The organism is Clostridioides sp. ES-S-0048-02, from assembly GCF_020658495.1.
Classification (GTDB): Bacteria; Bacillota; Clostridia; order Peptostreptococcales; family Peptostreptococcaceae; genus Clostridioides.
Map to the genome: position 1 here is coordinate 1 of NZ_JACVWH010000009.1, position 57,671 is coordinate 57,671.

Annotated in this window: 64 protein-coding genes, 4 riboswitches and 1 other annotated feature (1 of these 69 running past the window's edge); of the genes, 39 read left to right on the forward strand and 25 right to left on the reverse strand. The window is 27.3% G+C overall.

What is annotated here, in order from left to right; translation table 11 throughout:
• Positions 1-381: 381 nt before the first annotated feature.
• The gene (locus IC173_RS12565) at positions 382-1,002 is read right to left on the reverse strand and encodes a flavodoxin family protein (RefSeq protein ID WP_227433161.1); all 621 of its coding nucleotides are present in this window, start codon (positions 1,000-1,002) and stop codon (positions 382-384) included.
• A gap of 371 nt (positions 1,003-1,373) precedes the next feature.
• Here IC173_RS12565 and IC173_RS12570 point away from each other — a divergent pair, with 371 nt between their 5' ends.
• On the forward strand, positions 1,374-1,706 hold the full coding sequence (locus tag IC173_RS12570; RefSeq protein WP_227433162.1) for a winged helix-turn-helix transcriptional regulator: 333 nt from the start codon (positions 1,374-1,376) through the stop codon (positions 1,704-1,706).
• A gap of 133 nt (positions 1,707-1,839) precedes the next feature.
• On the opposite strand, the gene pcp is transcribed toward IC173_RS12570, so the two are convergent.
• From pcp to IC173_RS12605, 7 genes are all read right to left on the reverse strand, one after another.
• Positions 1,840-2,481, reverse strand: coding sequence for a pyroglutamyl-peptidase I (gene pcp / locus IC173_RS12575; RefSeq protein ID WP_227433163.1), 642 nt, complete (start codon positions 2,479-2,481; stop codon positions 1,840-1,842).
• Between the two features lie 20 nt (positions 2,482-2,501).
• Positions 2,502-3,434 carry a DUF979 domain-containing protein gene (locus IC173_RS12580; protein WP_227433164.1) on the reverse strand — a complete coding sequence of 311 codons (933 nt, stop codon included), beginning with the start codon at positions 3,432-3,434 and terminating at the stop codon, positions 2,502-2,504.
• Positions 3,435-3,455: 21 nt separating this feature from the next.
• Positions 3,456-4,121 (reverse strand): DUF969 domain-containing protein, encoded by a 666-nt coding sequence (locus IC173_RS12585; RefSeq protein ID WP_227433165.1) that lies wholly within the window; start codon positions 4,119-4,121, stop codon positions 3,456-3,458.
• Positions 4,122-4,312: 191 nt separating this feature from the next.
• Complete coding sequence (locus IC173_RS12590) at positions 4,313-4,912, reverse strand: GNAT family N-acetyltransferase (RefSeq protein ID WP_227855679.1); 600 nt, start codon at positions 4,910-4,912, stop codon at positions 4,313-4,315.
• A 226-nt stretch (positions 4,913-5,138) separates the two neighbouring features.
• Positions 5,139-5,615 carry a flavodoxin domain-containing protein gene (locus IC173_RS12595; protein ID WP_227855680.1) on the reverse strand — a complete coding sequence of 159 codons (477 nt, stop codon included), beginning with the start codon at positions 5,613-5,615 and terminating at the stop codon, positions 5,139-5,141.
• Between the two features lie 3 nt (positions 5,616-5,618).
• Positions 5,619-6,032, reverse strand: coding sequence for an FMN-binding protein (locus IC173_RS12600; protein WP_227855681.1), 414 nt, complete (start codon positions 6,030-6,032; stop codon positions 5,619-5,621).
• Positions 6,007-6,636 (reverse strand): TetR/AcrR family transcriptional regulator, encoded by a 630-nt coding sequence (locus IC173_RS12605; RefSeq protein WP_227855682.1) that lies wholly within the window; start codon positions 6,634-6,636, stop codon positions 6,007-6,009. Before IC173_RS12605 ends, IC173_RS12600 begins: the two co-directional genes overlap by 26 nt.
• Before the next feature lie 1,055 nt (positions 6,637-7,691).
• Between IC173_RS12605 and IC173_RS12610 the strand changes: the two genes are divergently transcribed.
• Positions 7,692-8,519 (forward strand): N-acetylmuramoyl-L-alanine amidase, encoded by an 828-nt coding sequence (locus IC173_RS12610; RefSeq protein WP_227433170.1) that lies wholly within the window; start codon positions 7,692-7,694, stop codon positions 8,517-8,519.
• Positions 8,520-8,600: 81 nt separating this feature from the next.
• Here the strand turns inward: IC173_RS12610 and IC173_RS12615 are convergent, their stop codons facing one another.
• From IC173_RS12615 to IC173_RS12625, 3 genes are all read right to left on the reverse strand, one after another.
• Positions 8,601-8,783: a hypothetical protein gene (locus IC173_RS12615; protein WP_227433171.1), complete on the reverse strand. Its 183-nt coding sequence runs from the start codon at positions 8,781-8,783 to the stop codon at positions 8,601-8,603.
• 329 nt (positions 8,784-9,112) lie between these two features.
• On the reverse strand, positions 9,113-9,313 hold the full coding sequence (locus IC173_RS12620) for a helix-turn-helix transcriptional regulator (RefSeq protein ID WP_227433172.1): 201 nt from the start codon (positions 9,311-9,313) through the stop codon (positions 9,113-9,115).
• A 2-nt stretch (positions 9,314-9,315) separates the two neighbouring features.
• Complete coding sequence (locus IC173_RS12625; RefSeq protein WP_227433173.1) at positions 9,316-9,672, reverse strand: DUF3796 domain-containing protein; 357 nt, start codon at positions 9,670-9,672, stop codon at positions 9,316-9,318.
• A 360-nt stretch (positions 9,673-10,032) separates the two neighbouring features.
• Positions 10,033-10,076: riboswitch (PreQ1 riboswitch) on the forward strand.
• 101 nt (positions 10,077-10,177) lie between these two features.
• On the opposite strand from IC173_RS12625, the gene IC173_RS12630 reads away from it, so the two are divergent.
• The 12 genes from IC173_RS12630 (at position 10,178) to IC173_RS12685 (ending at position 19,118) form a co-directional block, all read left to right on the forward strand.
• On the forward strand, positions 10,178-11,146 hold the full coding sequence (locus tag IC173_RS12630) for a nucleoside hydrolase (RefSeq protein WP_227855683.1): 969 nt from the start codon (positions 10,178-10,180) through the stop codon (positions 11,144-11,146).
• A gap of 1 nt (position 11,147) precedes the next feature.
• On the forward strand, positions 11,148-11,711 hold the full coding sequence (locus IC173_RS12635; RefSeq protein ID WP_227433175.1) for an ECF transporter S component: 564 nt from the start codon (positions 11,148-11,150) through the stop codon (positions 11,709-11,711).
• A gap of 8 nt (positions 11,712-11,719) precedes the next feature.
• Positions 11,720-12,409 carry a radical SAM protein gene (locus tag IC173_RS12640; RefSeq protein WP_227433176.1) on the forward strand — a complete coding sequence of 230 codons (690 nt, stop codon included), beginning with the start codon at positions 11,720-11,722 and terminating at the stop codon, positions 12,407-12,409.
• Positions 12,410-12,571: 162 nt separating this feature from the next.
• Positions 12,572-13,300, forward strand: a complete 729-nt coding sequence (locus tag IC173_RS12645) for a DNA alkylation repair protein (protein WP_227823811.1) — start codon at positions 12,572-12,574, stop codon at positions 13,298-13,300.
• 13 nt (positions 13,301-13,313) lie between these two features.
• Positions 13,314-13,952, forward strand: a complete 639-nt coding sequence (locus IC173_RS12650) for a DNA-binding protein (RefSeq protein ID WP_227433178.1) — start codon at positions 13,314-13,316, stop codon at positions 13,950-13,952.
• A gap of 25 nt (positions 13,953-13,977) precedes the next feature.
• Positions 13,978-14,817 carry a hypothetical protein gene (locus IC173_RS12655; protein ID WP_227433179.1) on the forward strand — a complete coding sequence of 280 codons (840 nt, stop codon included), beginning with the start codon at positions 13,978-13,980 and terminating at the stop codon, positions 14,815-14,817.
• 15 nt (positions 14,818-14,832) lie between these two features.
• Positions 14,833-15,504 carry a response regulator transcription factor gene (locus IC173_RS12660; RefSeq protein WP_227433180.1) on the forward strand — a complete coding sequence of 224 codons (672 nt, stop codon included), beginning with the start codon at positions 14,833-14,835 and terminating at the stop codon, positions 15,502-15,504.
• A complete protein-coding gene (locus IC173_RS12665) occupies positions 15,494-16,726 on the forward strand; it encodes a sensor histidine kinase (protein ID WP_227433181.1) in 1,233 nt (410 codons plus the stop codon). The genes IC173_RS12660 and IC173_RS12665 overlap by 11 nt, the downstream gene beginning before the upstream one ends.
• 149 nt (positions 16,727-16,875) lie before the next feature.
• Positions 16,876-17,193, forward strand: a complete 318-nt coding sequence (trxA, locus tag IC173_RS12670; RefSeq protein ID WP_227433182.1) for a thioredoxin — start codon at positions 16,876-16,878, stop codon at positions 17,191-17,193.
• Between the two features lie 15 nt (positions 17,194-17,208).
• Positions 17,209-18,087, forward strand: a complete 879-nt coding sequence (locus IC173_RS12675; protein ID WP_227433183.1) for an NAD(P)/FAD-dependent oxidoreductase — start codon at positions 17,209-17,211, stop codon at positions 18,085-18,087.
• Between the two features lie 288 nt (positions 18,088-18,375).
• Positions 18,376-18,744 (forward strand): ArsR/SmtB family transcription factor, encoded by a 369-nt coding sequence (locus IC173_RS12680; protein ID WP_227433184.1) that lies wholly within the window; start codon positions 18,376-18,378, stop codon positions 18,742-18,744.
• Positions 18,745-18,746: 2 nt separating this feature from the next.
• A complete protein-coding gene (locus IC173_RS12685) occupies positions 18,747-19,118 on the forward strand; it encodes a NifB/NifX family molybdenum-iron cluster-binding protein (RefSeq protein ID WP_227433185.1) in 372 nt (123 codons plus the stop codon).
• Between the two features lie 137 nt (positions 19,119-19,255).
• On the opposite strand, the gene IC173_RS12690 is transcribed toward IC173_RS12685, so the two are convergent.
• Positions 19,256-19,711 carry a hypothetical protein gene (locus IC173_RS12690; RefSeq protein ID WP_227433186.1) on the reverse strand — a complete coding sequence of 152 codons (456 nt, stop codon included), beginning with the start codon at positions 19,709-19,711 and terminating at the stop codon, positions 19,256-19,258.
• A gap of 38 nt (positions 19,712-19,749) precedes the next feature.
• Positions 19,750-21,015, reverse strand: coding sequence for an ArsB/NhaD family transporter (locus IC173_RS12695; protein WP_227433187.1), 1,266 nt, complete (start codon positions 21,013-21,015; stop codon positions 19,750-19,752).
• 466 nt (positions 21,016-21,481) lie between these two features.
• Here IC173_RS12695 and IC173_RS12700 point away from each other — a divergent pair, with 466 nt between their 5' ends.
• Entirely contained in the window at positions 21,482-22,933 is a 1,452-nt protein-coding gene (locus tag IC173_RS12700) for an alanine/glycine:cation symporter family protein (RefSeq protein ID WP_227823814.1), read from the forward strand.
• Positions 22,934-23,144: 211 nt separating this feature from the next.
• Here the strand turns inward: IC173_RS12700 and IC173_RS12705 are convergent, their stop codons facing one another.
• The 5 genes from IC173_RS12705 to ribD form a co-directional block, all read right to left on the reverse strand.
• Entirely contained in the window at positions 23,145-23,573 is a 429-nt protein-coding gene (locus IC173_RS12705; protein ID WP_227433189.1) for a hypothetical protein, read from the reverse strand.
• 525 nt (positions 23,574-24,098) lie between these two features.
• Positions 24,099-24,560: a 6,7-dimethyl-8-ribityllumazine synthase gene (gene ribE / locus IC173_RS12710; protein ID WP_227433190.1), complete on the reverse strand. Its 462-nt coding sequence runs from the start codon at positions 24,558-24,560 to the stop codon at positions 24,099-24,101.
• A gap of 106 nt (positions 24,561-24,666) precedes the next feature.
• Positions 24,667-25,860: a bifunctional 3,4-dihydroxy-2-butanone-4-phosphate synthase/GTP cyclohydrolase II gene (locus IC173_RS12715; protein WP_227433191.1), complete on the reverse strand. Its 1,194-nt coding sequence runs from the start codon at positions 25,858-25,860 to the stop codon at positions 24,667-24,669.
• A 23-nt stretch (positions 25,861-25,883) separates the two neighbouring features.
• The gene (locus tag IC173_RS12720) at positions 25,884-26,549 is read right to left on the reverse strand and encodes a riboflavin synthase (protein WP_227823815.1); all 666 of its coding nucleotides are present in this window, start codon (positions 26,547-26,549) and stop codon (positions 25,884-25,886) included.
• A gap of 31 nt (positions 26,550-26,580) precedes the next feature.
• A complete protein-coding gene (gene ribD, locus IC173_RS12725) occupies positions 26,581-27,693 on the reverse strand; it encodes a bifunctional diaminohydroxyphosphoribosylaminopyrimidine deaminase/5-amino-6-(5-phosphoribosylamino)uracil reductase RibD (protein ID WP_227433193.1) in 1,113 nt (370 codons plus the stop codon).
• A 137-nt stretch (positions 27,694-27,830) separates the two neighbouring features.
• Positions 27,831-27,952: riboswitch (FMN riboswitch) on the reverse strand.
• A gap of 187 nt (positions 27,953-28,139) precedes the next feature.
• On the opposite strand from ribD, the gene recQ reads away from it, so the two are divergent.
• From recQ to IC173_RS12765, 8 genes are all read left to right on the forward strand, one after another.
• A complete protein-coding gene (gene recQ / locus IC173_RS12730; RefSeq protein WP_227855684.1) occupies positions 28,140-30,623 on the forward strand; it encodes a DNA helicase RecQ in 2,484 nt (827 codons plus the stop codon).
• 88 nt (positions 30,624-30,711) lie between these two features.
• A riboswitch (TPP riboswitch) is annotated at positions 30,712-30,823 on the forward strand.
• Between the two features lie 142 nt (positions 30,824-30,965).
• On the forward strand, positions 30,966-32,267 hold the full coding sequence (thiC, locus tag IC173_RS12735) for a phosphomethylpyrimidine synthase ThiC (RefSeq protein ID WP_227433195.1): 1,302 nt from the start codon (positions 30,966-30,968) through the stop codon (positions 32,265-32,267).
• A gap of 48 nt (positions 32,268-32,315) precedes the next feature.
• Complete coding sequence (gene thiS, locus IC173_RS12740) at positions 32,316-32,510, forward strand: sulfur carrier protein ThiS (RefSeq protein ID WP_227433196.1); 195 nt, start codon at positions 32,316-32,318, stop codon at positions 32,508-32,510.
• A complete protein-coding gene (gene thiF / locus IC173_RS12745) occupies positions 32,503-33,306 on the forward strand; it encodes a thiamine biosynthesis protein ThiF (RefSeq protein ID WP_227483242.1) in 804 nt (267 codons plus the stop codon). The genes thiS and thiF overlap by 8 nt, the downstream gene beginning before the upstream one ends.
• A gap of 62 nt (positions 33,307-33,368) precedes the next feature.
• Entirely contained in the window at positions 33,369-34,139 is a 771-nt protein-coding gene (locus IC173_RS12750) for a thiazole synthase (protein ID WP_227483241.1), read from the forward strand.
• A 16-nt stretch (positions 34,140-34,155) separates the two neighbouring features.
• Entirely contained in the window at positions 34,156-35,259 is a 1,104-nt protein-coding gene (gene thiH / locus IC173_RS12755; protein ID WP_227483240.1) for a 2-iminoacetate synthase ThiH, read from the forward strand.
• Positions 35,260-35,958 carry a thiamine phosphate synthase gene (locus IC173_RS12760; protein WP_227433200.1) on the forward strand — a complete coding sequence of 233 codons (699 nt, stop codon included), beginning with the start codon at positions 35,260-35,262 and terminating at the stop codon, positions 35,956-35,958.
• Positions 35,959-36,137: 179 nt separating this feature from the next.
• Positions 36,138-37,532, forward strand: a complete 1,395-nt coding sequence (locus IC173_RS12765; protein ID WP_227433201.1) for a YfcC family protein — start codon at positions 36,138-36,140, stop codon at positions 37,530-37,532.
• 179 nt (positions 37,533-37,711) lie between these two features.
• Here IC173_RS12765 and IC173_RS12770 read toward each other — a convergent pair whose 3' ends face one another.
• A complete protein-coding gene (locus IC173_RS12770) occupies positions 37,712-38,221 on the reverse strand; it encodes an SdpI family protein (protein WP_227433202.1) in 510 nt (169 codons plus the stop codon).
• Between the two features lie 9 nt (positions 38,222-38,230).
• Positions 38,231-38,491 (reverse strand): autorepressor SdpR family transcription factor, encoded by a 261-nt coding sequence (locus tag IC173_RS12775; protein WP_227823821.1) that lies wholly within the window; start codon positions 38,489-38,491, stop codon positions 38,231-38,233.
• A gap of 277 nt (positions 38,492-38,768) precedes the next feature.
• On the opposite strand from IC173_RS12775, the gene IC173_RS12780 reads away from it, so the two are divergent.
• The 12 genes from IC173_RS12780 to IC173_RS12840 all read left to right on the forward strand — a co-directional run bounded on the left by IC173_RS12780 (position 38,769) and on the right by IC173_RS12840 (position 50,223).
• Positions 38,769-40,136 carry a GTP pyrophosphokinase family protein gene (locus IC173_RS12780; protein WP_227433204.1) on the forward strand — a complete coding sequence of 456 codons (1,368 nt, stop codon included), beginning with the start codon at positions 38,769-38,771 and terminating at the stop codon, positions 40,134-40,136.
• A gap of 75 nt (positions 40,137-40,211) precedes the next feature.
• Positions 40,212-40,760 carry a molybdenum cofactor guanylyltransferase gene (locus tag IC173_RS12785; RefSeq protein ID WP_413927321.1) on the forward strand — a complete coding sequence of 183 codons (549 nt, stop codon included), beginning with the start codon at positions 40,212-40,214 and terminating at the stop codon, positions 40,758-40,760.
• A 47-nt stretch (positions 40,761-40,807) separates the two neighbouring features.
• A complete protein-coding gene (locus tag IC173_RS12790) occupies positions 40,808-41,179 on the forward strand; it encodes a CoA-binding protein (protein WP_227433205.1) in 372 nt (123 codons plus the stop codon).
• 163 nt (positions 41,180-41,342) lie between these two features.
• On the forward strand, positions 41,343-41,681 hold the full coding sequence (locus IC173_RS12795) for a heavy metal-binding domain-containing protein (RefSeq protein ID WP_227433206.1): 339 nt from the start codon (positions 41,343-41,345) through the stop codon (positions 41,679-41,681).
• 188 nt (positions 41,682-41,869) lie between these two features.
• Positions 41,870-42,685, forward strand: coding sequence for a selenium-dependent molybdenum cofactor biosynthesis protein YqeB (gene yqeB / locus IC173_RS12800; RefSeq protein WP_227855685.1), 816 nt, complete (start codon positions 41,870-41,872; stop codon positions 42,683-42,685).
• Positions 42,686-42,747: 62 nt separating this feature from the next.
• Positions 42,748-43,251, forward strand: coding sequence for a molybdenum cofactor biosynthesis protein B (locus IC173_RS12805; protein ID WP_227483237.1), 504 nt, complete (start codon positions 42,748-42,750; stop codon positions 43,249-43,251).
• Between the two features lie 46 nt (positions 43,252-43,297).
• Positions 43,298-44,257 (forward strand): GTP 3',8-cyclase MoaA, encoded by a 960-nt coding sequence (moaA, locus tag IC173_RS12810; protein WP_227433209.1) that lies wholly within the window; start codon positions 43,298-43,300, stop codon positions 44,255-44,257.
• Positions 44,258-44,260: 3 nt separating this feature from the next.
• Complete coding sequence (gene moaC, locus IC173_RS12815; RefSeq protein WP_227433210.1) at positions 44,261-44,731, forward strand: cyclic pyranopterin monophosphate synthase MoaC; 471 nt, start codon at positions 44,261-44,263, stop codon at positions 44,729-44,731.
• A gap of 34 nt (positions 44,732-44,765) precedes the next feature.
• Positions 44,766-45,200 carry an MOSC domain-containing protein gene (locus IC173_RS12820; RefSeq protein ID WP_227433211.1) on the forward strand — a complete coding sequence of 145 codons (435 nt, stop codon included), beginning with the start codon at positions 44,766-44,768 and terminating at the stop codon, positions 45,198-45,200.
• Between the two features lie 661 nt (positions 45,201-45,861).
• Positions 45,862-46,073 (forward strand) — a binding site (T-box leader).
• Between the two features lie 162 nt (positions 46,074-46,235).
• Positions 46,236-47,525 carry a cytosine permease gene (locus tag IC173_RS12830; protein WP_227433212.1) on the forward strand — a complete coding sequence of 430 codons (1,290 nt, stop codon included), beginning with the start codon at positions 46,236-46,238 and terminating at the stop codon, positions 47,523-47,525.
• 53 nt (positions 47,526-47,578) lie between these two features.
• Complete coding sequence (locus IC173_RS12835) at positions 47,579-48,658, forward strand: DUF917 domain-containing protein (protein ID WP_227433213.1); 1,080 nt, start codon at positions 47,579-47,581, stop codon at positions 48,656-48,658.
• A gap of 20 nt (positions 48,659-48,678) precedes the next feature.
• Complete coding sequence (locus IC173_RS12840; protein ID WP_227855686.1) at positions 48,679-50,223, forward strand: hydantoinase/oxoprolinase family protein; 1,545 nt, start codon at positions 48,679-48,681, stop codon at positions 50,221-50,223.
• An 82-nt stretch (positions 50,224-50,305) separates the two neighbouring features.
• Here IC173_RS12840 and IC173_RS12845 read toward each other — a convergent pair whose 3' ends face one another.
• Together IC173_RS12845 and IC173_RS12850 are read right to left on the reverse strand one after the other, a co-directional pair.
• On the reverse strand, positions 50,306-50,590 hold the full coding sequence (locus tag IC173_RS12845) for a transcriptional regulator (protein ID WP_227433215.1): 285 nt from the start codon (positions 50,588-50,590) through the stop codon (positions 50,306-50,308).
• Positions 50,591-50,661: 71 nt separating this feature from the next.
• Entirely contained in the window at positions 50,662-51,417 is a 756-nt protein-coding gene (locus IC173_RS12850) for a lysophospholipid acyltransferase family protein (protein WP_227855687.1), read from the reverse strand.
• A gap of 293 nt (positions 51,418-51,710) precedes the next feature.
• A riboswitch (guanidine-I (ykkC/yxkD leader) is annotated at positions 51,711-51,805 on the forward strand.
• 63 nt (positions 51,806-51,868) lie between these two features.
• On the opposite strand from IC173_RS12850, the gene IC173_RS12855 reads away from it, so the two are divergent.
• Together IC173_RS12855 and IC173_RS12860 are read left to right on the forward strand one after the other, a co-directional pair.
• Complete coding sequence (locus IC173_RS12855; RefSeq protein WP_227855688.1) at positions 51,869-52,576, forward strand: B3/4 domain-containing protein; 708 nt, start codon at positions 51,869-51,871, stop codon at positions 52,574-52,576.
• An 18-nt stretch (positions 52,577-52,594) separates the two neighbouring features.
• Positions 52,595-53,284: a radical SAM protein gene (locus tag IC173_RS12860; RefSeq protein ID WP_227855689.1), complete on the forward strand. Its 690-nt coding sequence runs from the start codon at positions 52,595-52,597 to the stop codon at positions 53,282-53,284.
• Between the two features lie 246 nt (positions 53,285-53,530).
• On the opposite strand, the gene IC173_RS12865 is transcribed toward IC173_RS12860, so the two are convergent.
• The 3 genes from IC173_RS12865 to IC173_RS12875 all read right to left on the reverse strand — a co-directional run bounded on the left by IC173_RS12865 (position 53,531) and on the right by IC173_RS12875 (position 55,241).
• Entirely contained in the window at positions 53,531-53,731 is a 201-nt protein-coding gene (locus IC173_RS12865; RefSeq protein ID WP_227433218.1) for a cold-shock protein, read from the reverse strand.
• Positions 53,732-54,123: 392 nt separating this feature from the next.
• Positions 54,124-54,390 carry a DUF3795 domain-containing protein gene (locus IC173_RS12870; protein ID WP_227483233.1) on the reverse strand — a complete coding sequence of 89 codons (267 nt, stop codon included), beginning with the start codon at positions 54,388-54,390 and terminating at the stop codon, positions 54,124-54,126.
• Between the two features lie 41 nt (positions 54,391-54,431).
• The gene (locus IC173_RS12875) at positions 54,432-55,241 is read right to left on the reverse strand and encodes a helix-turn-helix transcriptional regulator (RefSeq protein ID WP_227433220.1); all 810 of its coding nucleotides are present in this window, start codon (positions 55,239-55,241) and stop codon (positions 54,432-54,434) included.
• Between the two features lie 311 nt (positions 55,242-55,552).
• Between IC173_RS12875 and IC173_RS12880 the strand changes: the two genes are divergently transcribed.
• Positions 55,553-55,834: a hypothetical protein gene (locus IC173_RS12880; RefSeq protein ID WP_004454426.1), complete on the forward strand. Its 282-nt coding sequence runs from the start codon at positions 55,553-55,555 to the stop codon at positions 55,832-55,834.
• A 302-nt stretch (positions 55,835-56,136) separates the two neighbouring features.
• On the forward strand, positions 56,137-57,671 hold the 5' portion of the coding sequence (locus IC173_RS12885; RefSeq protein ID WP_227855690.1) for an EAL domain-containing protein. The gene runs 1,372 nt beyond the window's last position; 1,535 of the gene's 2,907 nt are visible here — the first part of the coding sequence; the start codon lies at positions 56,137-56,139; its stop codon lies beyond the right edge, outside the window.

Here is a 57,671-nt window from a genome sequence, read left to right on the forward strand (position 1 = left end):
TTTCTTTGACTAATTGTTTTCTTAAAGTATTCATAAAAAATCTCCTTTACGACATTTGATTATATTTAAATCATTGCCATAAAGAAGATTTTTATTAACCTTGAAGCACAAATTATTTTACATTACCGTTTATTTTGCTCAATCTTTATCACCAATACTCCCAGCTATTATTGGGTTAATCTATTTTTATAAAAGAAAATGGAAGGGTATAACTGAGCATGTCAGAAATTAATCGTTTTAAACAGATTAAATAATAAAATAGTGGTTTTGATATAAATAGAATCAAAACCACTATTTAGGTATTATACTGCTTTCTATGCGCTATTCCATTTATTAAGTATCACTTTAATTTTAAATTAACAATTAATAAAACCAAATTATTTATTGTATAAAATTAGTCATAATTTTTTCTTCATATTGAGGGTCTTTGACTCCTGTTTTTTGCCCAGCTGAAATACACTTAAGAAGCCATGCCATGTTTTCACCTAAAGTTCTCATAGTTTGTAATCCCTCTTTATCTTTCATAACATCCTCTGGTGTAAAACCATGAACCTGATTCCAGTACTGTGATGATACAATAGGCATATTACTGATTGAGAAATATTTATTTAGTTGGTCAAATGTTGCAGTTGCTCCACCACGTCGACATGATACAACTGATGCACCAAGTTTCTTTGCCATTTTACTTCCAGCTGAAAAAAATAAGCGGTCAAGAAATGAAGTTAGTTGTCCACTTGCACCGGAAAAATATACAGGTGAACCAACAATAATACCATCAATATTATCTAGTTCTTTCGCTAACTCATTGACCTTATCATTCCAAGTACATTTGCCAGTTTGAAAGCATGATGAGCAAGCAATACAACCTGGTATTGGTTTTTTACCTAAATATAATATTTCGGTTTCAATGTCATGCTTATTTAATGTTTTAGCAACTTCATTTAATGCTGTATAAGTACACCCGTATTGGTTTGGGCTACCATTTATTAATAAAACTTTCATTAGAAATTCCTCCAGTAAAATTTATTTAATCGATATTCAAGGGTCTTTGCTTTTTCTAAAATAGGTTTTCTATGAATCTATAAGTACAGGTATATTCCATTTGTTCTTAGATTTACATTTAAAACACCTCCTATTACTAAATTTATCAGTGATATGAAACTACATTATGTTAGAAGTTTTTTATAACTTGAATTAAAGAGTAAATAAATTAAAATTTGACAATATGCTAAAGTACTAGCATTAAGTAGAATTTATATGTATTATAGCAAATTGACTTTTAATTGTTCTTACACTATAATTTTATTATAAATTAGCTAAAAGACAAGTACGCACATTTTTGTTCAATACTAACCTAAAGGAGAGTGTAGCACATGGATATGGATTGTATCTCACAAGCAGATTTAAGTGAAACAGGGTTTAGTTATACACTTTCACTGATTAATGGAAAATACAAGATGGTAATTCTCTATTGCCTTGCTGAATTTAAAGTTGTTAGATATAATGAACTAAAACGTTATATAAAGACTATTTCTTATAAGACTCTGAGTTTATCTTTAAAGGAATTAGAAGCAGATGATTTGATTATTCGTACTGAATATCCTCAAATACCACCTAAAGTAGAATACAGTTTATCAAAGAGAGGGAAGTCTTTGATTAAGATTTTAGATGCAATGTGTGAGTGGGGAGAACAGAATAGAATTTAATTTTACATTTGAAGATTGTACATATTGTAAAAGACTGTAGGTAAATTTGAATTTAAACAAATATACTTACAGTCTATATTTAAAAAAATGTCTATTTTCATTTATAATTTAAAAAATTTATTTTAGATATTTTTTATGAAATTTCACCACCAATTTCTTTTATATCATCTTTGTAGATTACACAAGCTTCTATGGCTAATTCCAAACCTTTAACTATTTCTTCTAAAGACATAAATGGTGTATTCTTTTTATCTATTATTTGAGAAGTCATGTATGGTATGTGTATGAAGCCTCCTTTTATATTAGGATATTTTTTATCTATCATGTAAAGAATTCCATACATTACATGATTGCAAACAAATGTACCTGCAGTATTTGAAACACTAGCTGGAATTTTATTTTCATTCATATGTTTTACCATAGCTTTTACAGGTAATTTTGAAAAATATGCAGGTTGACCATCTTCTTTTATAACCGTGTCTATAACCTGATTTCCTTCATTATCTTTTATTCTAAAATCATCTACATTTATAGCAACTCTCTCAGGTGTAATATCAAATCTACCTCCTGCTTGTCCGACTGATATTACTATATCAGGGTTGTGTTTTTGAATAGCTTTATCTATTGCTTCAACAGATTTTGTCATAACTGTTGGTATAGTTATTTTTATAATTTCTGAGCCATTTATATTATCTTTGACCCTTTCGACAGCTTCTTGAGCGGGATTAATTGGTTCTCCACCAAATGGGTCAAACCCTGTTAATAAAACTTTCATTATTTTACCTCCTATTTATATCAAAATCCTAAAAAATACATTACTAATATGTGTGCTACAATTAATATTAAAGCAACTGGTGCTTGATACTTTATAACAACATAATCATTTTTACATTCAAGTAAAGCTGCTGGAACTATATTAAAATTAGCTGCCATTGGAGTAAGTAGAGTTCCACAATATCCTGCTGTTAATGCTAATGCTCCAATTATAGCAGGATTTCCACCTTGAGACAATACAAAAGGAATTCCAATTCCTGCCGTTATGACTGAAAATGCAGCAAATGCATTTCCCATTATCATAGTAAATATAACCATACCCAATACATAAGCTATAACGCCAAATAATCTATTGTCAGTAGGAACTACTCCTGATATCATACCTGAGATAACTTCGCCAACTCCAGCTTGAGTAAACAAAGCACCTAATGCAACCAAAAGTTGTGGTAGCATGCTAGCTGGTCCCATTTGTTGCAATAATCTTGAACCATCATGAACTGAGGTAGATGATTTTGATTTGGTTATTATAAGAGCAGATATTAGTGCAATTATTGAACCTACACCTATTGCAAACTGTGAAGAATTATCGAAATTAGAAAGACTCATAGCTACAATTACTGCTGCAAAAGCTAATATTAATGATGGTATGAATATTTTATTTTTAAGTTTGTCTGCCTGTTCTTTCCCAAAATTTTCATTTGGCTCTTCGTATTTTGCAAATATGACTTGTTTAGTAAGTGTTAATAAACTAGATAATATTAGTATGATTCCTATTATATTAGCTGGAATTAATCTTCCAAATATAAATGGTAGTGATATTAGTATCCAAAATAATGATGTACCGTATTTTTTATTATTGTCTATTGTAGTAAAAGACCTGTATGCTATGACAATCATTAAAAGCCCCATTAATGCATAAAAAATTTCTAATGATATGTTTATAAAATTTTGCACTTTTATACCTCCTAAATAAATCTATCTCTTATGACTTTTATTTAATTTTTTATCATATAGAGTAAATTGGATTGTGGCAGCTATAAATGCTATTACGGCCATAATGATATTAGCTTTTACAATCTCAATTCCAGTTACATTATATCCAAATTGAGTAAGAGTAGATGCTATAAGTAAAACTCCACTGCTACCTGCAAATAAGTTTTGACCATAGAAGTTACCATAGTTTTCTGATGCAGCAGATAATGCTTTTATAGCTTCTTCGTCTGATTCTTTTAATTCATCACTATTGCTTAATCCAGCAGCTTGTGCCATGGGGTTAACAAGTGGTCTTACAAATTGAGGATGTCCACTCATTCTTATTGATAAGGCTCCAGCTATTTGTCTAGCAAACATATATATACTCAGTACTTTTCCTGTTGTGAGTCTTTGTAATTTTTCTATTAGAGAAACTGCTCTTTGTTTTAATCCATATCTTTCTAAAACACCAATTACAGGTAATGTTAGTATAAACAATGACACACCTCTATTTGAGACAAAAGAATCTCCTAGAGTTGTAAAGATTTGGTTAAAATCTAATCCTGCTACAAGTCCTGTTGCTATTCCTGCTAATAATACAGTAAATAATGTATCAATTTTAAGTATAAATCCAATCACAACTATTAATATACCAATCAGTTTTATCATCAATTATTCTCCTTCCATTTTTTCTATTTTGATTTAATTTTACTAAATAAATAAATTTAAACTCTTTTTATAGTATTTACGTTAATATGACTATTATTATAAAATTTAATAAAAAATAAGAAAGTAACTTTAAAATACTTATTTTAAAGTTACTTTCTTATTTTTATTTTGGTTTATTTAAAGTTTTTATTTTAAAGTAATTTGACAAGAAGACTGCTTTTTTTTAAAATAGTGTCGATTTCTTTCGTATCAATTTGTTTGATTGTTTTTATGTAGTCTGGTTTTATAGGATGAGTACCTATGTATTTTTCAAATAACATAACATCATGCCAACTACCAAACTTATATCCTGTATTATGATAAATTCCACATAGTTTGAAACCAAAGTGTTGGTGAAGTCTTTCGCTTTTAATATTAGGCGATGCAATGCTAACATATAAGTTTTGAATATTTTGTAATTTTAATATATCTATTATTGAATTATAAAGAGCTATGCCTATTTTACAACTTACAAACCTTTCATCAATATAAATTGATAATCCAGCATTCCATTGATAAGCAGTTCTTTCATTATGTTCATGAGCATAAGTATATCCAACAATTTTTTCATCAATTAAACATACTAGATATGGATATTTTGAACAAATTGTTTTTATTCTATTTTTAAAATAACTAATATTTGGTATATCATATTCAAAAGTAATTGCTGTATTAGTGATATATGGTGTATATATTTCTAATATTTCTTCAGCATCTGTTTCCTTTGCTAGTCTGATTTTAACTTTTCCCATAAGTATCATCTCCAATGTAGTAAATATAATAGTTTTTGTTTTATAATGTTCAAGTTTAAATGTGAAAACATATTGTATACTTTATTATATTTTATATCAAAAGTTATATAAGGGAAAGTTATGTAACTTTTGATATAAAAATATATGGTAAAACATTCCATGACTTTTGAGCTCTTTGCCATAAAGTAGGGGTAGATGGGGTTGTTAACGAAGAGTATAGCTTATTTTAGTCATTAAAATTTCTTAAAAAATTATCTATATTATCCTGTGATATTTTCAAACCATTGTAATCATTTTTTGTAACTGACTTCATAATCAATTTATCAAAAAATTTCATTTTCTCTAATCTAGCTTCACCACCAAATATACTTATTGATTTTGCACTCTTTAATAATGATGATGGGAAATTACTTGATAGATATTTATCCGTCTGTTCAGAGAATGCGCAACAAAGAAAAATTCCAACTTTCTTTTGGTTTAATGACTCTATATTATCATTACAGAATGTACGAATTTCTTTTGAAACTGAACCCACATATATTGAACTTCCAATAATAACTGTATCAAATTTTGATAATTCAATTTTACTGTTTTTATCCTTAATATCAACAATAATCACATTATTTGATAGTTTACTTTTTAATATATTTGCACAGTCTGTTGTACAACCATATTTACTTGAATATACAATAATAGTATCCATATTTTACTCTCCTTTTTGTAAAGCATTTTCTATAGCTTTTCGTATAGTATCACTGCTGTAAGTTGCAGAAGTTATAGCATCCACTTCTAAAGATTGTTGCTTAATAATATTATTTACAATCTTTTCAGATGGTTTACCTAAAAGAGTGTCATGTTTCAATATATGAATATCTTTTATTACTCCATTGTTAACTTTGACAGATACAGTAGCTTTTACTAGACCATTATCAGCATTTCCAAGATAAGTACCATTTTTTATTTTAGTAGGATTTATATTTTGTACTACTAATTTTTCTGGTTTCAAATTAACTACAGCTACAATAATAATACATATAAATATAAAAAATAAAACTATTAATACTTTTAGAATTCTTAAAAATTTATTTTTCTTATTAAGATTTTTGATGTGAATGCTCATTGTAAATTCCTCCAAGTAAAATATCCACGAAATTGTCTATAAATTGTGGGAAGTTATGTAAAGAATACAAGTGATTTTCAACAGCACATAAAACAAAGCCTAATAATGCACTTATAAGCATCCAAGAAGCATTATCTATGTTTGGTTTAAATATTTTTTGCTTAATTCCAATAGCAAGAAGTTTATCAAACATCTCTATACCATTATTAGCAGGAGTACTAGCAGTATTTTGAGATGCAAATATAATATTCATTCCACTATACATTATGGCTTTTGTCATTTCTGGATTGCTAGAAAGAATTTTGATAAAAGTAAGCATAATTTCTCTGATTTGTTTATCTACTGAAAATGAGGAGTACTTATCCATAACAGTAATAGAATCATTTTCTATTTTATTATAAAGTTCATTAGCTATATCATTAATAATCTGTGCCTTATCTTTGTAGTAAAGATAAATAGTAGTTGGAGAATATTCTATTTTTGTAGCAATTTTTCTAATTGATAAATTTTCATATCCTTCTTGATTGATAATTTCAATGGCAGCATCCATAATTTTTTTCTTCATTTCTATTTTTTCCTTTTTACGTCTTTCTTTGACACTCATATAATCACCTCTTTAACTTAACAGTGTTAATTTAATTTACAATGTTATTGTATGTTTTATTTTTAAGTTTGTCAACAATCTAGATTTCTATACTTTCTATATTGGTACAGTACTTACACATTTTAATTAAATTACTATTAAATCAAATTAATTTGGTTTTGCAAAATAATTTAGGATACTAAAATTGATTAGAATCTTCTTATGTGATATTAAGAAGATACATTGGATTTATTATGTGCTGATTTGGATAATATTAAGATAAAAAAGATAGTATTTATCTAATAATTGATTCTTATATAAAATTGAAAAATGAAGGTTTATTACATGGTATCTGAATATTTCACATAATTATAAAAAACAAAAAAGAGTGCCATAGCACTCCTATTGTGAGAAATATATATGAAATTCATTTTTGCATTAATGCAAAATGTACATATAACAAAGTTTATTTTTTATATTTACTTTATATAATAGCATATTAGTATTAACTAAATATTTATCATAATTAGTAAAAAGAAAAGGGAGTGATTTTACACTCCAGTTGTCAAAAATCTAAAACTGTCATCGCAATATTCTCATTATAACATAATTTATGAGAATGTGTGAATATATTTAAGATTTTTAAAATATTTTTGATATAACTAAAGTTATACTAAAAAATGTAATCATTAGATATTAACATAAAAAAATTAAAACAGAGTATTTATAAAATATATAAATGATAAAAAAGTGTTATAGTTAAAAAAAGTATTATCAATTAATAATTTTACGAATTTTTAAATAAAAATAGACAATAGAGATTATATAGTAGAATCACATAAAAGTTTATCAAATCAGATGAAAATAAATGAAAATAAAAATGTTTTTGTCTAGTTATGCGTTTTAGATTACCACTTATGTATTATATATTGAATATTAAGAATATTTGTGATATTTTTATAAAAAATAAAATGATAATTATTTTTTTTATGAAGATGAATGATTTATATAAATTTAGATTTTCATTATTATGGGACATATACATGGATAAAATTTAATTAAAGGAGTAAAATGTTATGAAAATATGTATTACAGTAGGACACAGTATTCTAAAAAATGGTGCATGTACTTCTGCTGATGGATTAGTTAATGAATATCAGTATAACAAATTATTGGCACCAATATTAGCAGATATATTTAGGAAAAAAGGGCATACAGTAAGCGTAATAATATGCCCTGAAAAACAGTTTAGTTCTAAAAATGAGGAAAAGTCTTATAAAATACCTAAAGTTAATAATGGAGAATATGATTTACTTATAGAGTTACATTTAAATGCAAGTGATGGTCAAGGAAAAGGCTCAGAAGTGTTATATTATAGTAATAAAGGTTTAGAATATGCAACTAGAATATGTAATAAATTAGGTATGGTATTTAAGAATAGAGGAGCCAAATTAGATAAAGGATTGTATATTCTAAATAGTTCAAAACCTACTGCTATATTAATAGAAAGTTTTTTTTGTGACAATAAAGAGGATTATGAGAAAGCAGAAAAACTTGGATATGAGGGTGTGGCTAAGTTAATCGTAGAAGGCGTATTAAATAATAATATAAATGGTGGAGATATCAAGCAGATTAAACATACAATAGTTTATAGTGGAGATGATAGAGTTTCAGCAGAAATAATAGGGTTATATTATAAAAGAAAAGATGAAAGCTGTTTAGTAACAGATATAAAAGATTATAAGCCATATAAAACAGAAAATTTGTATGTTATTGGCGGAGGTGCTTGTAGCAAGATGGAAGAAATGAGTAAGAGCACAGGAGAAAAATTTACACAAATATATGATAGTGATGTGTGGTCAACAATGGATAAAGTAAGAGCATTTATAAAAGAAAAAGCGTAATTTAAAATCTTTATTAAATTAAATATTTAGATAAGAAGAATTTATATAAAATTCTTCTTATTCTTTTTGATGAATTAAATTTTATGCCAAACCACATTCACATAATAAAATCATAATTCTATGAAGACAAGACTCTACAATATCTTCTCCATATCTTTTAATAAAATCATCAATCTGAGTTTCTATAAATGAATAGTATTCTTTTAAACTAACAATGTATGCAGTCATTATATGAACACATTCATCAATTTTGTCTTTAAACACAATACATCCCCCTAAAAAATAAAAATATTCAGTAAATAAAATAAATTATTTTATTTGAAAATATATATGTATAATACTTCGCTTTAATATATTTTACAAGTGTATATGCAAAACTGGATATTACAACTGTAAAACTGGTTGAATTATTATTCCTATCATAGTATCTAGTACTAATTTTTTTAATATAAAAGCCACTAAAAAGAATATGAACAAACCAAATATATCCAAAAAAGCGTGTTGAAAGTTTTCTTTTCATATAATCACCAAATTGTATTAGTTTTAATCTATTTAAGAAAAGTATAGCAAAAATTTTAAGAAGAGAATAGTTACTAATCCTTTATATATTCAAAAACTTCTTCTATACTTACATTGAATACGTTAGCAATGTCAAATGCTAATTTTAATGAAGGGTTATATTTTCCATTTTCAAGATTTCCTATAGTTTCTCTTCTTACTCCTACTAATGATGCCAGTTCATCTTGTTTCATATTATATTTTGCTCTATATTCTTTAGTTCTTGAACGAATCATCATTACTCTAGTCCTTTTCCTTCTTTATACTGTAAGTATGCAAAAACTGCAACAAAGCTAATCATTGATATAGAAAAACTTATTCCTAGACCATTTTCAATAGTAGAAATATTATCTGAGATGATGGATAAAACCATAGCTACTGATAGCGATGAAAGTGTAAAGAAAAATGCTGGCACAGCTGCTTTTCTCAGGTTTTCTCTAAATAATTCATCTGGCATAATATTAAAGTATCTAAAAAAAACAAAGAATGCACAAAAACTAATAGTTCGTATTTCACCAGCATATATTCCAGCTAGTCCTAAAAAACCTAAGAAACCTAAAAATCCTAGTTTATTTAATTCCCTAAAACTTTTCATTATTAACAACTCCTTTAGTAAATGTTATATATTTTTAACTTCTTGTTAAAAATATATAACATTTGATGCTTATTTGCAACATAAAAATTAAATTTAGTATAAATTTTATATGTAAATTTAATTAAAGGTATTAATTGTAATATTTATAATATTGTTGTATAATAATAATCGGTTTAAACGTGCCACATTTTATTAAAGTTTGTTTATTATTTAAGCATGCTTTAATGAGACACATAAAAATATAATAAATTCTTTTAAACTACAAACAGTGTTTTTGTAGTTAGTAAATCAGGTGTTTGAAAGGTTTTAGTTGATTGACAGGTTATAATAAATGACTTAAAATCATAACTAAACTTAACATCTGTACTTGTTCGAGAACTCCAAGTATAAAAAACTAAGGAATTATATAGTGGCAGTATATAATTAATACCCTTAGACACACCTTTTTGAAAGTGGAAAAAAGATGTGTAGTTCTCCTCGACCACAAATCAAGGAGGATAGTAATATGGAAAAAAGAAAAGTAATAATTGATTGTGACCCAGGAATTGATGATTCTTTGGCAATCCTTTTGGCTTTAAGCTCACCAGAGCTAGAAGTAATTGGAATTACCACATGTTGTGGTAACGTACCAGCAAATGTAGGTGCAGAAAATGCACTAAAAACACTTCAAATGTGTTCTTCACTAAATATTCCAGTATATATAGGAGAAGAAGCACCACTAAAAAGAACACTTGTAACAGCTCAAGATACACATGGAGAAGATGGTATAGGAGAAAATTTTTATCAAAAAGTGACAGAAGTTAAAGCAAAAAATGGAGCAGTAGATTTTATAATAAATACTTTACATAATTGTGAAAAAGTATCTATAATAGCACTTGCACCACTTACAAACATAGCTAAAGCACTTATGAAAGATAAAAAAGCCTTTGAAAATCTTGATGAATTTGTATCTATGGGAGGAGCTTTTAAAATTCATGGAAATTGTTCTCCAGTAGCAGAATTTAACTATTGGGTAGACCCACATGGAGCAGATTATGTTTACAAGAATTTATCTAAAAAAATTCACATGGTAGGTTTAGATGTAACTAGAAAAATTGTACTTACTCCTAATATTATTGAGTTTATAAATAGACCTGATGAAAAAATGGCAAAATATATAACTGAAATCACTAGATTTTATATTGATTTTCATTGGGAGCAAGAAGGAATAATAGGTTGTGTAATAAATGACCCTCTAGCAGTGGCATATTTTATAGACAGAAGTATATGTAAAGGATTTGAATCATATGTAGAAATTGTGGAAGGTGGAATAGCTATGGGGCAATCCATAGTAGACTCATTTAATTTCTACAAAAAACATGCTAATGCGATTATTTTAAATGAGGTTGATGAAAAGAAATTTATGTATATGTTTTTAAAAAGACTTTTTAAAGGATATGAAAACATTATAGACTCTGTGGAAGGAGTGATATAGTGTGAAAAGAAAAATATGTGTCAAAACTATTACACTTATAGCCTTTGGGATTTCTATAAATATAGTAGGTGCGTTTATAGCTATGGGGCTGAGGCTACCTATATATTTAGATTCAATAGGAACTATAATGATAGCTTCACTTTTGGGGCCTAAATATGCTGTTATTACAGGTGTGTTTGGAAGTTTAATAAGTGGAGTTACATTTGATGTATATTCTCTTTATTTTGCACCAGTTCAGATATCAACAGGATTACTTGCTGGTATTGCTTTTAAAAAGAAATTCTTAACTGGTTTAAAAACTCCATTAGGAGTATTGTTGTTTGCCATACCAACATCTATAGTAAGCTCAGTAATTTCAGCTTTTTTGTTTGGCGGGGTGACATCATCGGGTTCTTCTTATATAGTTCAAATTTTAAAAGTACTAGGGCTTGGAGATGTATTTAGTGTGTTTATAACTCAAGTGTTCACAGATTATACAGATAAATTAATTGCTGTTGTTTTGGTAAATTTGGGATTAAATGCAGTTCCAAAGACTTTAAAAGTATCATTAACTGGAGAAAGATAGGAGAGAATATGGATAGATATAGTGAGATAATAAATAAAAATCAAAGAGAAATAGTTTTACTTAAAAGCTTTCCATGTATATGGGGAAGATGTTCTTTTTGTGATTATATAGATGATAATTCTAATTTGGAAGAAGAAATGAACAAAGTAAACTTTGAAGTTTTAAAAAATATAACTGGAAAATATGGAGTTCTTGAAGTCATAAATTCTGGTAGCTGTTTTGAAATACCTAAAGATACTTTAGAGAGAATAAAGAAGATTATAAAAGAAAAAAATATAAAAAAACTATTCTTAGAAAGTCATTGGTCCTACAAAAATAGACTAAAGGAAATGAGAGATTATTTTGAAATTCCTATAATATTTAAAATTGGGGTTGAAACATTTGATTATGATTTTAGAAATAATTTTTTAAATAAGAATGCAAGATTTAAAACTCCAGAAGATGTAAAAGAATATTTTGATTCGCCTTGTATTATGGTTGGAATAAAAGGACAGACTAAAGAAATGATAGATAATGACATGGATATTATTCTAAATACTTTTGAAAAAGCAACTGTGAATGTTTTTATAAACAATTCTTCTAAAATAAAAAGAGATGAAGAGTTGGTTAAATGGTTTATTAATAAGTATGAATTTTTAAATGAAAATCCAAATATAGAAGTTTTATACAATAATACAGACTTCGGTGTGGGAGATTAGTAAGATTTTCTAAAGAGATATTATGCTGTAGTAAAGATTAATTTAATTTAAATTTTAAATTGAAAAATTTAGTACATTTTTGAAAAAGCTTCTGATATGTAGAAGCTTTTTTTTATATAATTTTATGTTACAATAAGAAAAAAGGAACTAAGGAGTAAATAAATGATGCTTAGTAGGGAAAAATGGGATAAATTGGAATATATCGAATTTTTAGAGTATATGAAATCTATGCAAGATGTTAAGTATAGAGATTTTAATAAGAAACTTATACCAGGAACAGAAAATATAATAGGTATTAGAATTCCTAATTTAAGAAAGTTGTCAAAAGAAATAAGTAAAGGCAACTGGAAAGAATTTTTAGAAGTAGCAGAAGATACTTATTATGAAGAAGTTATGTTACAGGGTATGGTGATTGGCAATATAAATAGTAATTTTGAAGAGATTTTATATTACATAAAAAAATTTGTACCTAAAATTAGTAATTGGGCAATTTGTGATGGATTTTGTTCTGGACTAAAATGTACAAATAATTATAAAGAATACATGTATGATATATTAAAAAAATATGTTTGTTCAGAAAATCCGTGGGAGATTAGATTTGCATTAGTTATGTTTTTAATATATTATGTTGATGATGAACATATTAAAGATATTTTTGAATACTGTAACAATATACAAAGTGAAGAATATTATGTTAAAATGGGTATGGCATGGCTATTGTCAATTTGTTTTGTTAAGTATGAAGAAGAAACACTTCTTTATATAAAAAACAATAATTTAGATGATTTTACTTATAATAAAATGTTACAAAAAATAGTTGAATCAAACAGAGTAGATTTAGAAAAGAAGAATATAATAAGAAGTATGAAAAGAAAGACAAGAAGATATTGACGGAGGAGTATTAATGAATAATGAGGAAAGAATTGATAAATTTTTAGAATTTCAAAGTAAAGGAATCAAATTTACAGAGATAGCTCAAAATCTAAAAATTAGTCAAAGTACTTTAAGAACTTTTTTAAATAAAAAAGGATATAAGTCAGAAAAAGGTAAATACATATTAAAAGACGAATTAAAGAATAAAGAAGATTTGGATAAAGAAAAAACTAAGGAAGATAACACTAATAATGTAAAAAAGGTAAGCACCAAAAAGAAGAAATCTAATGAAAAGGTTTTAAATAAGAGTATTGAACAAATTGAGTTTAACGACACAGATTTAAAAAATATAAAATCAAGAAAAAATATTAAACCTAAAAAAGACAGAAAAATAAATATAACTCAAGAAGATTTAGATAAGCTTTGTGAAGTGTATGATTGGTATTTAGAAGTGAAGGATTATAATATAAAACCTAAAAAAATATCTAATAAAAAAGATGTACATATAGATAATGAATCTTTAAGTGAATTAAAAACAACAAGAGTACGTATAGATAAAGAAACTTGGAGTGACTTTGAAAGATTATGTAGCAACTCAAATTTTGAAAAACACCAAATACTTACACAAGCATTGAAGGAATTTATGAAAAAGTATAAAAATCTACTATAAAATACTACTATATGAGGTGCTTAATATGAATAAAATAGTAAAAAAATTAATTTTTTTAATGATTATATTAACAATATTTATTTTTACACTGACTGCATGTAAAAGGGAAGAAGAGCAATCTGATTCAGTTGAGATTCAAGCAGAAGACAATAATGAAGTGACAATAGATAAGGACAATGCAAAAGTATTGAATATAGGAGCAACAGAGATTATAACTGTAGATGAAGGTGGAAAAATAGATACATCCACAAAGATAGAAAATAATTCAACATTTAATATATCGAATGTTGAACTAATATATAATGAATACGATGATAATAAAAAAATTACTTCATCTGATAGTAAATCTCTGCTAGATATGACTTTAATGCCTGGGAAAGTTGCTTATGTAGAATGTGGACATAAAACTTTTGCTAAAAGTGTAGAAGTCTATGCATATGAATATGAAGCAGAGGGTAAAATTGTATATGTTAATTTAAAAGAAAATACTATTGATATAAGAAACAATAAAATTAAGCTAGAAAATAGTAGTCAGTATGAAGTATTATCTACTTCAGAACTTAAAAAAGTAAATGAGTCAAAAGAGGGAATCACATATCAAATAAAAGTAAAGAATTCATCATCAAAAGACTTAGGAAATATTATCCTTAAGACGGCAGAAGTTAATGATAATGGGGAATACTTGACAGTAAGTCGTGTACCATCATACAAAGTTTTGAAGGCTTCAGAAGAAACAGATATAGATATAACATGTTCAACAAAAGCAAAGAATGTTGAAATAGTAGGATATACTTATGATGATATAAAAGAAAAAGCAAATGTAGATATTGATTTGAAATCTCATAAAGTCAAGATAGACAAGTAAAGGTAGGGGATATTTATGAAGGTTTTGATAGTTGAAGATAATAGGGTGCTTTTAGAAAGTGTAGTAGAAGAACTTAGTAATCATTTTGAAACTGAAAAATGTGAAGATGGAGAAGAAGCATTATATTTAATAAATCAAAATATATATGATTTAGTTATTTTAGATTTAATGCTTCCTAATATAAATGGAATTGATATTTTGAAGAAAATGAGAATCAATAATATAGATACACCTGTACTTATATTGACTGCTAAAGAAGCATTAGATGATAAAGTAGAAGCATTTACTATAGGAGCTAATGATTATTTAACAAAACCTTTTTATATGGAGGAACTAGTAGCAAGAGTATATGCCATATTGAGGACTAATGGAAAAATAAAAGAAAGAAATGGATTAGAATTTAAATCTTTATATCTAGATACATTAGAAAAAAGAGTGTATATTGAAGAAGAAGAAATAAAACTTCAAAATAAACAGTTTAACTTATTGGAATATTTTGTTTTAAATAAAGGTTCAATTTTATTAAAAGAACAGATTTATGATAGAATATGGGGAATTGATTCAGATGCAACTATTGAAATAGTAGAGGTATATGTAAGTAATCTGAGAAAAAAACTAAGTAAATATGGATATGATAAATATATTAAAACTAAGCGTAAGGTAGGATACATATTCGATGATAAATAAGAATGTATTTACCAGCACTAAAAACCATTTGATAAAAATGTACATTGTTGTAGTGGGTAGTTTTTTAATAATATTTTCTATATTTATATATTCATATTTTAGAGGTCTTACATATAGTGGAATTGATAGTGAAATCAATGATGAACTGGAGTATATAGTTTCTCAATTTAAGAGAACCTCATTTTTAAACCCAATAAGACTTAAAGACCCTAAAGATATGGTATATGTTTATGAGAATGACAGAATAAGTTACTATACTCAAAATGAATATTTTGATGAATTACTTCCAGACAGAAGACTAGATAAGAAAAATACATTTTTTAAATATACAGAAAATGGTTATACATTTAGAGAATTAAATGTGGATGTGGGCAGATATCAGATACAAATAATCAGAAACATTGACTCAGAGATGAATTCTTTAAAACAGTTGACATCTGTACTTATAATTGGAATACTAATTTCTGTTATAATAACATACTTTGTAGCTGTATATCTTACTCGAAAAGCATTAATTCCAATAGAGACTGCTTGGAGGAACCAAGCTAAATTTATACAAGATGCTTCACATGAGTTAAGGACTCCAATAACAATAGTTTCATCAAAATTAGAAAGTATGTTAAAATCTCCAGAAAATACAGTAAATGATGAAGTTGAAACAATAGCTACTGCAATGAAAGAAACTAGAAGACTTAAAAAGATGATAACGGATTTACTATCTCTTACTAAGGAAGATTCTATTGTTAAAGTTAACTTGGAGGAAATTGATTTAGAAAAATTACTAGAAGAAATATCAGAAGATTATGTAGATATTGCTGAGTTTCAAGAAAAAAAATTTACATTTAACTCTGAATTAAAGAATAAAGTTATAATAACAGATAAAAATAAATTGAGACAACTTATATTAATTTTTATTGATAATGCTTTTAAATATACTAAACTAGGTGATGAGATAGTATTAGAATTAAAAGAAGATGTGGAAGATGAAGTAACATTACTTATAAGAGATACTGGTATAGGTATAAAAAAAGAAGAAATGCCTTTTATATTTGACAGATTTTTTAGAAGTGAAAATGTGAGAAATAAAGATTTAGAAGGTTCTGGAATAGGTCTTTCAATAGCACATATGATTAGCTTGAATTTATCTATCGAAATAGATGTAACTTCTGATATAGGTATTGGAACTACATTTGAAATATCAATACCAAAAAAATTAAAATAATAAAAATATAAAAATCTGTTTTTACAAATAAAGAATGGGTATACTAATAGTATAAAATAAAATATAAAAGAATTTATAAAAGTAAAATTATATTTATAAATTTCATAGTATAATTATAAGGATAATAAATTTTTAGGAGGATTAAAAAAATGGCAAAAATTATAAATACATCTGAATTTAGAAGTAGTGTTGAAGGTAGTAAAGGAGTAGTTGTAGTAGATTTTTTTGCAACTTGGTGTGGACCTTGTAATATGTTAGGACCTGTATTTGCAGAATTAGGCGAAGAGATGAAAGACGAAGCTAGATTTGTAAAAGTTGATATAGATGAAAGCTTAGAAATAGCTCAACAATTTAGTGTATCTACAGTACCAACTATGATTATATTTAAAGATGGAGAGCCAGTTGAAACTCTAATTGGATTTATGCCTAAGAACAAAATTGAGATGAAAGTAAAATCATATTTATAAAAATGGGTGAATATTATGAGATATGACATAGCTATAATAGGTAGTGGTCCAGCAGGATTATCTGCTGCTATAAATGCAAAAATAAGAAATAAAACAATGATTATGTTTGGCAATGATAATTTAAGCAATAAGCTTGTTAAAGCTCCTTCAATAGATAATTATTTAGGTTTTTATGATATAAGTGGAGATGAATTAAAAGACAAATTTAAATCCCATATAGATAACATGGATATTTCAATTGAAAATAAAAGAATAAATAATATTTATGCTATGGGAGAATACTTTGCAATAATGTCTGGAAATGATATGTATGAAGCTACTACTGTAATCCTTGCAACTGGTGTAGAATATACTAGACCAATAAAAGGTGAAGAAGAATTTCTAGGAAGAGGAGTAGGATATTGTGCTACATGCGATGCACCACTTTATAGAAATAAAAAAGTAGCAGTTATAGGATATAATGAAGAATCTAAAGAAGAGGCAAATTTCTTAAGTGAACTTACTTCAAAAACTTATTTTATACCTATGTATAAAAAAGAAAACCTTATGAGAAGTTCAGATAATTTAGATGATTCTATTGAGATTATACATGATAGACCAGTGCAAATAGATGGAGATAAACTTGTAAATAAGATATCTTTTAAAGAAAATCATATTGAAGTTGATGGAGTATTCGTTATAAAAGATAGCACAGCTCCAAGTACATTGATTCCTGGAATAGAAATTGATGGTATCCATATTAAGGTTGACAATAATATGAAAACTAATATAGAAGGATGTTTTGCCGCAGGAGACTGTGTAGGTAAACCCTATTCTTATATCAAAGCAGCTGGGCAAGGTCAAATAGCAGCATTAAATGCTGTTTATTATCTAGATAAATTAAAAAGAGCTTAGTATAATTAGTAAGTAAATTTTTAAATATACAAATAAAAAACTGTCTTAAAATAATATAATTATTTTAGACAGTTTTTTATTTGTATATTATTATTTTACTTCAAGATACATTAGAGATGTATCTCTAGGTATGTTTATTTTGATAGATTTAAATTGACAATTGAAATATATATAGAAACAATTAGAATTATTTATAATAAGTTCCAAAATTTCAAAATAATAGTTGAAAAATCTAATTAAGAGTACTATAATTTAATTAAGTAATTACTTAATCAAAAAGAGGTCTTTATGGAAAATTTGGTTAAAATATTTAAAGCATTGAGTGATGAAACTAGACTTAACATACTTATATTAGTATCTAAAAGAAATATCTGCCAAAAAGGAATTTCTAAATATTTAGGAATTTCAGATTCTGCTGTTTCACAACATATAAAAATATTAAAAGAAGTTGGCATAATAACAGGATATAAAGAAGGATACTATGTTTTATATCATATTAACAAAGAAGTGTTTAACATATGTATGGATTTTATAAATTCTATGTTAAGTAATTCTAGTGAAAGCTTTATAGATGTATTTGATATAAATACAATACATCTAGGATGCAGTAAAGAATGTAAATCTATGAAAAAATGTTGCAAGAGAAGGGAGAAATAATAATGAAAGTATGTATACCAGTAGAAGAAAATAAAGGATTAGATAGTAAACCATATGGTCATTTTGGTTCTGCACCAATCTTTGTTGTGTGTGACTTAGAAAGTGGAGAAGTTAAATCTTTAGACAATGGAGATTTAGGTCATGAACATGGGAAATGCCAACCAATAAAAGCATTATCAGGTACAGTTGTAGATGCAGTAGTAGTTGGAGGAATAGGGCAAGGTGCCATAGTTAAATTAAATAGTATGGGAATAAAAGTTTATAGAGCTGAAGCTGATACTATCAGTGGTAATTTGGACTTACTTAAAGATGGAAAATTAGTAGAATTTCCATCAAATCATACTTGTTCACATGATGGATGTGGGCATCATTAAAAACAAGATAGCTGATGAAGCATATGCTTCATCAGCTATTTTATCATTTTAACAAATAAGATTCTTTATATTTAGTATTAAATTTTGAGGTTGTACAAAGTTTTTTTATATAACCTTAAATTTATAAGTATCTTACTTTAGATTTTCTTTGTATGCTTTTCTATATAGTTAATATCATTTAATATATCGTTAAGTTCTTTATTGAGTGTTTTTAAATCATCTCCATCTACATTATAGTTTAAAAATAACTCTTCTACATTATCAATAATAGAATTGACTTTTCTAGTAACTTCAACAAAAGTTTTAAAGTTACTACTATTTTTAGCATTTAGAAATTTGTTTAAATCCTTTGATATAAATGATATTATTTCATATTCATCATTAAAAAGACCTCTACCAATAGGATATGGTTCAATTCTTTGTAAAAAATATTGATCTTTAGCATTAATATTATAAGTATAAGATATTTCCCAGTTGTCTCCTAAATCAAACTTAATAAAATATAATGTACTACTTACTTTTGATATTTTTGTAGCTCCAAGTTGTCTTAAAAGAACTTCAATTGAATCTCCTTGAACAGTATTAATATTCATATATACACATCCCCTTTAATACTATTATACTATATTTTCTAAAATTTTATAATTAAATAAACAGTAGATATAATAATAGATATAATCATAAGTGGAAAACCTATCTTAAAATACTCTTTAAAAGATATAGGATGACCATGCTTATTGCCTATACCTGCTAGTACAACATTGGCAGAGGCTCCAATAAGTGTCCCATTACCTCCAAGACAAGCTCCAAGGGATGTTGCCCACCATAGTGGCATTACATCAATTCCTTCAGCTTGCATAGTCAAAATAAGTGGAATTAATGTTGCAACAAACGGAATATTATCTAAGAATGAAGAAACTATTGCTGATAACCATAATATTAATAACATTGTAAATACAATATGGCCCTCTGTAAGTCCAATCAATGCTTGAGCTAATTTATTTATTATACCAACTTCTACTAATCCACCAACTACTACAAATAATCCCATAAAGAATAAGATTGTAGACCATTCAATACCTGCCATAATTTCATCTACATCTTGTTTTCCTATAAGAAGCATTATAGATGCACCAGTTAATGCTACAACAGAAGAATCTATATGGATTGTGCTATGAAACATAAAACCAAAGAGTATAAATGCTATTAAAAGAAGACTTTTTATAAGTAAGGGTTTATCTTTAATAGATTTTTTTTCATCAAGCTTTAATATTACTTCTTTGGCTTTATCATCTACAACAAGTTCTTTTCCATAAATAAATTTAAAACATATTATTGTTATAATAAGTATTACTATAACAGCAGGTCCTAAATTTATTACAAAATCCATGAAACTAAGATTGGCAGCACTACCAATCATAATATTTGGAGGGTCACCTATAAGAGTAGATGTACCTCCGATATTTGAAGCTAAAATTTGTGTTATTAAAAATGGAACTGGATTAAGTCCTAGAATTTGTGTAATAACTATAGTCATTGGACCTATAAGTAAAACAGTAGTAACATTATCTAATACAGCAGATAAAATAGCTGTTATAATAGCAAAACAAATCATTATTCTCCATGGATCACCTTTAGCTTTTTTTGCAGTCCAAATAGCTATATATTCAAATAGTCCTGAGTTTTTAACAACAGCAACAAATAGCATCATACCAACCAATACTCCAATAGTATTGAAGTCTATATGGCTTAATCCTTCATCAAGTGTAAGTATATTGAATATTATCATTAATAGTGCACCACCAACCGCTGCTACAGATCTGTTTACCTTTTCTGTAATAATAGCTGCCATAACTATTAAAAATATACATATAGCTATTATTTGTTGAAATTCCATAATATAAGTACCTCCATTTGTATTCTTTTGTGTCTAATGCTAGTACTATATATAGTATTACTTTTTTCTAGTTTTTTCAATGGATGTATAAAAGTATATTATTTAACAAAGTTTTTAAAAAATTAACAGAATTTAGAGAAAATTTTTGTTATTTAAATAAATTTTAAAATCATATCATTACTTATAATATTAAACGACAAACGAAAAAATATACTTCAAAAGTATAATTTATTGTATTTGATAAGCAATATAAAGTATTAATTACATCTAAGTTATAAAATTAATAAAATAAAGTTGAATTCAAAGATAAAACTGCAATTTATTAAAGAAATTATTCATTTTAAACCTTGTAATTTAATTTTATAAATATTATAATTAAATTAATGAATTTTTCACAAGGAATTATGCATTTTTTTGATTTTAAGATTTATTGAGAAAACAATATTAACAGGGGGTAATTAATAAAATGGATTTTTTAAATGGTATTTTAACAGGCATTAACAATGCAGTAGTATTTGTAAACAATTACTTATGGTCTTATATTCTAATTATAATGTTAGTTGTAATTGGTATTTACTTTACTATTAAAACAAATTTTGTACAATTCAGATATTTTATAGAAATGTTTAGGCTTTTAGGTGATGGTGCAGCAAATAAAAATGCAAAAAAAGAAGGAAAAATATCTTCATTTCAAGCCTTTTGTATAAGTACATCTTCAAGAGTTGGTACTGGAAATATAGCAGGGATAGCAATTGCAGTAGTAGCAGGAGGTCCTGGTGCTGTATTTTGGATGTGGCTTATAGCTTTAATTGGTTCTGCTTCAAGTTTTGTGGAGAGTACATTGGCTCAAATTTATAAAGTTAAGAATGGACCAGCTTTTAGAGGTGGACCAGCTTATTATATGGAACAAGGTTTAAATAAAAGATGGATGGGTGTTTTATTTTCAATACTTATAACTATCTGTTATGGATTTGTATTCAATGCAGTTCAAGCAAATACTGTTTCATTGGCATTTAATAATGCATTTGGTATAAGTAAAATGGCTATGGGAATAGGTCTTGGAATTTTAACAGCAATAGTTATTTTTGGTGGTGTTCATAGAATAGCAAAAGTTTCAGAAATAATAGTTCCTGTATTTGCAGGATTATACATATTAGTTGCTTTAGCTATAGTTGTAATGAATATAACAGAAATACCAGGAGTTATATCATTAATAGTAGAAAGCGCATTTGATTTTAGAGGAATGGCAATTGGTACATTTATGGGAGTTGTAATGACTGGAGTAAAAAGAGGTTTATTTTCTAATGAAGCAGGAATGGGTAGTGCACCTAATGCTGCTGCAACAGCACATGTAACTCACCCTGTAAAACAAGGTTTAATCCAATCTCTAGGTGTTTTTACAGATACTATAATTATATGTAGTTGTACAGCATTCATGGTATTATTATATTCAGATTATGCTAGTAGTGGAGCAACAGGAATTGAATTAGCTCAAGAAGCTTTAACTCACCATATAGGTCCAATAGGAAATATTTTTATAGCAGTTTGTATATTCTTATTTGCATTTAGTTCTATAGTAGGAAATTATTACTATGGAGAATCAAATATGGAGTTTATGAGTGGAAGTAAAATTAAACTTAATGTATTTAGAGTTTTCGTTGTAGGTATGGTTTTATTTGGTTCTCTTACTCAAGTAGAAGTAGTCTGGAATTTAGCAGATTTATTTATGGCACTGATGGCTATAATAAACTTAATAGCAATAACTCTTTTAGGTAAGTACGCATTTATTGCTTTAAAAGACTATACAAGCCAAAAAAAATCTGGAATAAAAGACCCTGTATTTATTGCAGATGAAATAGAAGGACTAGAAAATGTATCAGAGTGGCACGCTGAATTATCTGATGAACGTTTAGGATAAAAAGTAGTATAAAAATTATAGAGTAATTTTGATAGATTAGAATGTATTTAATTTATGTGAATATAGTATTTTAGTTAACTTATATTACTGGAATTTTTAATTCCAGTAATATTTTTTTATATCAAGTATATTATATTTTATTAAGAGTTTTTAGTATTTTAATATAATTTAGTTATCATAAATAATATATTAAAACCTCTCTTTTTAAATACTACACAATTAAATCTTGTAAGTTATCTTCAAAGCTTTCTAAGTAATCACAAAATAATCTAAACTCTTCTATATTTTTGATTTCTTGTAAATTTCTTAAGTCTATCATCATGTTGCTATATTTATGCAACATAAAACTCATATCATATATTTCACATTTAACAAATCCTTCTTGATAGTTGTATTTATAAGGTTCATATTTTGAAAAATTTGATTCAAAGTATTTTATTTTAGCATAACATAATCTGTGTATATTGAATAAAAGAGCAAATATAGATTCTTTAACTGCAAACTTGTGTGTGAAGTATTTTACAGTGTGGTATTTATCGTGTTTAAATTCCCAAATTAAATCTTCATTCAAAGTAAGAGAATATTTTTTTATAAGGTTACGTTTTTCTAGTGTTAAATCTTGTATTGAACTTGTTTTCATAATTCAGTCCCCCATAAATATTCAATAAACAACCATTAAATTATGGTGTTCATTTATAGTTTATTATTGCTTACTTAATTATATTGTATAATTAATCGAGAAAATAATAAAATAGATAATTAATATAACATTAATATATGCTATAAATAAAAACGATAGCTTTGATAGTAATATGTACAAATTTATGGTATTTTATATTTAGCTTTATATTTGTAGTTATTTTAAGCTTTTAAAAGTATTTTTTATTATTAACTTATATTTCCTAGATTACAGGGAATTTAACACTAAAAATCTATCTTGTGTCCTTAAAAATTTACATAATGATTGTATATATTCTAATTTCAAAATATACGTGAATAGTGTTGGTATTTCTAATGAATATGAAGATATGGGTAAGGTTGTTCAAATAGATAATTATCTTTAAAATTATTAAGTACCAAAAGACAAGTATGCTTTGCCATATTGGTACTTAATAGTATTTTATAGTCTCTATTTTAATTTCCACTATTTAATCAATAAAGGTATTTAATCTAGAACCTTAAATAGGTTTGCCATTTCTAGTGCATTCATAGCACAATCATATCCTTTATTTCCAGCTTTTGTGCCAGCTCTTTCAATAGCTTGTTCAATATTTTCTGTTGTTACTATTCCAAATATAACAGGTAATTCATTATCCAAAGATACTTTTGCAATGCCTTTAGATACTTCGCTACATACATAATCATAATGAGAAGTAGCACCTCTTATAACACATCCTAAACATATTATAGCATCATACTTACCACTCTTAGACATTTTTTGAGCAACGAGAGGAATCTCAAAAGCTCCAGGTACCCAAACCACTTCTATATTTTCCTGAGTAACATCGTGTCTTAAAAGGCAATCTTGAGCACCAGATAAAAGTTTTGATGTTATAAATTCATTAAAACGAGAGTTTATTATACCTATTTTTAAATCTTTTCCAATAAGTTTTCCTTCATATATCATTTTTATTTCCTCCAATTTTATTTAGGTTATAAATCTATATTTTTAGTATATATGCATATTATTGTAATAAAAATTACTTAGTAGAATAAAAATTAAATACCATTAGCTATATAATATCTAATAGATGTCCCATTTTATCCTTCTTAGTTTTCAGATATAATTTATTAAAATCATTAATTTCTTCATTAATAGGAACTCTATGTTCAATTTTTATTCCATATTTTTCTAATTGATTTATTTTGTCAGGATTATTACTTAAAAGGTTTATACTTTTTATATGTAAATTTTTTAATATCTGAGCAGCGATATAAAAATCCCTCATATCTTCTTCAAATCCAAGCATTAAATTTGCTTCAACAGTATCATAACCTTCTTCTTGAAGTTTATAAGCTTTAATTTTATTTAAAAGCCCAATACCTCTGCCTTCCTGTTTCATATAAATTAAAACACCACTTCCATTTTCTACAATTTTTTTCATAGAAGTTTCTAACTGTAGCCCACAATCACATTTTAAAGAATGAAATACATCACCTGTTAAACATTCAGAATGAAGTCTGACTAGTGTATTTTCTTCATTTACATTTCCATAAGTAAGGGCAATGTGTTCTTCATTTGAGTAAATATCTTTATATCCTATTATTTCAAAATTTCCATATTTTGTTGGAAGAAAAGCACTAGAAATTTTTTCTATAGTGGTTTCATTTCTTTTTCGATATTCTATCAAGTCTTTTATAGTAATTATTTTTAAATTATGTTTTTCTTTAAATATCATTAAATCATCAACTCTTGCCATTGTACCATCATCTTTCATTATTTCGCAGATAAGACCAATTTCTTTAAATCCTGCAAGTCTAGCAAGGTCTACAGAAGCTTCTGTGTGACCATCTCTAACTAGGACACCTCCAGTTTTTGCTATTAATGGAAATACATGTCCAGGTGTTTTAAAATCTTTACTTGTGGAACTTTCATTACAGAATAGTTTGACAGTTTCAGCTCTCTCATATGCAGATATACCTGTTAAAGTATCTATTCCATCTATAGTGACAGTAAATGCAGTTTGAAATGTGTCTGTATTTTCTTTAACCATAAGAGGTATATTTAGACTTTTAAATTTTTCTTCAGTAGCAGGAAGACAAATAAGGCCCCTACCATATGTAGCCATAAAGTTTATTGTCTCAGGTGTAGCCATTTCAGCTGCCATCAATAAATCTCCTTCATTTTCTCTGCTTTCATCATCAACTACGATTACCATTTTTCCATTTTTGATATCATTAATAGCTTCTTTAATAGTGTTAAACATGTAATTCACTCCTTTTATTATTTTTAAAAACCATTTTTAAATAAAAATTCTTTATCTATATTTGATTTATAGTTACTACTATTAGAATTTAATTCCTTGTAGTTTTTTACAAGAAAATTATTAATATACTTTCCAATTACATCACTTTCTAAATTGACAAAGTCTCCAATATTCTTTGTCAAGAGAGTAGTGTTAAATTTAGTATGAGGTATAACCGAAACCTTAAATATCTCATCATCTAAATAAGCTATAGTTAGACTTACACCATCAATAGCAACAGAACCTTTGTGTATCATTGTTGATAAAAGTTCTTTGGACGGTTGTATGCTTATTAAAACTGCATTTTCATCTTTTTCAAATTTACAAATAGTACCTTTACTATCAACATGACCTGTTACTAGGTGTCCACCAAATCTAGAAGAAAGGCTCATAGCTCTTTCAAGATTTACTTCATCACTTGGATTTAATGAACTTAAATTTGTGGAACGGACTGTTTCCATCATGACATCAGCAGTAAATTCATTTTTACCTAAACTTGAAACAGTTAAGCAAACTCCATTTACAGCAATACTATCTCCAAGATTTGTACCATCTAGTATTTTATTTGATTGTATGGTGACTTTTCCACTTTTGCCATTAGCAGTAATTTTTCTAAGTATTCCAACTTCTTCTACTATGCCAGTAAACATTTTAACCTCCTAGACGTATATATTTATAAATTTAATTTAAAACATCAGACTCTACCAAAATATCGCCATCTATTAAAGTTACATTCTTAATTTCTAATTGTATAGCATCTGATAAGTAATCTATTCCATCTCCAGAAACGAAAGTAGGAGCATCTTTTCCACCTATAATTTTAGGTGATAAAAACAATTTGACTTTATCAACTAAATTGTTTCTAAATAGACTGTCATTAAGTGTAGCACCACCTTCAACTAAAACAGAATCAATTTTTAATTCTCCTAATTTATACATTACAAATTCTAAATCTACCATATTATTTTTTTTAGGAGAAAGTACTACTTCAATATTATTTTTTCTTAGAACTAATGATTTTTCACTATCTTCACAACACGTAAAAACTATAGTTTTATTGTTTTTATCTTTAACTAATTTGCTATCAACTGGCAATTTTAAGTTTGTGTCTATTATTATTCTTACAGGGTGAGATACATTTTCTTGGTTAAGCCTGCAAGTTAGCAATGGATTATCATTTAAAACTGTGTTTATCCCAACCATTATACCTTGATATTTATTTCTATACTTATGAGTTAGATATCTTGATGATTCATTAGATATCCATTTTGATTCTAGCGATTTTGTGGCAATCTTGCCATCTAAACTTACTGCTGATTTTACAATACAAAGAGGTTTTTTTGTTTTTATATAGTAAAAAAATATTTCATTTAATTGTTTTGCTTCTTTTTCTAATATACCTACAGTAACATCAATGTTATTGTCTCTTAGTTTTTTTACTCCATTACCACAAACGATTGGATTTGGGTCTAATGTAGATATTACGACTCTCTTAATCTTATTTTGAATAATTTTATCTACACAAGGAGGTGTTTTGCCATAATGAGAACAGGGTTCTAAATTTACATAAAGGGTAGTGTCTTTTAAACTTTGATTAGCACTATTTATAGCATTTATTTCAGCGTGATTAGAGCCAAATCTCTCATGATATCCTTTACCTATTATGTCATCATCTTTAACGATTACACATCCCACTAATGGATTTGGATTTACAAAACCTTCTCCATTTTTGGCTAATTCAATAGCTTTTTTCATATAATAAATATCTTTCTCTTTTTGACTTATAAATTTCACAATATTTACACCTCCTATTTAAACTTAGATAATTTTCAAACAAAAAACCCCGAGAATTAACTCGGGGTTTAGAATAATCTACAATAAATATTGTATAAATGTATAGCAAAACGGCTCTACAAAAACACTTATTTAGCATATATCTTCTTCCATCCAGACTTTACTGTCGGCTTTGGAATTTAACCAAATCAACCAAGTTTTAACTCAGCTCGCGGGCTATACCGCCGATTGGGAATTTCACCCTACCCCGAAGATTAAGTATTAAATTTATATTTAGAATGTATCATAAATTATTTTACTTTGCAAACTATTTTTTTAAAAATATATGTTAATATATAATATATAACAGCTAGAAACTTTGGAATAATGCGATTGTGAATATAAAAATAAAAATTTGAACATAATCAGAAAAGAAGTTTAATTAATTTGAATTGGGAGAGAAATATATGAATAAAAAACCTTTAGAAATATTATCAAAATACTATGGATATACAAGTTTTAGAAAAGGCCAAGAGTCCATAATAAATTCTATTTTGAATAAAAAAGATGTATTAGCTATAATGCCAACTGGAGGAGGAAAATCTATATGTTATCAACTTCCAGCATTGATATTAGATGGGATGACAGTAGTGATTTCACCACTTATATCTCTTATGAAAGACCAAGTAGATGCTTTAAAAGCCATGGGAATCAATGCTGCTTTTATAAATAGTTCATTGGGAAACAAAGAATTTAATGAAATATTAAGTAATATTAGAAAAAATACTTATAAAATACTTTATATTGCTCCAGAAAGATTAGATACCCAAGAATTTCTTGAACTAATAAATAATAATGACATAAGTCAAATTGCAATAGATGAAGCACATTGTGTATCTCAATGGGGACATGATTTTAGACTGAGTTATAGAAGGATTTCTACGTTTATCAATAGTTTGTCTAAAAGACCTATAGTCACAGCCTTTACAGCTACTGCATCAGAAGAGGTAAGAGCTGATATAATAAATTTATTGTGTTTAGAGAGTCCAGATTGTTACATAACAGGGTTTGATAGAGAAAATCTAGCAATAAATATAGTGAAATCATCTAGTAAAAATAAATATATTTTGGACTATATTCAAAATCATAAAAATGAGTCTGGAATTATATATACAGCTACTAGAAAAGAAGTTGAAAATATTTATAATGGCTTGGCAAAGAGAAATATATCTGTATCAAAATACCATGCAGGTTTATCTAAAAATGAAAGAAATAAGAATCAAGAAGATTTTATAAATGATAATATAGATATAATGATAGCAACAAATGCATTTGGGATGGGTATTGATAAGCCCAATATAAGATGGGTTATACACTACAATATGCCTCAAAGTGTAGAAAATTACTACCAAGAAATAGGGAGAGCTGGTAGGGATGGAGAAAAAAGTGAATGTATACTTTTATTTTCTCCAGGAGATGTACATATACAAAAATATTTAATAGATATTGGTGTTGAAAATCCTGAAAGAAAATTATTTCAACATAAAAAACTTCAGCATATGATTGATTTAGTTTATAGTAATTCATGCTATAGGAGGACAATATTAAATTACTTTGGAGAAAATTATATAGAAAACTGTAATAACTGTAGTAATTGTTTAGTTGAAGGAGAAATAGTGGATAAAACTATAGATGCTCAAAAAGTTATTTCATGTGTAGCTAGAATGAAAAGAAGTTATGGTGTTACTACTATTGTAGATGTACTTAGAGGGTCTAAAAACAAAAAAATTTTACAACTTGGTTTAGATACTTTGTCTACATATAATATTATGAGAGATTATTCAAGTGAAGACTTGAAGAATTTTATAAATACATTAGTTTCTCATGGTTTTTTAGATTTAGTCGAAACTTTAGGTAGCGGAAACAGAGGAAGTTACCCAACTATAAGATTAAATGATATGTCTATGAAAGTTTTGAAGGGCGAGGTAAAGGTAGAATTTAAGGAAATTGTAATGACAAAATCTCTAGAAATAGAAGATGAATTATATAGTGCTTTAAGAGAATTAAGACACTTAATTGCAAGTGAAGAAAGAATAGCTCCATATATGGTTTTTGGAGATGGAACACTTAGAGCTATGTCTAGTAGTTATCCAGTCAATAAAGAAGAAATGCTAAATATATCTGGAGTAGGAGAAATTAAATATCAAAAATATGGTGAAGATTTTGAAACACTAATCAAAGAATATGTCGAAAAAAACAATATAGATAAAAAAGACAAAGAAAAAAATGTCGATTTAATGAATGTCAATAGTGAATTTCTTGAAGTTAATACAGATAAAGCTTTATATGAAAGGCTAATAAATATTAGAGAAGAATATGCTAAAAAAGAAAAATTACTTCCATACATGATTTTAACTAATAAGGCTTTGAAAGAAATAAGTGGAAGATATCCTATTGATAAAGAACAATTAAAGGATATTTCTGGTATAGGTGAAGTAAAAATTGAAAAGTATGGGGCTAGTATTTTAGATGAAGTTAAACATTATGTAAAAGAAAATAGTATTGATGTTACTTGGGAGAAAAAGAAAAAAAGAAAATTGATACTAGATGGAGAAAGCAGAAAAAACAATGAAATAGCACTAGATTTGTTAAATCAAGGTAAGGATATACAAAGTGTAAGTCAAGAAATAGAAGTCTCCCTATCTACAGTTATTGGATATGTATATGATTATTTAAAAGATGCGCAAAGTATATCATTTACATTAGATTTAGAAAATTTTTATAGTGAAGATGAAAGGAAGATGATTTTAGAAGTATGTGAAGAAGTAGGTTATGAAAATTTAAATAACATAAAAAGAAAACTTCCAGATTCAATAAAGTATGAAAATATAAGGGCTGTTATACTTAAATCTTATCTTGAAAATTCAAAAAAAGGTGCATCATTGGAGTAAAGTTAGCTGGATTAAAATATAAAATTTGTATTATTATGTTGAACTAATATTTTTGCTGTGTTATACTGAATTTGTAAAAATGATAAAAATTTAGAGCTAGGGGCGCTAGAATTGGCTAGCTGAGAGATAAAGCCGTAACTTACAAACCCTAATAACCTGATCAAGATAATGCTTGCGAAGGGAAGCTTTGTAATATAATTTTGTTATATAAATAGATAAATTATTCTGCATAGTGAGAAATTTGTCTAAGTGTATATATGATTATAAGAGTGCTTTCCAAAACAAGGAAAAGCACTTTTTTTATTGTTAAAAACTATAACTTTAATCTTGGAGGAATGTAATATGAATTATACAACGCAAATGGATGCTGCTAGAAAAGGCATAATAACTAAAGAAATGGAAATCGTTTCTCAAAAGGAACAAGTAGATGTAAATGAATTAAGAGAATTAATAGCAAAGGGACAAGTTGTTATACCTGCTAACAAAAATCATAAATCCTTAAGTGCAGAAGGTGTAGGTAAAAATTTAAGAACAAAGATAAATGTAAACTTAGGAATTTCAAGAGATTGTAAGAATATAGAAAATGAACTTGAAAAAGTTAAAGTGGCAATAGACATGAAAGCTGAAGCAATAATGGATTTGAGTAACTATGGAAAAACTAGAGAATTTAGAGAAAAAGTTGTTGAAATGTCACCTGCAATGATAGGTTCGGTTCCTATGTATGATGCAGTAGGGTATTTAGAAAAAGAACTAAAGGATATAACAGAAGAAGAATTTTTAAATGTAATAAGACAACATGCTATTGACGGAGTTGATTTTATTACTATACATGCTGGTCTTACTAGAAGTGTTTGTCAAAAGATAAAAAATCATGAAAGATTAACTCATATAGTATCTCGTGGAGGTTCACTATTATTTGCTTGGATGGAGTTAAATAATAAAGAAAATCCTATTTATACTAATTTTGATAAGATTTTAGATATATGTGAAGAGTATGATGTTACATTAAGTTTGGGGGATGCATGTAGACCTGGTTGTATAAAAGATTCTACAGATGGAGTTCAGATTCAAGAACTTGTAGTATTAGGAGAACTTACTAAAAGAGCATGGGAAAGAAATGTACAAGTCATGATAGAAGGACCTGGTCATATGGCTATTGATGAAATAGAAGCAAATGTAGTGTTAGAAAAAAGACTATGTCATGGAGCACCTTTTTATGTTCTTGGTCCATTGGTTACAGATATAGCCCCAGGTTATGACCATATAACTAGTGCAATAGGAGGAGCATTAGCATGTGCTAAAGGAGTAGACTTCTTATGCTATGTAACTCCAGCAGAACATTTAAGATTACCTAATTTAGATGATATGAAAGAAGGGATAATAGCTGCTAAAATAGCTGCTCATGCAGGAGATATAGCTAAGAATGTTAAAGGAGCTCGTGAATGGGATAACAAAATGAGTAAAGCTAGAGCAGATTTAGATTGGTGTGAAATGTTTAGACTTGCAATAGACCCTGAAAAAGCTAAAAGATATAGAGATGAGTCAACTCCGACTCATGAAGATAGTTGTACTATGTGTGGAAAAATGTGTTCAATGAGAACAGTTAAAAAAATATTAAACAATGAGGAACTTAATTTAATATAATTTGTGCAGAGCATTAGTTGAATAAAGTCAAAATGAGGAGGTGATTTAGTGAAGGTTAATGGAAAGAATGTTGAATTCAAAGAAAACTTAACTGTTATAGATTTGTTGAATAAATATAATTTGAAGAGCGATAGAGTTGTAGTTGAGATAAATCTAGAAATAATTGAAGAATCCAATTACAATACATATATATTAAAGGATGAAGATGTTGTAGAACTTATTAGCTTTATTGGAGGTGGTTAAAATAAAAATATTTGTAAATGAAGTATTAACAGATGTTGAAAAAAATACAACTGCCTATAAAGTTAGAGATAAATATAATCATAAATGTGATGTATTGGTGTTGAATGGATATCCAATTAAAGCTGACATTCCCCTTTCTGAAAATGATAAATTAACACTTATACAAAAAGGGGTTAAACCTTCTTTTGATGAGTTAGAAAGCTTGTTGATAGCTAGACATACTCCAAATGTGCATAATAAATTAAAAAAAGGAAGAGTTGCTATATTGGGACTAGGTGGACTTGGGTCCAATATAGCTATCTCTTTAGCTCGAATTGGAGTTGGAGAACTTCTACTTATAGATTATGATGTTGTGGAGCCATCTAACTTAAATAGACAGCAATACTTTATAGATGATATAGGAAAACTAAAAACAGATGCTATGGTTGAAAATATAACAAAAATTAATCCATTTATAAAATTAAAAAAGCAAAATATTTTTTTAAATAAATATAATATGGATATACTTAAAGAGGCAGATTTGATAATTGAAGCTTTTGATGATGCTTCATGTAAAGCACAAGTTTGTAATTATATCTTAATAAATTTGAAAGATAAATATTTGATAGCATCATCAGGTATGGCAGGTTACTATGATTCAAATATAATAACTACTAAGAAAATAAGAGATAGATTTTATATATGTGGAGATTTTGTAAATGAAGCTAAAATTGGAGAGGGACTTATGGCTCCAAGAGTTGCTATTTGTGCAAATCATATGGCAAATTTGGCAACAAAAATACTTATAGATATATAAATACGTGAATCAGAAAATAAAAAGATTGAAAATTGAAAAAAATAAGATGGGGAGGAAAGAAAATGGATAAATTAGTACTTGGAGGACATGAATTCAATAGCAGATTATTGGTTGGAACAGGTAAATATGGCTCAAATGATATATTGCCTAAAGTAATCAAAGAAAGTGGAAGCGAAATAATAACAATGGCACTTAGAAGAGTAGATTTAGATAATAAACAAGAAAATATCTTAACATATATTCCAAAAGAAATGACTATACTTCCAAACACATCAGGAGCTACTAATGCAGAAGAAGCTGTAAGAATAGCTAGAATATCTAGAAAAATGGGTTGTGGAGACTTTGTAAAAATAGAAGTAATATCAGATACTAGATACTTACTTCCTGATAATGAAGAAACTATAAAAGCTACAAAAATACTTGCTGATGAAGGATTTATAGTACTTCCATATATGACACCAGACCTTTATGCTGGAAGAAGACTTATAGAAGCTAAAGCAGCAGCAGTTATGCCTCTTGGTGCTCCAATTGGTTCAAATAGAGGTCTTCAAATGAAAGAAATGATAAAAATAATGATAGATGAATTAGATATACCAATAATAGTTGATGCAGGTATTGGTAAACCATCTCAAGCTATGGAAGCTATGGAAATGGGAGCTGATGCAGTGCTTGTTAATACTGCTATAGCTTCAGCAGGTGACCCTGTGCAAATGGCTAGAGCATTTAAGTTAGCTGTAGAAGGTGGACGAGAAGCTTATATAGCAAAAGCAGGAAGTGTATCAGAATTTGCAAATGCATCTTCTCCTTTAACAGGTTTTTTAGGCAATTTATAGAAAGTGGTGATTGATGATGAGTTTTTATGAGGTAATAGAAAAATATAGGGATTTTGATTTTGATGGATATTTAAATAATGTTACAGACAATGATGTTTTAAGAAGTTTATCAAAAGACAAACTTGAGGATTTTGATATATTAAATTTACTTTCTAAAACTGCTGTAAAACATTTAGAAGCTATGGCACAAAAAGCACATAAATTAAGTGTTCAATATTTTGGAAAGACAGTCTGTCTATATACACCAATGTACATAGCAAATTATTGTGTAAATCAATGTGTTTATTGTAGTTACAATATAAAAAGTGGAATAAAAAGAAAAAAACTAACTATGGATGAAATCAGAGAGGAAGGAAATGAAATTTCAAAAGAAGGTTTCAAACATCTACTTGTTTTAACTGGTGAAAGTAGTTTTCATTCAAGTGTAGAATATATAGGTGAGGCTATAGAAATATTAAGAGATAAATTTCCATCTATAGGAATTGAAGTATATCCAATGGAAATAGATGAATATAAGTATATTGTAGACAAAGGTGTTGAAGGTCTAACTGTATACCAAGAAACTTATGATGAGAAAATATATAAAAGAGTTCATTTAAAAGGGCCAAAATCAAATTATAAATTTAGATTAGATGCTCCTGAAAGAGGAGCAAAGGCAGGTATGAGAACTCTATCAATAGGAGCACTTTTAGGATTAAATGATTTTAGAAAAGAGACCTTCTTTACAATATTGCATGGGAAATATCTAAAAACAAAATATCCTCATATTGAGCTTTCATATTCAACACCAAGAATGAGACCATTCAAAGGTTGTTTTGAAGAATTAGTAGATATAAGCGACACTGATTTAGTTCAAGCGATGGTTTGTATGAGGCTGTTTGACCCTCATGCAGCTTTAAATATATCTACTAGAGAAAATTTGGAAATGAGAAGTCATATAGTACCTTTAGGAGTAACTAAATTAAGTGCAGGTGTATCTACAGATGTAGGAGGGCATTCTCAAGATGAACATGATACTGCTCAATTCAAAATAAATGATGAAAGTACTGTTGAAGATATAGAGAAAATGCTAAATTCAATTGGTTATCAACATGTATTTAAAGATTGGGAAAGATTTTAGATGTATTTGATAACAAATAGAAATTTATGTAGCGAGGAACGATACTTAGAGGTTATTAAAGAATCTATATTGAGTGGTGTAGAAAATATTATAATAAGAGAAAAAGATTTAGAATATGAAGCATTAAAAGATTTATATATAAAGATAAAAAATAAAATTAAGTATATTAATTTTCAGGAAAAAATATTGGATGAAAGCTTGAAGAATAGTATAAAAAAGAAAGAGAATAATGATGGATTTAAAGTAAACTTTATAATAAATAGCAATATAGAATTTTTTGAAAAGACAGATTGTCAAGGTATTCATCTTCCATTTAAATTGTTTTTGAATTTACTGGGAAATAGATATAATTTCAATAAAAATAAGATACTGGGATTGTCATTACATAAGGTAGAAGAAGTAAAGTGTCTAGAAGAAATAATAAGAAAACTAAATATAAAAATAGATTACATAACATTATCACATATATATGAAACTAAGTGTAAAGAAAATTTATTGCCAAAAGGAATTGAACTTTTGAAGGAAGCTAAGAAAATTACTGATATTAAGACCGTTGCACTTGGAGGAATCCTACCATCTAATGTCAAGGAAACATTAAAATACTGTGATGATTTTGCTGTAATGTCAACTATAATGAAATCTAAAAATATTGAAGAAACAATATCAAATTATAATGAAAAAATTCAATTAGTAAAATAGAAAGTAAAGTATTTAAATTGAATAAAAATAAAAAAAGCTATCTTTTAAAATCTAAAAGAGAGCTTTTTTATTTTGTATCTTTGCTAATAAAAAATTGTAAAAAGGGAAAACTTTAGTCAGAGAGATTAAAAAGTATCCTATATAGATTCAAAATTTAGTAAAGTATGGAGGACATTATAATGATTGACAGTAAGAAGAAACGATTTATTATACCACACACTTTTACAATTATATTCTTGCTAATAGTATTAATGGCAATATTAACTTGGATAGTACCAAGTGGTGAATTTAGTAGAGAAGATGTAGAAGGTAGGATGGTTGTTGTACCAGGGACTTATCAAAGTGTAGAAAGTAATCCTCAAGGATTTACGGATGTTTTTAAAGCACCCATAGAAGGTTTTATTGATTCAGCAGAAGTTGTAGGATTTGTTTTAATAGTTGGAGGTGCTTTTGGTATTGTAAATAGAACTGGAGCTATAGAAGCAGGAATAGCATCAGTTATATCGAAGTTTAAAGGAAAAGAACTACTTATAATTCCAATATCAATGATTTTATTTGGTCTTGGAGGTACTACATTTGGGATGGCAGAAGAAACATTACCATTTTATATGATATTTGTTCCACTTATGACATCCTTAGGATATGATTCTCTAACCGCCATTGCGATTGTATTTATAGGAGCAGCGGCAGGAGCGGCTGCATCGACAATAAATCCATTCTCAGTTGGTATTGCACAAGCACTAGCTCAACTTGCTCCTGGTTCAGGAGTAGCATATAGAGTAGTGATTTTTATAGCATATATATTAATCAGTATAGCATTTGTTATGTATTATGCTAAAAAAGTTAAAGAAAACCCTGAAAGCTCAATAGTGTATGAGATAGATAAAAATAATAAATCAATACTTAATCATACTTCAACTGAAATAAAAGAGTTTACTTTTAAAGAAGTATCTGTTCTTGCTATATTTGGAATAGGAATGGCAATAATGATTTGGGGTGTTTTAAGTCAAGGATGGTATATTCCAGAGATATCAATGTGTTTTGCTGCGATAGGTGTACTTTCTGGATTAGTTGGTAGATTGTCACAAAGTGAAATTTCCGATAGTTTCATAGATGGAGCAAAAGATTTAGCATCAGCTGCCCTTGCAATAGCTTTAGCTCGTGGAATTGTAATAATTGCTCAAAATGGATTTATAATAGATACTATATTAAATTCTGCAGCAAGCTTTTTAGGTGGACTTCCAAAGGTTATATTTGTATATCTATCATTTTTCTTGGAAGCTGCGTTGGCATTTTTGATTCCATCATCTTCAGGACTTGCTTCACTTACAGTGCCTGTCCTTGCTCCTCTTGGTGATTTAGTTAATATATCAGCTCAAGTTATAGTAACTGCTTATCAATTTGGGGTAGGTCTTACAAACTTTATAACTCCAACATCTGGAGTACTAATGGGAGCACTTGCAGTAGCTCATATTCCTTTTTCAAAATGGGTAAAATTTATAATGCCTATATTACTGATTTTAACAGCTGTATCTTTAGTTTTTTTAACAATAGGTATATATATAGGTTTTTAATTGAAGAAAATTTAATTTAATATATTTAGAAATTATATAAAATACTAAAAATATGATTATTAATAAATTGCCACCATAAATGTCTTGGTGGCAATTTATTTTATAAACACTTCATTTCAATATTAAAATAAAGTATAGCTTTTTTTAAGAAGAGGTGGCTTTATTTTATTTACAACTATTTATTTAGGACTAGGAGCTCTAAATTTGTTTCTATAATGAAGTAATAAATATAATAATGGTATTGCAAACCATATGAACTGGCATGCTGTTGTGACTGTATCTGAATCAAAATAAAAACTCAATATAATCATTCCAATAGATATAACAAATGATAAATACGCAAAAATCTTACTTGCCTTTTTCCATATTTTTTCATCTCCAATGGCCCAAGCACATTTAGTATCTATGTTCTTATAAATTTGTAGCTTAGGTAATAAATTACCAAAATACATAATTATAATGGCATTTATTATAACTGATACTTTGTCGTTAATTTCATAAGAAAATATCTCATCTATACCTAGTAAAGGAATGATAAACCTTCCAACTGCGACTATTAAAAATAACATTTGTAACCTTCTTGCAGTTTTAACTTTAGGGTTATCTTTTGAAAAACCTAAAATTTCTGGTGCATTTACATAGTTTATAATTAATAATGCTATAAGTAATATTAAACCTATATTTTCCATAATAGCCTCCTACATCTTTTTAAAAATATCCAAGAAGTTTCCAAGTACTTCTTGAAGGACCGATAAATTAATAGAATAAATCAAAAATTGCCCCATTTTTTCTGAACTAATAAGTTCTGCATCTTTTAAAATATCTAAATGTTTAGATATTGCTGGTTTAGACATATTAAAATGACCTGCTATTTCTCCTGCATTCATATCTCTTTCATTAAGCAATTTTAAAATTTCTCTTCTAGTTTCATCACTTAATGCTTTAAATACTTTTACCATAATATCCTCCCTACTATAGATATAAACATTTAACTAATTAGTTAAATGTTTATATCTATATTATACTCGTATTAGGAAAAAAAATCCACTATTTTTATAACTTTATTATCACAAAATCTTTTAATTTTATCTGATATTTTAATTCTAATTTGAAATATATATGAAGGTTTTTGGAGAATACTTACTTATAATAGGAAAAAATGTTAAAATAAGAATGTAGTTAAATATAAAGAACTGAAATAGCTAACAGTTATTAAACATAGGAGTGTAAAAATTTATGGGATTAAAAGAATTTGATTTTATTGAAGAGTCTATAGAAATGTTGAGGGTAATGTCTCCAACTTTAGAAACTATATCAGATGAAATAGAAGAGTACTTTGAAAATATCTTGGACGAAAAAAATCAAGAGTATATAAATGTAACCTCTAGAATAAAATCAGAATCAAGTTTGAGGGAAAAGATAATTAGAAATAGATATTTAAAAAAATATGGGGAGGCAAGTAATCTTATTCATAATGTATCTGATTTAATAGGACTAAGAATTGAGTGTAGATTTATTGAGGATGAAAATAAGATATATAGGCTTTTAAGAAGATATTTTAATAAAACAGATGATAAAATAAACTATTATAATAAAGAAAATAAAAATATTAAATTAAAATTGTCTGAAAGACAACCTAATAAGCAAAAAAATGGATTTGAAATATATAAGATAGATGGAGTTTTTGCATATTTAGATAGAGAAGTAAAATTTGAACTTCAAATTAAATCTCTTGTAAATGTGTTTTGGAGTGAGATTGAACATAAAATAATTTATAAAAATAACACATATTTACTTGCTGATAAATTTATAAAGGATATGATGGACTCTATAAAGAATAATCTTACTATGATAGATAATCAGCTTTTGAGTATTTATAAAAACTTTCATTCAGGAAAGTCTTTTAACATGAAAGTAAGTAAAAAAGAAATTGAAAAACTCTTTGCAAAATTAGTGTATGATGCTTTTTCAGAAAAGATGAATAAAAGTATAGGTTTTGTTGTGGATTTTAAAAAGCCATGTGAAACTATATTAAGTTATTCTTTTAATAAACAAGATATAAGTGATGAAGTTTTAGGCAATTTTATGCTTGATGAGTTTGCAAGATTAAATGAAATTGTAAATAAAGATATAGATTTTAATGACCAAATAGAGTTTGAAAGAGAACCTACATTTGATGATAAGTTCTGTAATGATTTAGGAAATCATTTTAGAAGTAGACTAAATACAGAGTTTCCATGGAATTTATTTTTTAGGATACTATTTGAAATAGAACCATGTAATAACACTGAAGATTTTGAAAACTTTGTAGAATTTATAAAGGAAAATGTATTGCTTGAAGAAAATAGAGAACAACTTTTAGGTCAATTTGAAGAAGATAGTAATTTTATAATTGAAGATATATATGATTGTATTTTTAATAGCATAAGTGAGGTTGATAGTGTTGAAATTTTATATAACTATAATCTTGAAAAAATCAATTTTACATCAAGTGAAATTATAAATTGTATATGTAGAGAATATGAGTGTTATAGTGAATATTTAGAAGAAAAAGAAAAACTTATGAATGCATTTAAAGAAAAAATTATTCAGATTTTTGAGTAGTCAATCAATGTTGAAATGGCGCAATAGCGCCATTTTTCAAATATAAATAAAAGTATTTTAAAGGAGGCGATTTGTATAGAAAAAACAGGTGTAATTTTAGCAGGAGGGAAAAGTTCTAGAATGGGTAAAGATAAAGCTTTTCTAGAATTACATGAAAAGCCTTTTATTGAAATTGCAATAGAAGTATTTAAAAATTTTGATGAGGTAATAATAGTATCTAACAATGAAGAATTATACTCAAAATATAACATTAAAGTTTATAATGATATAATAAAAAATGTTGGTCCAATAGGAGGAATATATACTGCTCTTAAACATGCAAAGTATGATATAGTTACAGTTGCATGTGATATGCCATATCTAAATAATGAAGTAGTCGAAAAAATAGCTGATGAAATGGATGATAAAAGTGTAATTTCAGTAACAAATGGAAAGTTACAACCATTGTGTTCTGGATACAAAAAGAGTATAATAAATAAAGTATCTTTATGTATAGGGAAAAATGATTTGAAGCTTAGAACTCTTATAGAAAAAATAGATAAAAGCTATATATACTTTGATAACGAAGATTTATTTTTAAATGTAAATACTATTGATGAGTATAAAAAATTGACTGAAGTTTAATTAGCTACGGTTGTAAAATAGAGTAGGATTTATATGGAGGAGAATTTATGAATTTACTTAAATGTGATTCTTGGGCAGTGATATTAAATAATAGTGACGAAGAAAGCAAAGCATATAAAATATTAGATGAACTTAAAAAGAATATGTACAAAGTTGTTGCTATAGATGAAGAGAAAAAGAATATTGAAGGTATAGATGTATATGAGTGCCTAAAAGACGTACCACACAATATTGATGTTGTAGCTATTATAGATAAGCAGTCTAAGATGGAGGCCATTTTAGAAGAGATAGAACTTTTAGACATACAAAATATCTGGTTTGAAAAAGGAAGCTTTAGTGAAATGATTATTAAAAAAATTAAGGATTTAAAATTGAATGTAGAATACAATTTAAGTTTATATGATGAGTTAACTAAGTAAATTTATATATAGAAAATTGATTAGGAACATAATTGGTTAACGAAATATCTTATTTTATAGTATAGATTTCCTAGATAAAGTATTAAATTACAAGATTTATTAAGAAGATTGCTATTTACATGATATAATATATTAAACAGGAATATAAAGGAGTTGATATATTATGTTAATAGTAACTACAGAAAAAGTAGAAGGAAAAAAAATAGCAGAAGTTTTAGGGCTAGTTAGAGGAAGTACGATAAGAGCAAAACATGTTGGAAAAGATATAGGAGCAAGCTTTAAGAATCTTGTTGGAGGAGAACTTACAGGATATAATGAAATGCTTACAGAAGCAAGACAAATTGCAATTGGTAGAATGGTTGAAGATGCAGAATCTAAAGGTGCAAATGCAATAATAGCATTTAGATTGTCTTCAGCTTCAGTTATGCAAGGAGCGGCAGAAATGCTTGCTTATGGAACAGCAGTTATTTTAGAAGATAACAATGATATATCTGAAAAATAAAATATAAGGAATTAGAAAGAGACATCTTTTATAAATTTTATGGATGTCTCTTTTTGTTTGAAAAATATCAGGTAAAAGTAATTTTTAACCATTATAATAATAAAATAAGATGATATTATATAAATAAGTAAAATTATATTATATAATATAAAGTATAGACTTTAAAATTTTTATTAGTAGGAGAAAATATGAACAATGTTATAATAGTTAGAGGGGCTGGAGATTTAGCAACAGCAGTTATACATAAGTTACATAACTGTGGTTTTAAAATAATCGCTTTAGAAGTTGAGACTCCTCTTGCAATAAGAAGGAAAGTTTCTTTTAGTGAGGCTATCTATGAAAAGAAAGTTTCTGTGGAAGGTGTTTATTGTGTGTATTGCAAAGATAAAGCAGAAATAAAAAAAGCTTTAAATAAAAGAAACGTGGCACTAATAATAGACCCAAAAGGTAAATATATAGATGAAATACGTCCTGTAGCGGTTATAGATTGTATACTTGCAAAAAAAAATATTGGAACAAATAAAGCGATGGCACCACTTACAATAGCTTTAGGTCCAGGATTTTGTGCAGGTAAAGATGTAGACATAGTTATTGAAACTATGAGAGGACATAATTTAGGAAAAGTGATAAGAAAAGGATATGCTTTAAAAAATACAGGAATACCAGGTGCTATATTGGGTATAACCAAAGAACGAGTTTTTTATTCTGAGAACGTTGGAATAATAGAAAATGTATGTAATATAGGGGATGTAGTTAAAAAAGGAGATATAATATGTTATATCACTGAAAAAAATGGAAATAAAATAGAAGTGAAAGCTTCTATAGATGGTATTTTGAGAGGCTTATTGAGAAATGGTTCACAAATAGAAAAAGGATTAAAGATATTGGATATAGACCCTCGAATGGAAGAAGTAAAAAATTCATTTACGATATCAGATAAAGGACGTTGTATAGCAGGAGCAGTTTTAGAAGCATTATTATCAGAAGGAATATTACCAGAATAGGTTCTATTAAATAGATTTTTTATTTATAAAAGTTTAATTAATATATAAAGGGGTGAAACCATATGTTTAATGTAGCAATTATAACGCTTAGTGATAAGGGCTATGAAGGGAAAAGAGAAGACATAACAGGAAAAAAATTAACTGAATTTGTTGAAAATACAGGGAATTATAAAGTTACTGAATACGTGTTGATAAAAGATGATAAGGAAATGTTAAAGGAAAATATTATAAAAATTTGTAACAGTAATAAAGTAGATTTAATTCTTACTAATGGAGGTACTGGATTTTCAAAGAGAGATATAACTCCAGAGGCTACTAAAGATGTTTTAGAAAGAGAGATACCAGGTCTCAGTGAATACATGAGAATGAAATCTACAGAAATTACTAAAAAAGCTATACTAAGTAGGGGTGTAAGTGGAATAAGGAATAATTCTATAATAATAAATTTACCTGGAAGTCCTAAAGGTGCAGTTGAAAATCTAAGTTTCATTATTGATGTCTTAGACCATGGCATAGAAATTTTAAGAGGAGAAGCCACAGAATGTGCCACTAATAACAAAAAATAGTATATAATTCAGATAGATAAAAAATAGACAAAGAGGTAGATAGAGTATGATTGATAAGTATGGAAGAAAAATAGACTACCTTCGTATTTCACTTACAGATAAGTGTAATTTAAGGTGTGTTTATTGTATGCCACCAGATGTTAAATTTGAAAAAAATTATATAAACGATAATCTAAGTTTTGAAGACTATAAATTCATTATAAAGGCTATGTCAGAACAAGGTATAAAAAAGGTTAGATTTACTGGAGGAGAACCTCTTTTATATCCCAATTTAAATGAACTTATAAGGTTTACAAGAGAAGAATGTGGAATAGAAAATATAGGAATGACAACTAATGCTCTTGGACTTTCTGATAGAATCTTTGAGCTTAAAGAATGTGGTCTGAATAAAGTAAATATAAGCTTAGATTCTTTAAAGGAATATAAATATAAATCTGTGACAAGAGGTGGCAATTTAAAAGAAGTATTAAAATCGATTGAGTCATGTTTAAATTTAGGTATAAAAGTAAAGGTAAATTGTGTTGCCATAAATGGATTTAATGATGATGAGCTTAAAGACTTTATGTTTTTAACAGTTAAATCACCAATTGATGTAAGATTTATTGAACTTATGCCATTAGGTGAAGCTAATAGAGTCTACAAAAAAGGATATTTTAATGTAAAAGAAATGGTTGAAAAAATATATGGTTTATATAAAGTTAAAAATGATGAAAAAAGTACAGCAGAATATTATAAGTTTAAAGGAGCAAAAGGAAGAATAGGAATTATAACTCCATTAAGTTGTTCATTTTGCAACACTTGTAATCGTATTAGACTTACCTCTAGTGGTGCAATAAAACTGTGTCTACATTCAAAAGAGGAAATAGATATAAAACCACTTTTACATAAACCATTGTTATTTAGAGAAACTATGAAAGATATAATAAAAGAAAAGCCAGAAAAACATCATTTAATAGAAAATAAATGTAGTGATACAAATAGACGTATGTATGAAATTGGAGGATAGGTAATGTTAACGCACATAAATGAAAAAGGGTATGCTAAAATGGTAGATATAAGTGAAAAAGATGATACAAAGAGAACTGCTATAGCAACAGCTACGATTACTCTTGGTAAAGAAGCTTTAGAAAAGGTAAAAAATGGACAAATAAAAAAGGGAGATGTATTATCTGTAGCTCAAGTTGCAGGGATAATGGGAGCTAAAAATACATCTTCAAATATACCAATGTGCCATCAAATTAAATTGGTTGGATGTGATTTGGAATTTGAGATAGATGATTCTATATCTGCTATTAGAATATATGCAACCTGTAAATCACTTGGTAAAACTGGTGTAGAAATGGAAGCATTAAATGCTTGTTCTTTAGCAGCACTTACAATTTATGATATGTGTAAAGCAGTTGATAAAAAGATGGTTATAAGCAATATACATCTTGTGGAGAAAACTGGTGGAAAATCAGGTGATTTTAAGTTTGAATAATTTAAGAATATATGGGTGAAAATTTGGAGGAAATATGGCTAAAGTAGTGTCAATAAATATAAGTGACAAAAAGGGTGTAATTAAGGTTCCTGTGCAATGTGCAGAACTAAAAATAAATTATGGAATAGTTGGAGATGCACATGCGGGAAACTGGCATCGTCAAATAAGTTTACTTGGAAAAGAAAGTATAGATAAAATGAAGATGAGAGGTTTTGACCAATTAAAATTTGGAGACTTTGCTGAGAATATAACTACAGAAGGAATAGAAGTGTTTTCATTACCTGTTGGTACAAAATTAAAGATAGGCAAATGTGAAGTTGAAGTAACTCAAATAGGTAAAAAGTGTCATAATGGATGTGAAATTAAAAAATTAACAGGGGACTGTGTAATGCCACGTGAAGGAATTTTTGTTAAGGTTTTAAAGGAAGGAATTATAAGTATTGGAGATTCAATAGATATAATTCAATAAAAATTTGATTGAACTTAAAATAAATTTCTGATTATATTTTAAAATTTTATTAAATGTTCGTATAGCCTTGTTTTATAGGCTGTTCGGACATTTTTACTGTCAGTAGATACTTTACAATATTTCAGAATGTGCAGTGTGAAGTATTTTAAATAGATAGATTTAACAATATAACATACTGTTGTATAATGTGAGATATGATTATTTGCTGTACGTTCATGTTGTCGTCCACAGTTGCCTTGGGGTTAAGCACTAACTAAATTTAAAAAAGACCCTACACCTATTCTACCTATATTGGAACAATTAAAAACCGACTCATCACTGTATGTGCGAAAGAGTGTTGCTAATAATTTAAATGACATTTCTAAAACACACCCAGATTTAGTTGTAAAGCTTGCGAAGGATTGGTATAGTGTAAATGAATATACTAACTGAATTGTAAAATATGGTTGTAGAACTTTACAAAAAAATGAAAATAATTTGTAAAATTATATTCAATTGTATATAAAAATAATATAAATTTTTATTAAATTTAAAAAATACAAAATATAAATACAGTAATAATATAAAAAATTACATATAAAACTAAAAAATACAAGTAATTTACTTTTTAAGTTGACAAAATATTGCATATATATTATGATATAAATCATAAATAAATAACGTAGATTCGCAGAAGAAGAAAGTAGCATAAAGGAATTTTACAGAGAGTTAGATTTGGCTGAGAACTAATATTGAAATTTGTGTGAAAAGAGCTTTGGAGAATACTATTACAGTTCTATTGTAGTAGTGGTTTAATTCGCCTTAAGAAAATGAGTGAGTAAAATAAATTTTTACTAATAAGAGTGGTAACACGGATTGGTATTCGTCTCTTGGATTTTTTCCAAGAGGCGTTTTTTATTATAAAATTATTTCAGAAAATTTAAAACTATATATTAAATGAAAATTATAAAAATATAGTTGTTAATAAATTTATAAATTAGAAAATTGTAAAACAAACAAATTAAATGGTTTTACAATTTTAATGGAGGGATGAAAATGGAAGAAGAAAAAATTAATTATGCCCTGGAACAGGTTCCAGAGAATCAAAAACGTGGTTGGGTAGCTATGTTTTCAGTGCTAGTAGCAATAGGTGTGGATTTATCATCTGTTATTTTAGGAGCTGAGTTAGCTCAAAGTATGCCAATGAAACAAGCAATATTATCAGTAATTGTAGGTTCATTTTTTTCTGCTATTTTGTATACTATATGCTCTTTAGTTGGTTCATCTACAAGCTTATCTACATCTATGATAACAAAATATGTGTTTGGAGAAGCTGGAGCAAAAATATTTTCTCTAGTTATAGGAGTTTCTTTATTAGGATGGTTTGGAGTTCAAGTAGGCTTTTTTGCTCAAAATGCTCAAATAATAATAAAAGATATATTTAATCTAGATGTGAGCATGCAAATTTTAAGCCTCATAGGTGGCCTTTTGATGATGAGTACAGCTATTTATGGATATAAAGCAATGGAAAAATTAAGTGTGTATTCAGTACCATTCTTATTAATTCTTATGATGTTAACTATATTCTTAGCTTTTAAAGCAAATGGAATTCCAGTTGATGATAATATGAAATCGACTATGACATTTGCAGGTGGAGTTTCTCTATCAATGAGTATAATAATAGTTGGAGCAATAGTATCACCTGACATAAGTCGCTGGGCTAAAAGTAGAAGAGATTGTGCACTTTCAAGTTTTCTAGGGATACAATTTGGAAATGCTTTTATGATAGTAGTATCAATAATATTAGTAAAATGTATGGGTACTTCAGATATTATGAGAATTTTTATTACATTAGGAATTGCTATACCAGGTATAATTGTACTTACATTAGCTCAATGGACTACAAATACAAGCAATGTATATTCTGCATCACTAAGTATAGCTCTTGTACTAAAAAAAGCTCCTGAAAAAGTATTAACTATAGTTCTTGGTGTTGTAGCAACTTTATTAGCTGTATTTGGAATATATGAAGGATTTATAGGATTTTTAAATTTACTTGGAATTGTTATTGCACCTGTTGGTGGTGTGTATACAGCAGAATATTATATAGTAAAACAAGAACTTAAAGGATTTGATAAGGGGATAGCATACAAACCAATAGTTAAACATTCAATAATATCTTGGATAATTGGTATATTAATAACATACCTTTCTACATATGGATTTATAACTCTTACTACTATAGCACCTTTAGATGGATTTATAGCAGGATTTATAATACAATCAATTATTGGAAAAGTGATTTGTTCATCAAAAAACAAACAAGAAGCAGAAAAAGCAGTTTAATGAAATATGCTTGTAAAGTATAAAATAAATTTGGAATATGAGGAGAAAGTAACATGAGATTTTTAACAGAAGAAAGCGTGGATAAAATAGCAGTTGGCGCAGCAGTGCTTGGAACAGGAGGAGGAGGAGACCCATACATAGGTAAATTAGTTGCAAAACAAGCAATTAAAAAGTATGGGCCTGTAAAAGTGATTAGTTTAGATGAGCTAGAGGATGATGCTTTAGTAGTACCAGTATCTGGTATGGGTTCCCCTGTAATTACAATAGAAAAATTACTTTCTGAAGTGGAATTAACTACTCCTTTAGAGATAATGGAAAAATTATTGAATAGAAAAGTTGATGTTATAATTCCTATAGAAATAGGAGGAATAAATTCACTTATGCCAATAGCAGTTGCTGCAAAAAAAGGGCTTCCTATTTTGGATGCAGATTCTATGGGTAGAGCGTTTCCGGAAGCTCAAATGGTAACTTTTTATCTTGAAGGATATGAAGCATCACCTGCTGTAATGGCTGATGAAAAGGGTAATTCAGCCATCCTTTATCCTGTTGATGGAATTTGGTCAGAAAGATTGGCTAGAACTTTAACAGTAGAAATGGGAGGAAGTTCTTCTATTAGTGACTATAATTTAAGTGGAGCTCAAGTTAAAAAAGCTGCGATAGGAAATACCTTGACTATAGCTGAAACTATAGGAGGATTTTTACTTGAGAATAAGTCAGACTCAAAAGGTGCTATTGAAAATATATTGAAAGAATTAAAAGGGTATAAATTATTTGAAGGAAAAGTAGTTGATATTAAAAGAGAGTTAAAAGGTGGTTTTACTAGAGGGCATGCATTCTTCGCTGGAATTAATGGATATGATGGAGAATACTCTGTACTATTTCAAAATGAAAATCTAATTGCAAAAAAAGGTAGTACACCACTTTGTATTACGCCAGATTTAATAGCAATATTAGATTTAGAAACTGGATTCCCAATAACTACAGAAAGAATAAAATATGGTTCTCGTGTGATGGTAGTAGCTTTTCCTTGTAATGAAAAATGGAGAACTAAAAAAGGAATTGAGACAGTTGGACCTGAATACTTTGGATATGATGTAGAGTATAAAACAGTAGAAGAATTACAAGGAAAATAAAAATTTAGGGGGAAATTTTGATGTATCGTGTAGGAATTGACGTTGGAGGAACAAATACAGATGCTTGTATACTGGATAAGGAATTAAAAGTAATCCATTCAGTTAAAGTAGCAACTACAAAAGATGTTGAAACTGGTGTTTATAATGCCTTAAAAAAAGTTATAGATGAAAGTAAAATTGACAATTCATTAATAAAATATGCTATGCTTGGTACAACTCACTGTACAAATGCAATAGTAGAAAGAAAAAGACTTAATAATGTAGCAATGATAAGAATTGGAAAACCAGCAACCACTGCTATTTTACCATTTATAGATTGGCCAGAAGATTTAAGAGAAAAAATAGAATTAGATTCAATATTGATATCTGGTGGTTATGAGTTTGATGGAAGAAAGATAAATGAACTTTGTAAAGATGAAGTTGTAGATTTTTGCAATAAGATAAAAGGCAAGGTAGAAAGTGTTGCAATAAGTGGAGTATTTGCTCCTGTAAATAAACAACAAGAAGAAGAAGTTGCAAAATGGGTTAGAGAGATTCTTGGTGATATTCCAATATCCTTATCAAATGAAATAGGTAATATAGGTATACTGGAAAGAGAAAACGGAGCAATTTTAAACTCTGCATTGTCTAGAGTAGGTAAGGCTGTTTCTTTAGGATTTGAAAAAGCATTGAAAGATTTAGGAATAGATGCAGAAATATATTTTAGTCAAAATGATGGAACATTAATGAATTTGGAGTACACAATGAAGTATCCTATTTTCACAATTGGATGTGGAATAACAAATTCTATAAGGGGAGCGTCTTTCTTATCAAAAGTAAAAAATGCAATAGTACTAGATGTTGGAGGAACTACGAGTGATTTAGGTGTATTATACAATGGATTTCCTAGAGAATCTTCAATTCCTGTTACAATTGGAGGAGTACATACGAACTTTAGAATGCCTGATGTTTTAACTATTGGACTTGCTGGAGGAACTTGTGTAAAAGGCGAAAAAGACAATATAAAAATAGGTCCTGAGAGTGTAGGGTATAGAATAACTGAAGATGCAATAATATTTGGTGGTGATACTTTAACTTTATCAGATGTTGTTACAAAGTTAGGCATGGCATTTGAGGATAGAAAAAATAATGTTGAAAATTTAGATAAAGATTATTGTGATGAGGTATATAAAAAAGTAATTTTAAAACTAGAAGATGCTGTAGACCAAATGAAGACTAGCCAAAATGATGTTGAATTAGTTTTAACTGGTGGAGGAAGTATAATTGTTCCAGAAAAACTAAAAGGTATAAGTGATGTTATAAGACCTCCTCATTATACTGCAGCAAATGCTATTGGTGCAGCTTTAGGGCAAATAAGTGGGGATGTAGAAAAAGTGTACAGCTTAGATAAAATGTCTAGAGAAGATGCTATAGAAGACGCAAAACAAGAAGCCATAAACAAAGCTTTAAAAGCAGGTGCTAAAAAGGATACTATAGAAGTATTAAATATAGAAGATGTTCCACTTGCATATCTTCCAGGTAATGCACTCCTTATAAAAGTGAAAGTTGTTGGAGATTTGATATAATTTAAAGAAAATTTAAGTCTTTTTGAATATGTTTTAGATATAAAAAAATCGGTGCATAGTTTGTACCGATTTTTTATATTTATTAGTAGAGAACTCGTTTTTTTGCTTCTGCTATAGCTCTAGCAGCACTTTTTGCCTCAACTCTTTTTTCTTCCTCTCTTTTAAAAGCATTTATTGTATCATTTAAATTTTTATCGTGTTCATTTTTTTCTTTGTCTTCGTTTTCTCTGTAAACTAATACATAATCTATTATTGATTCATTTATTATTTGAGATATACTTTTATTTTCATTAATTCCTATTCTTTTAACTTCTTTAAGTAATGTTTCATCAATGTGAACTGTTGTTTGTTTTGTATTTTTTGCCATCTTAATCACCTCTTAAAAAAATTTTAACATTAAAATTTTTTCTAGTCAATAAATTTTAATGTTAAAATTCTTTAAAAGTTTTTATTTGTTTTTCTAAAACTTTCTATTTTGTTTATCATATTTTTTTTAATATTTTCTCCTAATACAGAAGATTTTAGTCTAGGATTTTTAATATGGTCATAAATTGGTTCTAGGAATTCAACTTCAACAGGAACAGAGTTAATTTTACCAATAGGTTGATATCCTTCATAAGTATCTTTTGAATTTTTTATGACTAATGGAACAATAGGACACTTTGCTTTATATGCTATTTTTAAGGCTCCACTTCTAAAATCTGATACTAGAGAATTTGGTTCTTTAATCCAGGTTAAATCTCCTTCTGGAAACACTGCCATACTCTGACCTGTAAGTATATTTTGTGAGGCTTCAGCAATACTTTTAATCCCTTCTCTATTATTTTTTCTGTTTACATATACACATCGTAACAACTTCGCCCATTCTTTAAATATAGGTATATTTCTCCAAACTGGCTCATCTGCAATTACACATCCAATTGGTCTTTCTACACTTGCTGCTAGGATAAAACTATCAAGCATACTTGAATGATTTACAACAAATAAGATTGGTTCTTTTGGTAATGTTTCTTTGCCAAGTATATTAAGGTCTATATTTACTATATCTAAAGATTTTTTAGCTTGTTTTTGCATAAATTCAAATTTTTCTTTTAAGCTAAATTTATCTGGATTTTTTTTGATTTTTATAAGTTTAGGTATAGAAGATGTAAAGCCTATGAGCTGATATGTAGCAAATTTTAAGTAATTATTCATAAAATTATCTCCTTAAAATAAAATTGTTTATTACTGTAAAGATTTTAACATAAAATGAAATTTAAGTCTATTTTAATTGGGATTTATAACTTACATTTAAAATAGACTTATTCTGAAATTTTTATACTTATAATTTTATTAATAAAATTATATCAATAATGTAGTATTCTATTAGATTAGCTAAATAACCTTTAAATATTATTTTGTACAAATATAAGAATCCAATATAGTATTGTTTTAAATCTTATATTATGCTAAAATTTATTTGTATTTTATAAATTACAAAAATATATAGTTTAGTTTTCTAGGGTTCCGCATTTTATAATGGGTAGGTCCAAGAGAAAACGCACAGTTATTGTGTACACGGAAGGATAAAAGCCTGGGAGATATTTAATAATATTTCTGTAGGCTTTTTTATTTTTATATATTTTAAAGTTGAGGAGGTATTCTAATGAAAAAATTTGTTGTTGAGGATGAGTTTTGGAACCTATTTCCTAGTTCAAAGATAGGAGTTGTTATTTGTAAGGACATAGACAACTCTATAAAGGATAAAGAAGAATACAAGGAAATGATTTTGCAGGGAGAAAAAGAGGCATTAAAACACTTGAAGGATTTAGAATTTAGCAATAACCAAGTAATTAAAGTATGGAGAGAAGCATTCAAAAAATTTAAAACGAAAAAAGGAGCAAGGTCATCTATTGAGGCATTGCTAAAAAGAGTTCATAATGGAAATCATATAGCAACTATTAACCCCTTAGTGGATATTTACAATTCTATTTCGCTAAAATATGCATTGCCTTGTGGTGGAGAAGACATAGACAAATTTATGGGAGATATTAGGTTGACTAGAGCAGTTGGAAATGAAGAATTTATACCATTAGGAACAGAAGAAAACTCATCTCCATATGAAGGTGAGATAGTCTATAAAGATAATGAAGGTGCAATTTGTAGATGTTGGAATTGGCGTGAAGCAGTGAGGGCAATGCTTACTGAAAATACAAATAATGCATTTTTATGTATTGAATTAGTAGATGAAAGTAGATTTGAAGAATTTGAGAATGCCTTGAATTATTTGGCGAAAACAGTTCAAGAAAATTTAGGTGGAACATGTAAAATTTCAATTTTAGATATTAATAATAAAGAAGTATCAATAAATTAATTTTGAGAGGATAGAGTAATGAGTGGTTTTAGTTATAAAGATATTTATATTGAGGATGGAAAAAGAGTATTAGAAGTAAATATACTTCCTGAAAAGTATTGTAACTTTGATTGTATATTCTGTCCTATTGGAAGGTCATATAATAAAGTGGATACACTTCAATCATTTGACAAGATGGATGACTCACTTAGAGAATTAGAAAGTATAATAGAAAAGCATAAGGCAGAACTAGTTTTCATTAATTCAAAAGGAGAATCACTATTGAATGATAAAATTTGTGATGTAATCGAGTTAGTAAAGCGCAAAAGAGTGCCTGTACGATTACTTTCTAATGGATATTTATTAGGTAAAGACGAATATATAGAAATAGCCAATATGTGTGATGAAGTCATTGGAGAGATAAAAACAATATCGGAAAAAGATTTTCAAAAAATTCAGAGACCAATTATAGGATATACTCTAGAAGAATATATTTCAAATATGATTTTATTTAATAAACAGTATAAAGGAAAATTTATTTTAGAAGTAACAATTATAAAGGAATATAATGATAATGAGGAATCTATTAATAAGATAAAAAGTATTATTTATGAATTATCTCCAGATAAAGTAATTGTTGAAAGAATGAACGATGAAAAATTTAAGCAAAAATTTGATATATTTAGTGAAAAATTTGATAAAATTTCAAAAACGTTATTAAACTTTTGAAAACATTAATGAAAAATATTTATATATGAAATAAAAATCTAATAGAGCTAATCTATTGGATTTTTTATATATAATATACTATATATCTTTACTGAATTAACCCTTATTTATGAAGAGTATTTTATATTTAGGAGAGGGATTTTTTTATTTGTCCAAATAATATTATTTACTTAATTAATAATTATATTGTATATTACCAATAAAAAAAGACTCTTAAAAGAGTCTTTTCCGAAAAAATCTATATAATTATAATATAGTTATGTTTTCTGCTTGCTGACCTCTAGCACCTTTAACTATATCAAAGCTTACTTTTTGACCTTCTTCTAATGATTTAAATCCTGAAGTTTGTATAGCTGAGAAATGAGCAAATACATCATCTCCACCTTCTACTGTTATAAAACCAAATCCTTTTTCGTTGTTAAACCATTTCACTATTCCATTATTCATTAAAAATACTCCTATTAACCTATATCAAGATATACTTGATTTAATTGTGTATTACCACAAATACTATTGTATCATAGATTAATACAAATGTCTACTTAATTGTAATTTTTAGTTAACATTTTTTGATTATGCTTAACCATAAAAAATTGAAAAGCTTTGTGTTACTATATATTGGTGTAAATGCAGATAAAATACTTTACTAACATTTAATTGACATAAATATTAAAATATAAAATTAAGAGATTTAAAAATCAATGTTTATTTGTGAAAAAAATAGATAGCTATTATTTTATATTGAATAATAGCTATCTATCTTAGAGAATATACAATTATGTATTAAGGTATTAATATTTTAATTTATATACAATATAAAATATATAAATATGATACTATTATAAAGCTAGAGAAGCCCATTTTTCACATTGAGAAATTCTTTTTCCATCATCACCTTGTTCTTTATCATATGCAAATTGAGTTAATATTTCACATGGAAATGTATCACATAGGCCACAATGTGTAAGATTTTTATTCTCACAACATGATTTTACAGGACATTCTTCAGACCAAAAAGGTTTATCAATATTTGTACATCCAGCGCAATTTACATCTTCCTTATACTTACATTCACAACACAAAATTCCACATCTTGATTCTATCATTTTAAATCCTCCTCAAATATAAACTTTAATATAATCATATGTTAAAATTTATATTTCTCATTGTAAAAATCAGACAAATTTTTTATATAGGTTGTTGGATTAACACCACAAATAGATTTAAAATCATTTATAAAGTGAGATTGGTCATAATAACCTATATTTTGAGCTAAAGTTGTAAATGATATATTATTACTTTGTATTTCTTGTAGTACTGTATTTATACGTAGTAATCTAAGGTATGTCTTAACACTCATACCAAGAGAATTATTAAAAATCCTATTTAAATGGCGTTCACTATAACAACTAATTTGAGCAATATTTTTAACAGACATAATAGAGTTTTGTTTCCTAGCATCTATAAGAATTGGTATTGTTAAATCTTTTATATTAGATTTAAATAAGTACGATAAAAATAACCTATCGAATTGTTCAATGAGTTCTTTAAGAGTATTGGACTTTTCAAAGATAGAATTAGTTTCGAAATCAAGTTGAGTGTTAAAGTCTTTAACAGGGATTATTAAATCGGCTGATTCTATCTGAGGAAAACCTGTTAAATAGTATACTCCACATGGAAGAAATTCAACAAATACTCTAAATAGTACATTTTCTATATCATTTTTTACAATAATAGTTTTTGTTGTAGCACCCCAAAATTTGCTAGTTATATCTTTTTTACTAAATTCAAATACGATGCATCCACTGGCATCAGGTATCAATGTCAAGTTTTCTATAGAATTTTTATCTGGAAAAGTTATTGTATAGTGAGCTATATATGGTCTTAATAATTTATGTGGTGAAATATATATATCATGATTGTGATTTTTTAGCATGTTTTTAATTTTTTCTATCATAAGTATATCCCCCTGATACTATTTAGTGATAAATAGATTAGTTTAATTTTAGTATTTTATGTAATAAAACATTCTGATAAAAAAGTTTCATTGAGAGTATAAAGTATATAGAATAATTATAAAATAAAGTCTAAAAATGTACAATTATTAAAAAAAATATATGCATTCATGAAACTGGCATATTAGATAGAGTTAGGTATAAACTAAACACAGAAAATAATGGTGTTACTTTTATAATAGATACATATAAAGATATTTTTAAGAATAAAATTTATTATTAAATAAAAAATAAGGGAGAGTGATTTAATAGAATGGCATCAAAACAAATACCAAGAAATAATTTAGAAAAGTTTTTAAGAATAAGAGTTCTATCACATACAGGCGACAAAATACATATAAAATTACCTGTAAATTTTGCAAAGAGAATGATTGAAAACAATGCTTTAGATTTATTTAATGGAAAAGATGATGTAGTTGATGGTAAAAAAGTTACTGAAATACTAGTTAAGGCATTTGACTATGATTTAACTGGAGAAGTGGTTCATCTAGAAAGAAAAAATGGGGATATTATTAAAGTATCAATTGTGCAATAAAATTAATTTATAGGAATTTCAATTTGATGTAATTATAAAAAGATTATATAAAAAATGAATTATTTTACCATGTTAAAAGCTATATAAATTTGTTATTTTGCAAATTCATATAGCTTTTTAAGTATTCTTATTATGTGTGATAGATATAAAATAATAGTATATTTATATAAGTTAAGTTTTCTGTATTCTCACTTGTAATATATATTTTAGACGTATTTTGAAAGTTAAACAATTGGCAGTATATTCTATTTTTCTATTGAAAATGATATAATATAGCTACTAAGAGGGAGGAGGACAAAATTTTGAAGTTAAAAACCTATCAATTGATTCTGATTGTTTGTATGATTTTTCTTTCTTTTCCAATAAAAATTAACTCTGCTTCAGATAGGGTTCCAGTTAAAGTCGGGTATTATGATGATGGCGATTATATGAGTCGAAATGAAAATGGAGAGTATATAGGATTTAATTTTGAATACTTACAAGAAATTACTAAGTACACTAACTGGAAATATGAAATAGTAGATTGTAAAAGTTGGGAAAATGCTCTTGAAATGTTAAAATCAGGTGAGATAGATGTTCTTCCTAGTGTCTATTATACAAAAGAACGTACAAAAGAAATGCTTTTTCCAACACTACCAATGTGTAATATCTATACAACTTTAAATGTAAAAGTGGATGATACTCGTTATGATTATGAGGATTTTGATTCATTTCAGGATATGAAAGTAGGTGTTATTAGTAATAGTAAGGATGCTGAAAACTTTAAAGAATATTGTAAAACAAATGATTTTGAAGTTAAAATTATATCTTATAAAGAAACAGATGATTTATTAAGAGATTTAAAAAATGGAAATCTTGATGGTGTTGCTATAACACATCTTGGTCGGACTAGTACATTTAAAAGTGTAGCACAATTTTCTCCAGAGCCACTCTATACTGTGGTTTCAAATAAGAAACTGGATTTATTATCTCAACTGAATTCTGCTTTGAATACATTGACACTTAGGAATTCAAGTTATGAAACAAAATTATATAATAAATATTTTTCTATAAGTACTGCTCAGAAGCCAGTATTTACAAAAGATGAGCAAGAATATATACAACAATCTGGTGAAATTTCAGCTGTTTATGATTCTACAAAGATACCACTAGAATATGGTGATTCAAAAACAGGTGAGTTTTCTGGTGTGGTTGCTGATTTATTTAAGGAAATTACAAATAACACTGGCTTAAAATTTAGATTTGTTTCTGCAAAAAGTTATAGTGAAGCTCTTCAAGTATCAAAAGATTCTAGAATATCTATAGTTTGTGGTATGGAAAACGATTATATTAACAACCAAAAAAACAATATAAGAACAACGCAGTATTATTTACGTGCTCCAGTAGTTTTAGTTAGTGGAGAAAAAGAAAATGAAATTAAAAAAGTGGCAGCTGTAAATGGTTCTTTAATTGGACAAAATATTACTGAAGATGGGAAACTAGATAGAACTATAGAGTATTATAATTCTCCAAAAGAATGTTTTGAGGCTGTATTAAAGGATAAAGTGGATGCTGTTTATGTAAATACATATATTGCAGATTATCTATTGTCCAATCCTCGTTATGAAAAATTTTCTGTTTCGACCTTGACAAACTATGCAGAAGAAATAAGTATTGGTATTTCTGATTCTGCAGATTCGAGGTTATTTTCTATACTAGATAAATGTATTCAATATATGTCAACAGAACAAATGGACAGAATAATTTTAAAAAATACGATAATTCAATATGATATAACTTGGCAAGATATTATCCACCAGCATCCAATGGCAATTATTGGAGGCGTTATTATAGTATC

Excerpts from the sequence above, each read along its gene's own strand:
- IC173_RS12690 (WP_227433186.1), bottom strand. The coding sequence starts at position 19,711 with ATGAATATTAATACTGTTCAAGGAGATTCAATTGAAGTTCTTTTAAGA.
- IC173_RS12875 (WP_227433220.1), bottom strand. The coding sequence starts at position 55,241 with ATGATAGAAAAAATTAAAAACATGCTAAAAAATCACAATCATGATATA.
- yqeB (WP_227855685.1), top strand. The coding sequence starts at position 41,870 with ATGAACAATGTTATAATAGTTAGAGGGGCTGGAGATTTAGCAACAGCA.
- IC173_RS12630 (WP_227855683.1), top strand. The coding sequence starts at position 10,178 with ATGGAAAAAAGAAAAGTAATAATTGATTGTGACCCAGGAATTGATGAT.
- IC173_RS12680 (WP_227433184.1), top strand. The coding sequence starts at position 18,376 with ATGGAAAATTTGGTTAAAATATTTAAAGCATTGAGTGATGAAACTAGA.
- IC173_RS12675 (WP_227433183.1), top strand. The coding sequence starts at position 17,209 with ATGAGATATGACATAGCTATAATAGGTAGTGGTCCAGCAGGATTATCT.
- IC173_RS12590 (WP_227855679.1), bottom strand. The coding sequence starts at position 4,912 with ATGGGAAAAGTTAAAATCAGACTAGCAAAGGAAACAGATGCTGAAGAA.
- ribE (WP_227433190.1), bottom strand. The coding sequence starts at position 24,560 with ATGATATATGAAGGAAAACTTATTGGAAAAGATTTAAAAATAGGTATA.
- IC173_RS12855 (WP_227855688.1), top strand. The coding sequence starts at position 51,869 with ATGAAAAAATTTGTTGTTGAGGATGAGTTTTGGAACCTATTTCCTAGT.
- IC173_RS12660 (WP_227433180.1), top strand. The coding sequence starts at position 14,833 with ATGAAGGTTTTGATAGTTGAAGATAATAGGGTGCTTTTAGAAAGTGTA.
- IC173_RS12780 (WP_227433204.1), top strand. The coding sequence starts at position 38,769 with ATGGGATTAAAAGAATTTGATTTTATTGAAGAGTCTATAGAAATGTTG.
- IC173_RS12625 (WP_227433173.1), bottom strand. The coding sequence starts at position 9,672 with ATGAAAAGTTTTAGGGAATTAAATAAACTAGGATTTTTAGGTTTCTTA.
- IC173_RS12585 (WP_227433165.1), bottom strand. The coding sequence starts at position 4,121 with ATGATAAAACTGATTGGTATATTAATAGTTGTGATTGGATTTATACTT.
- IC173_RS12775 (WP_227823821.1), bottom strand. The coding sequence starts at position 38,491 with ATGGTAAAAGTATTTAAAGCATTAAGTGATGAAACTAGAAGAGAAATT.
- IC173_RS12650 (WP_227433178.1), top strand. The coding sequence starts at position 13,314 with ATGAATAATGAGGAAAGAATTGATAAATTTTTAGAATTTCAAAGTAAA.
- IC173_RS12860 (WP_227855689.1), top strand. The coding sequence starts at position 52,595 with ATGAGTGGTTTTAGTTATAAAGATATTTATATTGAGGATGGAAAAAGA.
- IC173_RS12685 (WP_227433185.1), top strand. The coding sequence starts at position 18,747 with ATGAAAGTATGTATACCAGTAGAAGAAAATAAAGGATTAGATAGTAAA.
- thiC (WP_227433195.1), top strand. The coding sequence starts at position 30,966 with ATGAATTATACAACGCAAATGGATGCTGCTAGAAAAGGCATAATAACT.
- IC173_RS12655 (WP_227433179.1), top strand. The coding sequence starts at position 13,978 with ATGAATAAAATAGTAAAAAAATTAATTTTTTTAATGATTATATTAACA.
- IC173_RS12845 (WP_227433215.1), bottom strand. The coding sequence starts at position 50,590 with ATGGCAAAAAATACAAAACAAACAACAGTTCACATTGATGAAACATTA.
- moaC (WP_227433210.1), top strand. The coding sequence starts at position 44,261 with ATGTTAACGCACATAAATGAAAAAGGGTATGCTAAAATGGTAGATATA.
- IC173_RS12640 (WP_227433176.1), top strand. The coding sequence starts at position 11,720 with ATGGATAGATATAGTGAGATAATAAATAAAAATCAAAGAGAAATAGTT.
- IC173_RS12595 (WP_227855680.1), bottom strand. The coding sequence starts at position 5,615 with ATGGATACTATTATTGTATATTCAAGTAAATATGGTTGTACAACAGAC.
- thiH (WP_227483240.1), top strand. The coding sequence starts at position 34,156 with ATGAGTTTTTATGAGGTAATAGAAAAATATAGGGATTTTGATTTTGAT.
- IC173_RS12715 (WP_227433191.1), bottom strand. The coding sequence starts at position 25,860 with ATGTTTAACACTATTAAAGAAGCTATTAATGATATCAAAAATGGAAAA.
- IC173_RS12805 (WP_227483237.1), top strand. The coding sequence starts at position 42,748 with ATGTTTAATGTAGCAATTATAACGCTTAGTGATAAGGGCTATGAAGGG.
- IC173_RS12700 (WP_227823814.1), top strand. The coding sequence starts at position 21,482 with ATGGATTTTTTAAATGGTATTTTAACAGGCATTAACAATGCAGTAGTA.
- IC173_RS12565 (WP_227433161.1), bottom strand. The coding sequence starts at position 1,002 with ATGAAAGTTTTATTAATAAATGGTAGCCCAAACCAATACGGGTGTACT.
- IC173_RS12610 (WP_227433170.1), top strand. The coding sequence starts at position 7,692 with ATGAAAATATGTATTACAGTAGGACACAGTATTCTAAAAAATGGTGCA.
- IC173_RS12605 (WP_227855682.1), bottom strand. The coding sequence starts at position 6,636 with ATGAGTGTCAAAGAAAGACGTAAAAAGGAAAAAATAGAAATGAAGAAA.
- IC173_RS12765 (WP_227433201.1), top strand. The coding sequence starts at position 36,138 with ATGATTGACAGTAAGAAGAAACGATTTATTATACCACACACTTTTACA.
- moaA (WP_227433209.1), top strand. The coding sequence starts at position 43,298 with ATGATTGATAAGTATGGAAGAAAAATAGACTACCTTCGTATTTCACTT.
- IC173_RS12850 (WP_227855687.1), bottom strand. The coding sequence starts at position 51,417 with ATGAATAATTACTTAAAATTTGCTACATATCAGCTCATAGGCTTTACA.
- IC173_RS12870 (WP_227483233.1), bottom strand. The coding sequence starts at position 54,390 with ATGATAGAATCAAGATGTGGAATTTTGTGTTGTGAATGTAAGTATAAG.
- IC173_RS12880 (WP_004454426.1), top strand. The coding sequence starts at position 55,553 with ATGGCATCAAAACAAATACCAAGAAATAATTTAGAAAAGTTTTTAAGA.
- IC173_RS12750 (WP_227483241.1), top strand. The coding sequence starts at position 33,369 with ATGGATAAATTAGTACTTGGAGGACATGAATTCAATAGCAGATTATTG.
- IC173_RS12840 (WP_227855686.1), top strand. The coding sequence starts at position 48,679 with ATGTATCGTGTAGGAATTGACGTTGGAGGAACAAATACAGATGCTTGT.
- IC173_RS12790 (WP_227433205.1), top strand. The coding sequence starts at position 40,808 with ATGAATTTACTTAAATGTGATTCTTGGGCAGTGATATTAAATAATAGT.
- recQ (WP_227855684.1), top strand. The coding sequence starts at position 28,140 with ATGAATAAAAAACCTTTAGAAATATTATCAAAATACTATGGATATACA.
- IC173_RS12705 (WP_227433189.1), bottom strand. The coding sequence starts at position 23,573 with ATGAAAACAAGTTCAATACAAGATTTAACACTAGAAAAACGTAACCTT.
- IC173_RS12795 (WP_227433206.1), top strand. The coding sequence starts at position 41,343 with ATGTTAATAGTAACTACAGAAAAAGTAGAAGGAAAAAAAATAGCAGAA.
- pcp (WP_227433163.1), bottom strand. The coding sequence starts at position 2,481 with ATGAAAGTTTTATTAACAGGGTTTGACCCATTTGGTGGAGAACCAATT.
- IC173_RS12820 (WP_227433211.1), top strand. The coding sequence starts at position 44,766 with ATGGCTAAAGTAGTGTCAATAAATATAAGTGACAAAAAGGGTGTAATT.
- IC173_RS12600 (WP_227855681.1), bottom strand. The coding sequence starts at position 6,032 with ATGAGCATTCACATCAAAAATCTTAATAAGAAAAATAAATTTTTAAGA.
- IC173_RS12835 (WP_227433213.1), top strand. The coding sequence starts at position 47,579 with ATGAGATTTTTAACAGAAGAAAGCGTGGATAAAATAGCAGTTGGCGCA.
- IC173_RS12865 (WP_227433218.1), bottom strand. The coding sequence starts at position 53,731 with ATGAATAATGGAATAGTGAAATGGTTTAACAACGAAAAAGGATTTGGT.
- IC173_RS12665 (WP_227433181.1), top strand. The coding sequence starts at position 15,494 with ATGATAAATAAGAATGTATTTACCAGCACTAAAAACCATTTGATAAAA.
- IC173_RS12570 (WP_227433162.1), top strand. The coding sequence starts at position 1,374 with ATGGATATGGATTGTATCTCACAAGCAGATTTAAGTGAAACAGGGTTT.
- IC173_RS12620 (WP_227433172.1), bottom strand. The coding sequence starts at position 9,313 with ATGATTCGTTCAAGAACTAAAGAATATAGAGCAAAATATAATATGAAA.
- IC173_RS12695 (WP_227433187.1), bottom strand. The coding sequence starts at position 21,015 with ATGGAATTTCAACAAATAATAGCTATATGTATATTTTTAATAGTTATG.
- trxA (WP_227433182.1), top strand. The coding sequence starts at position 16,876 with ATGGCAAAAATTATAAATACATCTGAATTTAGAAGTAGTGTTGAAGGT.
- IC173_RS12645 (WP_227823811.1), top strand. The coding sequence starts at position 12,572 with ATGATGCTTAGTAGGGAAAAATGGGATAAATTGGAATATATCGAATTT.
- IC173_RS12830 (WP_227433212.1), top strand. The coding sequence starts at position 46,236 with ATGGAAGAAGAAAAAATTAATTATGCCCTGGAACAGGTTCCAGAGAAT.
- IC173_RS12770 (WP_227433202.1), bottom strand. The coding sequence starts at position 38,221 with ATGGAAAATATAGGTTTAATATTACTTATAGCATTATTAATTATAAAC.
- IC173_RS12760 (WP_227433200.1), top strand. The coding sequence starts at position 35,260 with ATGTATTTGATAACAAATAGAAATTTATGTAGCGAGGAACGATACTTA.
- IC173_RS12720 (WP_227823815.1), bottom strand. The coding sequence starts at position 26,549 with ATGTTTACTGGCATAGTAGAAGAAGTTGGAATACTTAGAAAAATTACT.